Raw genomic sequence first — 52,798 nt, 5'->3', positions numbered from 1 at the left:
GTTGCTGGGCCGGCGCGTGCTGGTGACCGGCTGCGGACCTATCGGTGCGTTGATCGTGGCCGCGGCCCGGCGCGCGGGGGCAGCCACCATTGTGGTAACGGACGTGGGCGAACTGGCGCTTTCCAGCGCGCTGCAAATGGGTGCCGATGAAGTCGTCAATGTCGCTGATAACCCGGACGGATTGTCCCGGTTCACGGCGAACAAAGGAAGTTTCGACGTGCTGTTCGAGGCGAGCGGCAATGAGCGTGCGCTTAGAGGCGCGCTCGATGCCGTGCGGCCGAGAGGCGTGATCGTGCAGGTCGGGCTTGGCGGGGAAATGACCTTGCCGGTGAATGTGTTTGTTGCGAAGGAATTCGAATTACGTGGTGCGTTTCGCTTTCATGAGGAGTTCGCCGTGGCGGTCGAATTACTGAACAAAGGGTTAATCGACGTGAAGCCGTTGATCTCTGCGACGTTCCCCTATACGGAAGCGATACACGCGTTCGAGTTGGCTGCCGATCGCTCACGCGCGATGAAAGTTCTGGTGAGTTTCGAGTAACGCGAATAAGGCCAGTTGCCGAAAAACTGCAACCAGCGCGGCGGTTCAGTCCGTGCTGGCGGGCAACTGATCTGGAACCTCGCCGGCGTCCTCGGTGTCGTTGATCCGCGCGCATCGACGCAACCGCCCTGGAAATCTAACCGCATCCCGCACTCGCTCTTCTTAAACGAATCCTGACTCGATGCAAGTCGGGTATCTCCGCTGAGGAAACGCGAGCGCAATTTCTCGATCGACGGTCGTCGTTACCAAGAGCGCGACCGGTCGAAAACGCGTGTGTTATCTGCGCCGGTTGAATGCGAACTGCGTTTGCCGATTTATTTTGTATGACGTTCTAATATCCATATTATGGTCAGTATCGCATTGGATGTGCAGTCAGCCTGCTGATCAGGGGTGGATACACCCATAGCGTTATCGAAGCGCATAGCGTCAGACGACAGTTTCGCTGGCCGTCCGGGAATCGCTTTGACGCGTAGCGCCTGGATTCCTCCCCCACGATAGGCCGCAAACCATTCGTAAATGTGTGGCCTCGAAAATGCCAACGTTCGGATCACATCCTCTGGCGACTCGCCTGCTTCGACTCGCTTTACAGCAGGAATGCGAGTCTGCTCAAGTATTGCATGCGAAAGCTGCCTGATCAGAGCTCCGGATCAATCGTCGGGCGACCGATCGGACTGTAGAAAGGTGCGAGATGCTGACGGAGATCGCCGCTTTGCTGTTCGTCTGAAACGACTCTACCTGCACGCGGAGGTCGGCGCCGAGAGACTCTAGCTGGGCATCGATCTCGGCCAGCGTGACCATCCCTTACTGCACCGGGTCACGCTTGCCAAACATGTTGTGATTGATACCGTGCAGCATCAAGACGTTCGTCATTCGCATCTCCACGGAGAGGTCAATCGAGGGGGACCGTGAGCCGGTCGATCACGGACCGTGTCTGAGGGCGCATGCCACGCCACCAGGCGAAGGCTTCTGCCGCCTGCTCGACCAGCATGCCCACGCCGTCCGCGACACCCCGTACGCCCGCATTGCGGGCCAGCCGCAGGAAGGGCGTCAACCTCTTGCCGTAAGCAAGTTCGTACGCCGTGCCCTCCGGGCTGAAGACGCCCGGGGGCACGGGCGGCAGGTCGCCAGTGAGACTGGCGGACGTGGCGTTGACCACTAGGTCGAAGCGGCCCATCGCTTCGAGATCGCCGTAGCCGCAGGCGAGCAGCGGACCGCGCCCGCCGACTTGCGCCACCAGCGCTTGGCCCTTGGCGACGTCCCTGTTAGCGATAACCAGCTCAGCGGGCCGCGCCGCGAGGAAGGGCAGCAAGGCGCCGCGCACCGCTCCGCCCGCACCGAGCATCAGCACGCGCTTGCCGGCCATCGGCAGACCCAGGTTGACCTCGATATCGCGCACCAGTCCGAGCCCATCGAAGTTCTCGGCCACGATTTGGCCGTTTTCAAACCTCAGGGCGTTCGCGGCGCCGGCGAGTTCGGCGCGCTCACTGCATGCATCGGCCATCGCGAAGGCCTTCAGCTTGAAGGGCGCTGTCACGTTCATCCCCTTGCCGCCCGCAGCGCCGAAAGCCCGCACTGCCCCGGCAAAGGCATCCTGCGGCTCCACGGGGCCCTCGATGGCCGTATAGGACATGTCCTGCTGCGTCTCCTGCGCAAAGAGACCGTGGATCAACGGAGATTTCGTGTGTCCGATCGGGCTGCCGATCACCGCGTACTGGTCAGTCATCATGGCCTCACTTTGAAAAAAGAACGCCATCGGTCTGCATGGCGTCGATCTCGGCCGGGTCGAAGCCCAGCGACTGCGCCACTTCGGCGTTGTGCTGACCGAGGTCCGGCGCGACCTCGCGGATCGTCGTATCGCAGTCCGAGAAGCGAAACGGCAGGTTCGGCAGGCGCAGCGTCCCATAGCGCGGGTGATGCTGCTCAACCACCATGCCCCGCGCGACGATCTGCGGATCGGCGAGCACTTCATCGATGCGCTGCACCTTGGCGCAAGGCACATCGATGCCGTCCAGCAGTTCCAGCACCTGTGCCACCGGTCGGCCGGCAACCCAGGGCTGCACCACCGACAGGATCTCCAATCGATGGGCATTGCGCCCCGCGAGGGTGTGGAATTGCGTATCGGTGCCAAAGCCGGCTGGTCCCCCATGTGCCTCGACCAGGGCGGCGAAGCGCTTCCACGCGTCGTCCACCTGCGCCGCGATTACGAGATCACCATCGGCCGCACGGAACACGCCGTAAAGGGTCGACGTGGGCATGTCGTGACCTGTCTGCTCAGGGAGAACACCTTGCATCGTGTAGCACTGCACTGCATATTCATGCATCGACACCAGGGTGTCGTACAGCGCCATGTCGATATGCTGGCCCCGGCCACTCTTTACGCGACCGAGCAGCGCGGCGTTGATGGCCGCCACCGCGTGGATACCCGTGTACATGTCGCCCAGCGAAATGCGCATCAGCGGCGGCGGCTCGCCGGGCGTGCCGATCATCTGCATGATGCCGCTCTTGGCTTCAGCAATCAGCCCGAAGCCGGCGCGGTGTGCATCCGGCCCGGTATGGCCGTATGCCGAGATCGAGCAATAGACCAGTTTCGGATTTCGCGCTGACAACTCGGCATAGCCCAGTCCCAGCTTGTCCAGCGCGCCCGGCCGGTAGTTCTCAACGAACACGTCCGCCGAGTCGCACAGGCGTTGCATGAAGTCCTTGCCGCGCGGATCCTTCATGTTGACGCTGACGCCACGCTTGCCCATATTGAGCTGCAGGAAGTAGCCGCTTTGCTGGTCATCGAGCACGCAGGCGTGCTGGCGCCCAGCGTCGCCGCTGCCGGGGCGCTCGACCTTGATGACTTCGGCGCCGAGCGCCGCCAGGCAGCGCCCTACGTATGGACCGGCCAAAAAGTGGCTGTAGTCGACGACGCGAATACCTTCGAGAGGACGGGCCTGCATCAGAATGCTCCCGGTCGGCGCGGCACCATCAGGCGATGCTCGCCATGCTGGACGACCTGGCCGTCCTGATTGATCAGCTCGGACGGCACTACGACGATCCCCCAGTCGGGACGGCTCTTGCTTGCCCGCATGGCACCCACGCGGAATTTCACTTGCAGCACGTCATTGACTTTGATGGGCAAAAGGAAGTCCCAGGTCCAGCCCAGCGACATGCCCGGCAGGAAGCGGTAGTCGCTCTGTGTCTTGAGGCCATCGGCGATCGATAGCCCGAATAGGCCATGTGCCACGATAGAGCCGAAGTGACTGGCGTTTGCATACTCCTCGTCCACATGCACCGGCGTGTGGTCGCCCGTGAGGTCGGCGTAGGCCAGAATGCGCTCCTTGGTCACGGTGTAGCTTGGGCTCACGCACTCGTCGCCCTCGCGGGCGTCGTCCCAGTATTTTTCAATGATCGTCATGCTCATGTCTCCGCACGGGGGTTGATCGCCAGCGCCTGCGCGACGCATGCAGCGGGCTTGGCCTGAATCAGTTCGACGGCGAGGCCGTCCGGCAGACGCAGCCAGTTGCGTCCCTGCGGCATTTCGCTGACGCCGTACGGTTGCGCCGCGGCCAACGCCGCGTCCAGGTCCTCGCACATCACGCCCAGATGGGCGAGCCGGCCTTCGCTACCTTCATGGCGCGGGTTATGGATGAATTGCAGGCCGCCGAGCGTCCAGTACTGATGGGGTTCCTCGACGGTGCCGTCGATCTCGCGCATCGTCATGCCAAGGACGTCCTCGAAAAAGCGGATGTGCCAGTGAATGTCCTTTACCCAGATTGCGACATGCTCCAGATATGCCCTGGTGGCGTTCATGCGGTTGTCTCCTTTGTCGACCAGAGTTGGCGCTTTAGCGCTTACTCTGGTCCCATGCACGATGTTGCTGTGTTGTCGGTCGGTCATGGCACGCTCGATGCCCTTGATGCAGGCCACCAGTGTCGTGTTGACCGGAGTCGGCACGCCGTGCCGCTGTCCCCAGCGCACGACCGCGCCGTTGATAAAGTCAATTTCGGTGATGGAGCCTTTTTCGAGGCTTTGCAGCATCGAGGTCTTGAAGGCCGGAGAGAGCCCTTCGCCGGCGAGTGTCCAGGCCTGTTCGGGATGGGTCGTGGCTAGCTTCACGCCAGCGGCCCGGGCGACGGCCATCGCCTCGGCAACCGCCGCGAGCGCGGTCGTCTTCAACAGCGGCTCGTCGTAGAGCTGCCCGTAGGTCAGGCCAGTGGCGCCTGTCAGCGCACCTGTGGCGACATTGACCAGCAGCTTGTCCCACATCGTGCCGACGATGTTGTCGCTGACCGTGGTGGCCAGCCCGGCAGTGTTGAAGGTTTCGGCAATCGCCATCACACGGGGCGTAAGCCGGCCGTCGAGCTCGCCGATGTAGGTGGCTTTACCGGCAACCCCGGATTCGATGTGCCCAGGGTTGCGCATCACCCCACCGACGTAGGTCTTGCCTGCCAGCACGCGCTCGTGGCCTACGATTTCGGTGAGGACATCCTCGTGCCCGAGGCCGTTCTGCAACGACAGAACCAGCGTTTCGGGCCCGAGCAGTTCCAGTGCGCCGCGCATCGCCGCATCGGTGTGGAAAGACTTGACCAGCACCACGACCAGATCCACGGCGCCGGCCTCGGCGGCCTGTGTAGTGGCCCGGACCATGACGCGGCGGGATCCATTGGCATCGTCCACCCGCAGGCCGTCGCGACGCATGGCCTCGACGTGCGTCGCCGAGCGGTTCAGCAGCCAAACCTCTTGACCGGCTTCAGTGAGTGCGGCGCCGACGGCGCAGCCCAGTGCGCCGGCACCCAAAATCGCAATCTTCAATGGTTTCTCCTTGACATGGAGTTGAAGATACGAGTTGGTGTTCATTCCGGCAATGCAATGAATACAATGAGCTCATTGCACTGGACAATAAACCAATGAACTCAACAGACCTCCCTGATCTGAAGCTGCTGCAGCTCTTCGACCTTCTCTACGATGTCCGCAGCGTCACCCGCGTCGCGGAGCAGCTCGGGCAGAGTCAGCCTACGGTCAGCATCTGGCTAGGGCGTTTGCGGGAACACCTGCAGGATCCGTTGTTTGTCCGTACGCCTGGCGGCATGGCGCCAACGCCGCAGGCCGACGCGTTGATCGGGCCGTGCCGGGAGATTCTTGAATCGTTGCGGCGCTTCGCTGCATGGGAGATCGCGTTCGACCCCGCCACCGCGCAGAGGCGTTTCCGCATCTGTATGACCGATGCGAGCCACATTACGCTTCTTCCTCGCCTGCTGGCGCACGTGCGCGCGCAGGCGCCGGGAATCCGTCTCGAGGCGGCGAGGATCGACGGCAATACCGAACGGGCGCTGGAGTCCGGCGAGGCTGACCTTGCGATCGGCCATGTGCCCTGGCTGGGCGGCGGGATTTACCAGCAGCAGTTATATACGCAGGACTGGGTGTGTCTGACCAACCGGCATCACCCACGGGTGCGTGCCCGGCTAGCAATGAAGCAATACCGCGCGGAGGCGCATGTCGCCATTACTGCGGGGACGGGGGCGCAACTGCTCGAACAGGCGCTGGTGCGCGAGCACATCGAGCGGGACGTGGTGCTCGAGTTGCCGGGTTTCCTTGGGCTGGGGGCAATCATCAAAAGTACCGACCTGATTGCGACGCTGCCGCGACACATTGGCGAGACTTTGGCGAAGGTCAATGATCTGGCGGTCCATCCCTGCCCGGTTCCCGTGGATGGTTTCGTCGTTCGGCAGCACTGGCACGCCAGATATCACCACGAAGCCGGGAATCGTTGGCTGCGCGCTCTGGTGGCTCAGTTATTTAGCAGCGCACGCTGACCGATCGCATACCTCGCATACCAAGACGGAGCTTCGGGTTGAAAGATTTCCGATGAATACGGCACTTACAGTAAGTCCGAATGCCACGATCAGGTCGAACGGCGTGCCGGTCGACACGGTTGCGGCGCTCCCAGCAAAACCAGCTTCGAGGCCCGGGTGAGCACCTCGGCGAGACCTTGCACGATGCGCAGGCTCAGTAGAAGGATCGGCGCCCAGATGCCTGTCGACGAATGATTGCGCAGCAATCCGATCGCGACGGTCGCGCGGCCCATGGTGACGAGCGAGACGAGCAACATCGACTTGCGTCCGAGCCGGATTTAGCAAATCCCGGCCGGATGGGGGCAGAAGGAGTGCCAAGGAAAAATGGTGGGTAAGAAATAGCGTCGGAATCGGCAGACTGGTCCGAGCATCGTCGGTCGCCGTGTCGGCTCCCTGGCGGGGCTCCGACTCAACAAGTCAAGGAATTGATGACTCAGGGCACGGGTTCGATTTTGTATAAGCGTTGCTTTTAACGCTGCTTAACCACGCACCCCGTTCTTGTGCAAAGTCGCACCAGCCGCAATGAAGATGTGCACCGCAGTCAAGCCAGTGAGCCCTTCAGCCTGAATATCGACAAAGGTTGGCTGCGTGCGAAGCGTTTATTGCAAGGAATTTTTGATTCCCGATATGAACATGGCATAAACGTTGCATTGGCTTACCCGTTGATCGTGACCGGAAACAGTAAGAGATCAGTTAGCACTCGACTGCGGATACACAAAGATCGACAGGATTTGAATGGGCGTCCTGACCAGACGCTCAGGACCGTGGGGTATCTCACCGTGGAACGTGAAGCGTGTCGCCAGATTGCCGAGGCGGGTTGCGCGTGAATAGTTTCACTCGGGGAAACTTTATTGCTCGCCAATAAAATTCCCGTTTGATTGAAGACAAGCCTGAAGCGCGCTGCAACCGGGTTCAAAAGCGTGTTGCATAGCTTGCTCACATGCGTTGCGTGTCGCTTTTTTAAACCACGATGGATGTTGTGCAGGGAGTGGCGGGGAACCTGGGCGCATTCAACTTTGATTCACCAATCCATAAGGAGCCCAACATGAGCACGCAGCAAAGCACTCCGCAAAGCAGCACGCAAGCAGCGCCGGCAGCATCCGGTGGCCTGCGCACCGGCACGTTAGGTTTTGCCGAGGTGATCGGCCAATCCATCGCGAACCTTTCTCCGACCTTCACACCGTCGATCAACGTGACCGCGATCGCGGCGCTGGCCGGCGCGGGGACCTGGTTGATTTATGGTCTTTCGACGCTCGGGCTGCTGCTGGTGAGCATGAGCATCATCGCGCTCTCAAGCCGGATCGCCTCGGCTGGTTCGTTCTTTATCTATATCGCGCGCGCGCTTGGGCCGATGGCGGGCGGCATTGCCGGCTGGGGCCTGATTGCGGCTTATGTGGGCACTGCGATGGGGGTTGGCGCCGCAGGCGTGATGTTCGTGCAGAACGCTTTTTCGGCCTGGGGCATCAATATCCCGTCGTGGGCGGTCTACACGATCTTTGTCGGCTTGGCCTGGTTCTTCTCGGCACGTGACGTGAAGCTCTCCTCGCGCCTGTCGCTGGGGATCGAAGCCGCTTCGGTGGTGATCGTGGGCGGTGTGCTGATCTATGTGCTCGCACTGCATCCGGACCATATCATCGACCATACGCAACTGGGGCTGCAGGGCGTGAGCGGCAAGGGCATGGCGCAGGGCATGGTGCTCGGCATCTTCTCGTACGTGGGTTTCGAAAGCGCGGCCTCGCTCGGCCAGGAAACCAAGAACCCGCTGCGCGTGATTCCGCGTGCGGTGATCTGGAGCGTGATCCTGTCGGGCCTGTTCTTTATGTTCGTGGCCTATTCGATGACGATCGCCTACCACGACGACGCAGCCAAGCTCGGCGCCGATTCGGCCGTGCTCAGCACCTTGCTCACGAGCGTCGGCGCCTCGCCGCTCGGCCCGGTGTTTTATCTCATCGCCTCGATCAGCGCGTTCTCGTGCGTGCTTGCGTGCATCAACTCGTCCAGCCGCCTGCTGTATTCGATGGGCCGCTACCAGTTCGTGCACCGTTCAATGGGCATGGTGCACCGCACGCACCAGACGCCGTACCTGGCCGTTGCGTTTTCCTCGATCGTGACCTTCGTGGTGTGTATTGCCATGCTCGGCACGGGTCCGCTCAACACCTTCGGCTATACCAGTACGTTTGCAACCTTTGGCTTCCTCGTCGTGTATTTCCTGGTCGCAATCGCGGCACCGGTTTATCTGAAGAAGCAGGGTGAGCTCAAGACGATCAACGTGGTGTGGGGCGTGCTCGGCGCACTGGCCATGGTCGGCGCGGTGATCGGCAGCGTGTATCCGGTGCCCGATTATCCGTATAACATCCTGCCCTATCTGTTCGTTGCGTATATGCTGGTTGGTGCAGTCTGGTTGATGATGCTCAAGAAGCGCTCGCCGCAGGTGCTCGAGAAGATCGAGCACGATCTGGAAACAAGCGACGTGATGACCCATGGCAAAAAGTAAATGACCGAACCCTTCTCCCTGGATAACTTGCCCGCACCGGACACGGTCCGGATGCCAGACGATCCAGAGGGGAGGGCCGCTAGCCGCCGCGCAATGGGCGGCCAGGAAATCGACCTGCAGTTGCGGCCGGAGCGCGGCGAGTGCGCCGCCCTTGAGATCGGTTGTGTCTCTTGCCCTGCCCGCGGCCGCGGGCAGGATCACATCAACGAAGACTACGTCGGCGTGATGCTCGGCGATCTGGCCGCGCGCGCCGCGCGTGGCAGTGTGATCGCCCTGGCCGATGGCATGAGCGGCAGCAAGGGCGGGCGGGTCGCGGCCGAACTGTCGGTGAGGACGTTTATCGATGCCTATTACGGGCTCCCCGACACCTTGCAGCCCGGCGTGGCCGCTGCGCGCGCGCTCGAGGCAATACACGGCTGGCTGCATCAGATCGGCCGGGTCGATCCCGCACTGAACCAGATGGCCGCGTCCTTTGCAGCGCTGATCGTGCGCCGCGCTACTGGGTATCTGGTGGCGGCCGGCGATGTGCGGCTCTATCTGCTGCGCGATGGCCAACTGACCCAGCTCGGCGACGACGACGTGGTGCCGGTCGCCTTCGGTTCTTATGTGGCGCATGCGGTCGGCATGCATCCCACACTGGTGACTCGCATCGAAACCCTTGAGCTGCGCGAGGGCGACCGCCTGCTGATGTGCTCCGACGGGCTCTATCGCCGAGTGCCGATGCGGGAGCTGCAGACAGTGCTGGCGGCGCGCAGCGGTGCGCTTGAAACTGCACGCCGGCTCGACGCGCTGGCGGTGACGCGCGGCTCGCAGGACGACGTGACGAGTGCGGTGGTCGATGTGGGCGGCCTGCCTTTGCTCGATACCAGTTATCTGGAGCGAGTGGTCGGCGCCTTGCCAATTCCGGCGGTGCCCGACGCCGGCAATGTTGTCGATGGATATCTGCTCAAGAGCGTATTGAGCGATGGCTTCTATTCGCGGATTTTCTCCGGCTACGATCTGGCCGATCCGAACACGCCGCTGGCGCTCAAGTTTCCCAAGCCGCGTGTCGAGCAAGACGAGAACGTGCGCCAGTCGATCGTGCGCGAGCGCTGGCTGGCCGGCAAGATCGGCGACGAAGGCGTGCTCGCGCCGATTCCGGTCGATGCCGACCGGCAAACCCGGCTTTATGTGGTGATGCCGCTCGGCGCCGGCGTCACGCTCGAAAAACTGCTGGCGGCGCCGCAGCCTATCGCGTTGCCACGTGCGCTTGAGATCGCGCGGCATCTGGGCCGTTCGATCTACGCGCTGAATCGCCGCAATATCTTCCATCGCGATATCAAACCCGAGAACGTGCTGGTGATCCAGGGCAATAGCACACTCCTGCTCGATCTTGGTTTCGGTTACATGCCGGGCATGCAGGTGCCGGGTCCCGACGCCGCACCGGGCTCGCCTGCGTATATGGCGCCCGAATTGATGAAAGGCTCGCAAGGCGATGCGCGCTCCGAGGTGTTCGCGTATGGCGTGACCCTGTACCGGTTGTTCAGCGGCGGCAAGCTGCCCTACGGCTTTAATGGCCGCGTGCCGCTCTATCAGTATCGGCCCGACGCGCCGCAATGGCTCGACCTGGTGCTGGAGAAAGCGCTGCAGCCCGATCCGGCGCGCAGGTATCAGGACGTGCTTGAAGTCTGCGCCGATCTCGAACGTTTTTCGAGCGGCCGAGACGCGATGGCGCCGGTTCGGCGCAAGCCCTTGCTCGAGAGCGATCCGGTGCTGTTCTGGCAGTTGGTCACGGTGCTGTTGCTGGCGCTGCTATTGTGGTCCTTGATGCGGCATTGAGCGGGGTTGGTGGCGGGGCCCGCCGCGCTACTCGGCGCAAGCCGCACGTCATTGCCCACGCCGAGGCCCGAGCTGCCGCCGTTCAAGCGCGGACGCAGTCAGCTCAACGACGGACTGGAGACGACCTGTGGCTAAATATGCTGCGAAGGCATAGCGTGTTTCCCAGACAGTCTTTGTTGTCACGAAGTACTTGTTAAAGCGGTTAGATGCAAAGACACCCTCGAAGAGCTCGACGCGCCTTGCAGAAAATTTGATGTCAGGAAGGCACAAATTTCAAACTGTAAGTATAACTAGGAAAGTGAAATATATTGAAATTTATCCGTCAGATGCAGCCGTTGGTGCTCGGTAATGTCCGTGACATTACCCGGTGTGAGAAAAGCTGAAATCCGGTCTGGACCATGCACGGATGGCTTGCGCATTTTGCTTCCCACTTGCGCACTACCTCCCTGATTTTGTAGTTGACAGAGGAGGTAGAAAGCTCGAAAAACGTGTCATTGACGCAATCATCATATTTAATCAACGATGCTAACGGTCTATTTGCTCTTCGCCCGGTTTCCCTGAAGCCGGAAAGCAGATCGGTTGTTGTCACCCGCGCAATGGTGATCAGCTACAGGTGGTCAGCTACAGGTGGTCAGCTACAACGATCTGGTCCACGTCAGGCATCGGTCAAGAAAATCACGGGGGTGAACTGCTTTCGGAGAGGTGAAGATTTCTTTCATCTTTTGGGCCGTGGGTCACAGATCACGGAGCAATACGGCGTCATGCTGCGCCCAGTGGGAGATGCATCATGGATCCACTTGGAAACGAATGGCAATTGACCGGCAGTGGTGGATGTAGCAGACCGGCCGGTAGCCCTGATGCTCTGCTTTGGCGCGCGCAACGTGCCGAAGCAGAATTCGCCCGACTGGAAAGCCAGTTGAAATCGAAGGAGCGTCAGGTGACTGAATTGCAGATGGCGCTGGCGCATTCTACTGCCCGACACTACGCGGTTGAGGATCGTTTGGAACGGGAACTCGAATGCTTGCGCGCCATGGTTCCGCCCGGAGGATGGATCGACCGTTTCACAGGGACCGCGCAGCGTCCGTGGGGCGATGGACTGCGTGACCCTGAAGGCGGCGTGATCATCCATCTGCCTTATGTCACCGCAGTGCTTTCAGTGCTGTTCGATGCGATATACCTATTCTGGAAAGACTACGACGCAGACAATCCCCCGAAGTCATCGACTGTGGCCCGCGCGATTGATGAGCGCCTTGACTTCAGGGCGCAGTCTAATGGCGAGGCATCTCGTAGCGGACAGGCTTACGCGTCAGCGATCAGGCCTGATTGTATAAAGGAGGCAGATAATCGGCATCACGTCCGTCGTCGCGTTTGACAAAGCGAAAAGGTAGGCTTGAGCCGAGATCTCTTTCGCGCGCAGACAAAGGAGATGAGCGCAAGGGCCGCACCCGATGAATTAACTCTCCCGCCGCTTATCGACTTGCCGGCCTTGCGGTATGCGTCGATGCGCTCCTCGAGCGCCGCGTTGTACAACTCACAGTGCAAGCGGATCCACGACGTGAGGCGTTCGGCCTCGCGTGCGTTGGGGTAGAGCTTGAAGGTGACTTTGCGGCGTTCCATGACGACGAGGCCTAGCGCAAGAAAACCAACGGTATGGGCGTACGTCGACGCGCCGGGCACTGAGGCGCACGCTCAAAAATCGGCAACCAAGGCAAAAGCCAAACCTGCCCGCTCGACCCCCTCCTGAGCGGTCGGCTTCGCCTTGGGTTCGCCAAGCAAACCCGCCGCTCGAGCAGGGGGAATGCGCGGGCATTTGTTCAGCAAAACTCGAAGGGCGTGCTGCTATCCGCCGCTGCCGCAGGGCAGTCTTGATCTACCTGCATGGCGCGCCTTGCCAGGGGGCGTCCGGTCATCTGACAGTGGCAGCAGTGCGGTACCCAAGCTTCCTGCGTCATCGACGCCCCCGGTGGTATCAGGCAACCGCGACTTTCCAAACCAATGTACTGACTTTATCAGTTCGCACGGATCGCAACCGAGTCGGCTGAAGGTGGCTGGGGAAAGTTCGATGGAGCAGGCGACGATGCTGGCGTTCCGGGCTGCGAGATCAGGATCGATGCGCTGCAGGGTGAGCCCCGAACGACGATACAGGCGTTCCACGGAGCGCGATACGACCCCGATCACGTCGGTTGCGCCGAATGACGCTGCAAGCGCGAGCGCATAGGGAAACAGCTGCATGCCGGGCGCGTTGCGCTCACTCGTATTGTCATCGCGCGATTTTTGGGGTGACCCAGCGAAGCGGGAAAGCTCCCAGAGCGTAGTCGATTCCCGGGGCGGCTCCGAGCCAAGGAGCTCTGGAAACACCTCCTTGAGCAGATATCGACCGGTTGTAGACATCAGCCTCGCGCAACCACAGATGCGACGTACCGGTGACAGCGCGACGATATGAACGGTAGCGCCGTCGTCGAACTGGTCCCACTCCGATGTCTGGTTGTCGGTTGAAGTCGGTAGCGTCCAGCCGAGGCGCCGGACGAAGACTTCATACCGGTATGCACCGAGTCCTGCCTGGATTTCTGGCGGCAGGTCTTCCAGTCTGCCTGCAGCGATGTAGGGCATCGTGTATCTCCCGCCGAAGTTGTTAGCTTCAACGGTAGGCGAGTCCAGAATGTCCTTGAACTAGGGAGTCAGGGAGGTTGCGGAAGCGAGCGGACCGGCCGTATACCAACGATAATGCCGGCGTCATTTCGCCGTCGACAGGGTTGACGGGAAAAGCGCTGGATCCTTCGCAGGGCGCAGCACGTCTTCAGGGGCGGATAAGTCCAAGCACAGCTGCCTTGACGGCGGCGGAGGTCCGGCTGTTGACGTTCAGGGCTTCCATGGCGGTGTCGATGTGATAATCCACTGTGTGCTGGGAAATGCCAAGCAGTTGACCGATGGTCCAGGAGGACTTGCCGCGCGCGACCCACGTCAGACATTCGCATTGGCGCGGCGTCAACCGTTGCGAGTCCGCTGCCGATTGATGTTTTCTCAGTCGCTCGAACTCGTAGTGAAACTGCGTACTGATCAAATGCGCCAGTCGCCGGGTGGCTTCCGCATTTACCACTGAAGCCTGTCCCGACAGATTGACAAGCAGGACGCGTCCCGTGGGTTCATGGATTGGAATGCTGATTCCGTTGGCCAGTCCTGCTTCGAGTGCTTCGTCAAGTACACGCTGTTCGAGCCGGTTCAGGTTGGCGATGTCGCGCCACCGGTACGGGGCCGTTTGAGTGAAAGCGGTGCGGTGAACCGGATCCACGAGGGCATAGCCGTTTTTCTGGTAATGCTGCACCCATTGATCCGGATAGTGTGCGCAGATCATCTCCAGCGCCGCTTCGGAGCAGGAAGCGCACTGTGCTCGCGAAAGCCTGCTGATCACGTAATGAGAAAATCCCAGGCACCGCGCGACACGGCCGAACGATGTGATCAGCGAAGGCAGGTCATTGGCACCCGCCAGCGGCGCGGTGAGCGCGCGAAGCGGTGATCGCGCGCCCTCCAGAACTGCTATTGGCCCGTGGGGGCTTCTAGAAGGACGGTGTCGAAGGAAGTAGATCATCATTGTTCGTTCCTGGACGTGCCTTTACCAAGAGGATCCACGAGGTCAAGTCGGGTGCGATGATTTCCCAGGATTACCTGCCCGTGGTGACGGAACCCGGTGCGCTTGTGCGCACCTTCGTGAAGTCGTCGCGTACGAACGGGTGTCTGCCGCAGTGCGCGCCCTGATGCGGCAAGTTTCCGTCGGGAGGATTCGATCGCAGACTGCGCGGACACGGAGCGTTGCCAATACGCGCGAGTGTCAGCTGTCGCCTGCGCAATTCCTTACGATCCGTTACGGCTCGAAGCGCTCGAACAAGGAGGTAACCTGGTTGGCGACGGTGGCAATGGAAGTAGGTTACATTGATAAATTGGATTCGTGTAGGGGCATATCTGCGAGTTCAACGGGCATCGCAGTGGTGCGTTGAGTGCCCTGCCGAGCGTAGCCAGCTACTTCTATACGCGTGCGAGAGCGGAGGCCGCTGCTGACGAAGAATTCTTGAATCATGTGGAGTGCCAAGAAATCTATGGTTTCTCTGTGTCAGTCGAACTGGACGCAGTGCGAACGTGTGTGATTGCACGGGTATGTGAGTCAAGCAGGAGATTGTTCCGGCGCGAGAGCGTGAGGTAGGACGTGCGTCGTTGCAGACTCAATCACAGGGCCGGGTCCATCTGTTCTCAGGGGGCGCAGGTCGACTACGTTTGAGTGCTGTCAGGAACGCCGGTGCCAAATGGGATTCTGGATGAGCCGATGCGTGCTGTTTGCTCGCCAAGCGACCGGGGATGCTAGATCCTTGGTTTAGCGAAGAGATTGTGTCCGGGTGAAGCAGCGGTCGTGGAGCATCTTGTCATCGGGCTGATTGGCGACGTCGCGCGAAAAGGCTAGCGCAGCAATAGCACCGCTGCGGAAAAGCCGCCGACACCATGCGCAAAGAGCAGGAACGGTCTGCCGGGCAGCAGCGCGGTGCAGTCAGTCAGGTTGATGATCGGGTCGCTCACGCTCACATGCGCGATACGGGAAAAGTTCTCAGTGCACAGGCGCTCTCGCGAAATACCCAGGGACGAAATCACACGGTGCCATGCCGGCAAGTCCAGATGGTGCGGCAGGATGCGCTGGAGCGTGGAGGGCTCAAGACCTGCGTCGCGGGCGACTGTCGTGATCAACTGACGAGCGCTCAGAAAATACTGTGCGGCGAGGCGCGAGTCCTCGTGTCCCAGTGCACCCTGCCAGGCGAGTCCGCTCGCGTGGGTGCGCACGGCGAGAAGCCGGTTGACCGGCGCGTCGCGCTCGATGAGCGCGGCACAGGCGCCGTCGCTCATCAGTCCGGCACCGTCCATCAGCCGCTCGGATGCAACCGGCATGGCGTCGGCCCCGACAAGCAGTACGCGCCTGAGCGTAGGGCGTGCGACGAACATCGCACGGATAACGCGCAATGCGCCGAGCGCAGACGCGCAATGCTGCTGGGCGAAGGAGAAGGCCTCAGCGTGCACAAACCCGAACGTGTCGCACAGGATCCGTGGCAGCGACATCGGCGGCGGGGCGACGCTGCCCTGCAGCGTATGCGTGTAGACCATACAGTCGAGCGTGTCGGGCGCAAGCCGCGATGACCGGATCATGGCGTCGATGGCTTTCGTCGCCATTGACGCGACGGATTCTCCCGCCGCGTCGTGGTAGTAGTGAACGCCGGCGCGTTCAAGCTGTGCCACGCAGGCTGCGGACTGCCCGCCTCGGCGAGCCCAGCTACGCACGTCATCGACCTTCTCCGGGAGGTAATACGCGGTGTGCGTGAGACCGACGCGAGCGCTCATGATTCGCCCGTTTGCGCCGAATCGGCGAAGTACCGTGCCGGGATCCCATCTGCTTCGAAGAGCGCACAACTGACGTAGCCACCAAGACCGATGCCCCAGGCGAGCACAAGTTCGCCGCGTCCTAACGGAAAGATATCGAGTGTTTCAGCGAGCCGCACGATGGATTCTGCTGTGCCGAGATAGGCGCGCCTGTCCGTCAGGCGACGCTCGGATGGCAGACCAAGCTGGCGCGACACTGCCTCGACGAGCGGCAGGTTGACGTGGTGCGCGATGACAGCGGCTATCTCGCCAGCACGACGGCCATGCTCGCGCAGCAGCGTGTCGATCAGGGCGAGCAGCGCCGGCGCGAAGATGGCATTCGTGTCGGTGAGCGATGCAGGCAGTCCGAACGGCGCGTCCGCGCGACAAAGCGGTTGGACTGCCGTATCAAGCAGCCGCAGCCCCTGCGTCGAGGGTGAGTCGCGCTCCAGGACGATCGCTCCCGCCGCATCGCCTTGCAAAGTCCAGCGACCGATGCGGCGGGCAAACGGATGACACCATTTCTCCGCGGCAACGATGAGTATTGCGCGCAACTCAGGTTCCGCGACGAGCAGGTCCGCAGCCAGGCGAAGTGCCGTAAACACCGACGCTCCCTGCTGCTGCGCGACGGCAAACGGAAAGCAGGGCTTGCCGATGGCTGCACGCAGTCTGCCGGCAGTGGTCGTGGAGACGTGTTCGTTGAGGCTGCTGTGACAGAACACGACGACGTCGATGCACGGTGCCTCGGGGGCACGTGCGGTGCAGATCGCTTGTACGATGTCGGCCGCAAGCCCCGACAGGTCGCGATCCTTCTCGACAGGTACGACATCGATGCCGGGTTGCGCAGCGATGCCAACTGCCGCAGCCCCCGGTGACGCTGAGGGCATATCTTCCGGTGGCGCTGTGAGTTGCTGCAGGTCCAGTCCGTACGCCGCGAACCAGTGCGGGTACACGAGGTGAGCCCATCCGGTGAGGGCCGTGGCGTTGAGCTTTTCCTCGATCTGAGACCACCTCGCCAAGGGCACAGCGGGCGGGACATAGGCCGCAACGGCCGTCACAACCGGCGCACTCATGGTCTGGAACCCTTGTCTGCAAGGTCCTCAGGCGTGAGGTCATAGAGTATTCGTCCGAACAACTCGCCACCCATGAGGTGGCAGGCCCGTTGCAGCCCGATGCGGCGAAAGCCGATGCGCTCGAGCAGACGCTGGGAACGCACGTTGTCCTGTACGGCCCAGGCGGTAATGCAATGCAGCCCGTATCGCGTGAATGTATCGTGAAGGACCCTGCTGGAGGCGTCGCATGTCATACCTGGGTACGTCGGGCGCGACCGATCGCGCAGCACCCAGAACGGGCCCGTGCCGAAGGCATGGGTCACATCGCTGACGGCCACAAGGCCACTTGCCAGCGCATGTCCGGTGCGACCGAACATGCGGATGTGATGCCGCTGGCTGTGCAGCATGAGGTGGAGCGCGAGCGTGGAGAGTTGCTGGCGCCCCAGGCCAAAATCGAACCACTGGCTGATCGCCGGTTGCGCGAGCCACGCTTGAATGGTGTTCACGTCGTCGCCATCCGGCTCGCGCAGCCAGCAGGCACTGGGTGTCGCCGCGCCGACGGTGCTGGCGGCATCGGGCCGCGCGCCTTGACCGGTTGTATGTGCGTTCATGGATGGGCTTCTCGTGGAGAAGGCAGGGGCGATGACGATGTGTACTGGCCAAGGGCCGTTTCCGTTTGCGAGAGCAGCAGGGCCAAACAGGGGGTCGTCTGGAAGCGCCCGGCAGGTGGCAGCCCTTCGACGTAGCCGTGCCCGCCGCACAGTTGCACGAGCTCGCGGCTGACGTCCATCGCTTCTGCGGCTACATGGCGCAGTAACTGCCGGATCAGGGTGTCCGGTGCCGGGAGGCCGCTCTTCGCCACGGCCCACAGGAAGAGCCGTGCGCCACGAGCGGAGATCAGCATGTCTGCAAGGCGGGCGGCGACGAGCTGATGGGTCGCCAAAGGCTTGCGGAACGACTGACGCGAAGCGGCATAGTCGAACGCGAACGCAACGCTTTGTTGCATGGCGCCCACCAGCAGTGCGCACAGGTAGAGACCGGTTTCGGCGAGCAACGTCCGTATAGCCTCGCTGTTTGCGCGGTCCGGGCCGCACGCGATGCGCGGGCAGGATGCGAGTTCGTCGGGGTCGAGCGTGATCTGCTCAAGCGCAAGAGTCTGCAGCGTCGCGATGCGGCTGCGTTGCCGTATGACGCGGCCCAGGTCGGGCGGCGCAACGAGCACCAGCAAGCGTTCGTCGGCGCGCTCATGCGGCAACAGCAAGGGCGCATCCGTGTGCCGATAGAGGACCCAGACCTTCCCGGCGACGTTGCCGGGTATCGCCAGACTGATCGAGGTAGAACCGTTAAAGTAGTCCTGGACCTGCCGTGCAGGCAGGCAGTCCAGCGCGTCGTGCTCGCGCAGGGCGATGAGCGCGGGCGCGCTGAGCGTTAATTCCGCGGCGCGCTCGAGCGGGCCGGCAGCGAACTGTTGGATGACCAGGTACAGATCAGTGTGGTCGATGGCGAGGCCACCCTGGTGCGTGGGCAGGATCATCGTGCCCAGATCGAGCTCGCCTGCGAGTCGCACCGTCTCCTCCCAGTGCGAAGGCGTCGCGGGTTGGGTGAGCAGCGGCGAGAGCCGCTTGCGCACGAACCGGTGTACGGCTTCGCAGAGCTGCTGCTGCTCTTTGCTCAGTGTCCACGAAAGGCTGGCCAGGTTCGCGGGCCTGGTGTCGCAGTGGGAAAGCATGAAGCGTCCTCCCTGATCGGATAACAACGGTGTCAGACGAGCATTTCGGCAGGCGGCGGGTGAGCGAGAAAATCAGTGGGGCTCGCGGAGCGGCCGTAGGCGCCTGACTGGAGCACGACGACGAGGTCGCCAATCGAGGTGGCAGGCAGATGCGCGCCATCGGCAATGCGGTCAAGTGGCGTACAGAGGCACCCGACCACGTGGGAGCGTTCCTGCGCGGGTTCGTCAAGCCGGTTGCCGATCAGCACGGGATAGTTGCGGCGCAGCACCTGTCCGAAGTTGCCCGACGCAGCGAGATGGTGATGGAGGCCTCCGTCGGTGATGAGAAATGTCTCGCCGCACGACACCTTGCGATCGACCACGCGGCACACATAAATGCCGGCTTCACCGACCAGATAGCGTCCCAGTTCCAGCACCACGCGCGTGCCGGGAAGACGCCGATGCAGCCCAGGCAGCCAGTCATGCATCGCTTCGCCAACGGCATCGAAATCGAGCGGATCTTCGCCCGGGAAATACGGGATGCCGAAGCCGCCACCGAGATTGATGAACGCTGGTGGCACCTCCAGGTTGTCGGCCAGCCGCATGACCAGTTCTGCGCTTTGCCGGTGCGCCTGAATGATGGTTGGTGCGTGAAGGCACTGGGAACCCCAGAAGACGTGAAAGCCGGCGAACGCGACCTCCTGGCGGGCGAGCTCAAGCAGTAACGCTGGAACGAGGCTGGCATCGACGCCGAAGGGCGCCGCGCCGCCACCCATGCGCATGCCCCCTTTGCCGATCTGGAAATCGGGATTCACGCGGATCGCAACGCATGGCCGTACGCCGAATTCCCAGCCGAGTGCAGTGACCAGACGCAACTGCGTCGCCGATTCGATGTGAATGACGACACCGGCCGCCACGGCGCGGCGCAGCTCGTCATGCGACTTGCCAGGACCGGCAAATCCGATCCGCTCAGGGCGCGTTCCCGCGTCGAGCGCGAGCATCATTTCGCCGGCCGACGCGACATCGAAGCCGTCGAGACGGGCCGCGAGATGATGAACCATGGCCGGCATCGGATTGGCCTTGATCGAGTAGTGCAGTTCGATGCCATGTGGAAGCGTCTGGCGTAGCGCGCGTATGCGGGCGTCCACGAGCGAGCGGTCGTAGACGTAGAAGGGCGTGTGTCCGGCACGCGCGGCAAGACGGCGCAGGTCGACGCCGCCGATCTGGAGCACACCTGCCTGTACGCTGAAGGGATGCGTCATGGCAGTGCCTCCCGGGAAGGGGCTTCCCGGCGACCCGGTGCGGCGCCCAGCTCGGCTCGCAGGGCAGCACGATCGAACTTGCCGTTGGGATTGCGCGGTAGCACTTCGCGGACAATGACGCGATTAGGGACCATGTAGGGAGGCAGGTGTTGCGCGCACCAGCCGCGCAAGGCCTCGGGGTCCAGCGATGTTGAGGGTGCAAAGGAGGTGACCAGCAGCACGATCGTCTCACCGAGTCTGTCGTCGGGTACGCCAAGAGCAACGGCTTCGGCGACCAGTCCGCTCGCGTGGACGACCTCCTCGATTTCCTCGGGGCTGATGCGGTAACCGGAACTTTTGATCTGCGCATCGTTGCGCGCGACAAAATAGAGAAAGCCGTCAGCGTCGCGCCGCACAAGATCGCCGGACCAGACGGCCGTGTCGCGGGGCGCGCCACCGGGTTTTAGCTCTGGCGAGGGCCGGTAGCGCAAGGCGGTGCGTGCGGCGTCGTTCCAGTAGCCAAGCGTGACGCAGGCGCCCACATGAACCAGTTCGCCGACCTCCTCTGGCCCGCAGGGGGAGCCGTCCTCGCGGACGACCAGAATGCGGGCGTTAGGTACAGCCTTGCCGATCGAGTCGGGGCGGTGGTCGACCTCTGCGGGATCGAGGTACGTGGAGCGAAACGCTTCGGTCAGACCGTACATCAGGTACGGTTCAGCCTGCGGGAAAAGCGCCCGCAAAGTCTGCAGGACGGGCAGCGGCAGGCGCCCGCCCGTATTGGCGAAATAACGCAGATGACGGCGCGCGGCTTCGGGCCACGTCGCGTGCGCAAGCTGCATCCACAGGGGCGGCACCCCTGTCATGCCCGTGATGCGTTCGCGCTCACAGGCAGCCATGACGTCCTGCGGCGTCAGGTAGTTGAGCAGTATCGCTGTGGCGTTCACAGCCCAGGCTGAGGTGAGCTGGTTGAGACCGGCATCGAAGCTGAGCGGCAATGCTGAGAGAATGCGGTCCGACGCGACGTGATGAAGGTAGTGCGCGACGCTCCAGCCACCTTCCAGCAGATTGCGATGACTGAGCATGACGCCCTTGGCCAAGCCAGTGGAGCCGGACGTGTAGAGGATGGCCGCCAGATCGGTGTCGATGCACGGAGCGGACTGTGAGGCGAGGCCCGTGCTGCGCTCCCCCGGCATGTGGTTCGAGCTGTTTCTCCCGGACCAGCGGTGACGAGCCGTTGTGCCGGACGGCAGTGGTGGGGTGCCGGCTGGGTCATCGACGATGAATATGTGTGGCACGCTCGCGAGTGCTTCCGCGCCGAGCAGCTCGGCGCGAACCGCAGAGGTGACGAGGCACCGTGCGTCGCAGTCCTGGAGGACGTGCATGACCTGGCGCGGTTTGAGAAGCGGGTTGACTGGCACAAAGACGCAGCCTGCGGCAACTGCCCCGAGCATCGAGGCGACGGTTTCGACCCGTTTGTCGAGGAAGATCGCGACACGATCGCCGCAGGATGTTCCGAGTGCACGCAACTGTGCGTCAAACCCGCGGCTGAGCGCGATGAGTGCGCGGTAGGTCAGACGCGTACGATCCACAACGAGCGCTTCGGCGTCGGGTGCGCGGCTCGCTGCTGCTTCTACCAGTTCCATGATGTTGTGCATCGTTGTACCTTGATAAGGAATACAAATGAATGAAGTCAGGGTCTGATACCTTTTTGTTCGAACCGATTCAGTGGCGCACCACCATGGCGCCGAAGCAGCCTGCAAGGCCGCTCGAGAACAGCAACGAGCGCTCGCCTACTACTTTTTCTTCGCTATCCTGGAAATTGATGAACGGGTCGGCGCCGAATACATGGCCGATGCGCGCAAAGTTGTGCGTGAAGAGCCGGCTCTGCGCAATGCCGAGCATGGCCATGAGCCGACGCCAGCCGGGCAGATTGACGTGATGAGGCAGCACGCACGTGATCTGGTCCGCGTGTATGCCGGCCTGTCTGAGTGCTGCGCGCATCGTCGTGAACGCGGACCAGTAGTACCTGTCATCGAGGACGGGCTGGATGTCATCGTCCATCGCGCGAAAGAAGCGTCCGTCCGTGTACAGGTACAGGCTCTCGATACGGTTGCAGGTGCCGCCGCGCTCGAGAAGCAGGGCGCAGGCGCCGTCGCTGTGAAGCGCAAGGTTCTGGATGGCGCGCAGATGGTCGCACCCTGGGCCAATCAGGTCGGCGCACACGACGATGGCCCGCACGATCGCGCTGTTTTGCGCCATCAATGCACGCAGGGTGCGAATAGCGGCAAACGGTGAGACGCAGTTCTGCTGCGCAACCGAAAACGCCAGTGCACCGTCGAGCCCCGTCGCGGACTGGATCAGGTGGGCTGTGCCGGCGGGTGGTGCGATGATGCTGCTCTGGATCGTATGGGTGTAGATGAGCGCATCGATGGAGTCTGGCGTGACGCGCGTGGCTGCGAGCAGTGTGCGCACCGCGTGGGTCGCAAGGTCAGCGGGCGACTTGCCGGCTGCGTCGTGGAAACACCGCGTACCGCTATCCAAGAGCGCTGCGGCACGCCGGGCGGACTGCCCGCAGCGGGCTGCCCACGCATGCGCATCGACGATCTTGTCGGGCAGGCAGTATGCGACGCCGGAAAGCGCGAGCGCGGGCAGGTGTTCAGGTGCGCACATGCTCGCCTCCACGGAATTGCAGCAATACGCAGGCGGCTTGTCCCTGGAAGCCTGCTGACCAGGCGAGGATGTATTGCCCGGGATGCGGCCTGATGCCGCGCAGCAAGCGGTCGAGATTGGCCGGTGTATCGGCGGCACAGAGGTAGCCGGTGCTGCTCGCATCGCCCAGCACGGTACGTGCGGATGATATGCCGCACTGGGCGCTGATGTCGCGTGCCAGCGTCCGGTTCAGGTGTGCGGGCAACACCCAGTCGATTGCAGCAGGACTGACGCCTGCCTGCAGACAGGTTTCATCGATTACACCGGTCAGTGTGGCCGTGTCGATCCAGGCGAGGCGACGCTCGACACCGGGTGATACCGCTGGTGTGCGGACGGTGAGGCCCCGCACGCTCCAGCCCGTTTCGGCACCGGTTTGCACAAGCACCGCTGCTGCGCCGTCGCCCAGCGCCGTCAGCGCGCCGATCGTGCGCTGAAACGGGGGGCGCCAGCGCTCGGCTGCCACGATCAGCACGGTTCGGGTTTGCGCGTCCGTGGCCATCAACGCCGCTGCGACCTTGAGCGCCATCACGAAAGATACGCCTTGAAGCTGTCCGAGCGCGAAGGGCGCCTTGCCCTGTCCCAGTTCGCAGTGAAGTCGGCAGGCACACGAGAGCGTGAGGTCGTGTTCGAAACTGCCCTGACAGACGATTATCTGGTCGATCGTGTCAGCGCCCGCGTGATGACCCGCCGTGGCGAGAAGCCGGCGGGCGACGTGTAGCGCCATGTCCGAGAGCATGAGCTCCCGTTCGACGGCGACCGTCAGGATGCCGCTCGCGTCGGGCGGTGTTGCTAGGTCGTCGGCGTCCGCCGGCCCAGCGGGATACTCGGTCTGTCGCCAATGTATCGTGTCTGCATAGACCGATTGCATGAGTGCTTCGCGCGCGTCTGCCATCTGCTCGAGCAACTCGGGCGCATGTCCGGAGAGCGCGATCAACGGGACCCGTGAAACCGGGATGTAACTTGCTGTCGCCACGATGCAGGCATCCGGCGCGTCGGTATCAGGTGCGGCAGACATGGGATTGCACGAACGCTGTGAGGTTCGCGAAGCTCAGGAACAGGTCGGACGACAGGTCCTCGGGAGCGAGGGTGAAATTGAAGTGTTTTTCGATTCCGAGCAGCAGTTCGGTCATGTTCATCGAGTCGATACCGATGTCGAAGAGATTGGTGTCGTCCTGCACCAGGTCGGCCTGGACGGTGCTGCCAAGTATGGACAGCAGACACGCCTTCAGGGTGGCGGCAATGTCGTTGCGTTCGGGGGATGTGGCGTCAGACGTCATGACGGTCTCCAGATGTTGCGTCAACAGGAAATGAACGAGGGAAGACGGCGGGCGTAGCGGTTCGTTCAGGGCACGGACAGGGCGCTTCCCCAGATGAAATCGCGTGGCATGCGCTGGGCTGCGCGGGCGATCATGAGTCGCTGCAGGTCGCCTGTGCCTTCCATGATGTCGTACGCCTTCGCGTCACGATAGCTCTGCTCGAGTGCCGGATGGGCCGCAATGCCTTCCAGCCCGGCAAGCTCGAGGGCCTCACGCGTGATGTGCGCAGCGATGCGAGACGCGTACGCCTTGGTGATGGTCGCGTCCATCGAGGTGGCCAACTGACGGTCGGCTTGCCACGCGGTGTGATGACAGAGAAGGCGCGCCGCGGTGATCCTGCGGTCGATGCCGAGGAGACGGTCGTTCACGTCGGCGACGCGCAGATGCGGGCTCGCCGGCAAACCGCCGGCGTCGAAGAACGTGGCAAGCTCGTCGCGTACGCGCCGGCAGGTGCCGATCATGATCGAGGACAGCAGCGGACGGAAATAGTCCCATGCCTGCTGTGCGCCGGAGAACGCGTCGTGGAGGGGATGCTCATCGTCCCGCCTGAGCAGCGCTTTCGCAGGCAGTTCGCAGTCTGTGAAGGTGAGGACTGCGAGCTGGCTTGCGCGCAGTCCTATCATTCGCTCGATGCGACTGACAACGAGTCCCGGTGTGTCGCCAGGCACGAGGAATGCGCGGATGCCGTAGCGTCCTTGTCGACGGTTCACTGTGGCGAAGGCGACGATGCAATTGGCGCGTGCACCATTGGTGATGAAGCATTTGGTGCCGTTCAGACGCCATCCCTGCGCGGTTTCGGTCGCCGTCATCCGCATGGCGGTCGCGTCAGATCCGCAGTCGGGCTCCGTGATGGCGAACGCGCCCCAGCGCGGTGTGTCGTTGTCGAAGCGCCGGAAGAATGCCGCCTGCTGCCGGGGACTTGCGAGCGCGAGTATGGGCGGCGCGGCAAGGCCCGGGCCGGGCAGCGCGAGGGCCAGACCCGCATCGGCATGGCCAAGATATTCCATGAGCACCGTGCGCGACACGAGCGATTGCACAGCAGCGCATCCGCCGTGTTCGACCGGTACGAGGTTCAGGTTGAGTGCGCGCGCCTCGCATGCCTTCCACAGGGCCTCTGGAATCTGCCCGCTCGCGTCCGCCAGTTGGCCCTCGCTGCGCATGCTCCGGGCCAGCCGGTCCAGATGCAGGCGATGAGCGGCGAGCCCTGCGCGGATTTCCTCGAACGTCGGATCACACGGCAACGAGCGGGACGGATTGACCATGAGTGGTTCCCCGGGGACGGATCGGTTGTGGATTGAAGCATCACCCACAAGCGGCGATGACATGGGTGTCGTTACGGCGTAAAGCGTAGGTGGCGCCAGGGTACTCGCGCTACCTACTGACATTGGGAGGGGTGTCTTGCCGCATAACCCGGCGCTTGAACCGCCCGATGACGGATAATGCGCGTTTGCAACCGACCCTCAAATCGCCAACGACAGGTGCGACGCGCATGGCAGCACGACGACAGACGAAAGAAAAGAAACCCTTGCCTCAGCCCGACAGAAGAGGACCCCGCACGACGAAGCGGGGCGATCAGGTGGCGGAGCTGATCAAGGGCTGGATCACGGATGGCAGGGTGCGTCCGGGGATGCGGCTGAGCAAGGAAGCCGAGCTGCAGCAGGCGTTCAACGTGAGCCGCGGCTCGATGCGCGACGCGCTCAAAGCGCTCGAGGTACAGGGACTGGTGACGCTGAGCACGGGGCCGGAGGGTGGCGCGACGATCACCGAGGTGCCGCTGGAACGGGCGTTCCTGAGCCTACAGAACTACCTGTTCTTTCAACGTGTCAGTCTTGAGGACATCTATGCGGCGCGCCGGGCGCTTGAACCACTGCTCGCGGCGGGCGCCGTGGCGCATCTGACGGCAGGTGACTTCGAAGCACTGGAGCGTAGTATCGAAGTATGCGAGCCGTTTGCGGCAAGCCACGAGCACGCACTCGACCAGCGTCACGAGGACATCCATTTCCATGACGTGCTCGCAGCGGCCAACCCGAATGCGTTTCTGCGCTGCCTGTGCCAGATCATCAACCAGATGCTGCATAGTCTGGTTGTCGTCGCGGGCAACGTGACGCAGCGGGACTATCAGGCATTCGGCCGGGCGACTGTGGCCGCGCACCGGGAGATTCTTGAGGCAGCGAGACGCCGTGACGCCGAGTCCGTTAGCAGGCTCATGCAGGAACACATGGAGCAGGCCGAAGCGCAATTGCGCAAGGTGCACGCGGCACTACGCCAGAAGCTCGTGGTCGATTCCGATCTTGGATTGCACGCGAGAAGACGAAGGCCGCAGTAGCGCGCCATGCGGGGGAGCCGTGCCGATCCGTTTACCTTATGAGGGAGTTCTGCCATGTCCGGCCGCGCGAAACCCGCGGGCCAGTTCTGGCAGCGGCGCGCGTCCGAAAGCCTGTTCGAACACGTGACAGGCCCACAGGACGAGCGCATCGGCATGGCGGGCGCCGACAATCTGCACGCCGACAGGAAGACCCGAGTCGGTCATGCCACCGTAGACACTTGCCGCGGGCAAGCCCGACTGATTGCACCAGGCCGTGAAATGCGGAAAGAGTGCGTTGCCCGCAGGCAGTCCGTCAAGCGGCATCGCCACGCATGGATACACGGGGCAGATGAGGATGTCGTGCTGCTCAAAGAATGCGTTCACCGAGGCGCCGAGTTCGCCGCGCTCGACCAGCGCGCCCAGAAGGGCCTCACGCGAAATATCATTTCCCGCATGTGCGTATGCCTGCAGCGACGGGTCGAGTTGGGTACCCCCGTCCGGCATGCTGCGAGCAAGCTGATTGCAGCACGCCGGCCACAGGGTGGCATGGATTGCATTGCTGCGTGCAACGCCGGGCGGGTCCGCACGTTGCACGTTCGCTCCCAGTTCGCGAAACACTTCGCCAGCGCGCGTGACGGTGTCATAGACGTTCGATTCGATATCTACCGGTAGTCCCAGCGTGGGGCTAAGAGCAATACGAATGCCGCCAGGCGCGAGCCGGCATCGCAGTCCCTGCTCATAATCGCTGCCTTCAAACGGCAGCGCGTACCAGTCGCGGCTATCCGGTCGGCTGATCACCGTCATGATGCGCGCAGCGTCCTCGACGCAACGAGTCATCGGTCCGATGTGGCTCAGTAAAGCAAAGGGGCCGCGCGGCGCGTGCGGCACGCGTCCGAAGCTTGGCTTGAATCCGAAGGTTCCGGTAAATGCAGCCGGAATCCGGATGGAGCCACCGCCGTCAGTCCCGATTGCGGCGGGCGCCATGCCCAGGGCGACGGCAACAGCAGCTCCGCCGCTGCTGCCGCCTGGTGTGCAGTCCAGGTGCCACGGGTTGCGCGTGAGGCCGGTCAACGGGCTGTCAGTCACGATTTTGTGCGCGAAATCGGGCAGCGTGGTTTTGCCAAAGCAGATGGCCCCGGCCTCGCGCAGTCGCGCAACGCAGGGGCTATCGCTTTGCGAGGCGTGCGTCGGGGTCGTCAGTGAGCCGTAGCGGGTCGCCATGCCGGCGACGGCCACGTTGTCCTTGATGCTGACCGGTATGCCGTCGAGTGGGCCAAACGGCGAGCGACGTTGCCACCGGTGCTCGGAGGCACGTGCCATGTCGAGCGCATCGTCGGCGATCTGGCAGAACGCGTTGACTGCCGGATCGAAGGTGCGGATGCGCGTGAGAACCTGCTTCATCACGTCAACGGGCGAGGCGGTGCCAGTCTGGTAGAGCGTGGTCAGTTCCAGAACGGTGAGGTCGCACAACTCGCTACTCATGGTGCCTCCTGTTAATTATAAGGAATAACCTTATGTGCGACTCGGAAGCTTGTCAAGCTTGCCCAATCAAACGAGATTCGTCAGGATATTTAAGGGTAAACTCCAATTTTTTTGTCATTGACCACACCATTCGAACTGGCGTAGATTAATAACAATAAATTGATGTGAACGCCATTCGTCCGAGCGAGGCTGTGCATTACACGTGACGAGAGTCTGTGTCCTTGACATGACAGGTGTTTGTCGAGCAATCGACAGTGACGGGAGGTTGGAACAGCAGAAGCGCTTCGCTCGCGCGGCGGACGGGTGCTGAAGCCGGTCGGTTATCGCGGGACACGCCGTGCGATTGCCCGTCGCATTGGAATGCTGTCGCGGCAAACGCAGGTTATTGCTGACATCCTGCGCTCGCGTGGTATTTGGCCTCGGCGAGCGTGAACGCAACGATGGCTGATATTGTTGCCAACGTCTTCAACTCGTTCTGGCGTTACTCGGATTTGTGGTTGGGGAGCGCTGAACTTCGTGTGCGGAGGTGGACTAGCGGGTGTTCTACTAAGAAACTCTTAACTTTTCGCCTCTGCCAGCGTTTCCGCGGTAGCAAGAAGTGCCTTTTTCTTCTCTTTGCTGAGTCGTCCTGCGGTGATGATCAGATTCGCCAGGAGGTCATCTTCTTCGTAGAGAAAGCTGGTCGGGACGTGGAGTGCCTTGGCGAGGTGCTGGCTGGTCTGTATGCCGGGGGCATGTTTGCCCTTTTCATACTGGTTGACGCGCGCGCTGGCTGAAAACTCGTCTATTCCAGCGCGAATGCCTAACTGTTCCTGCGTTAAACCCGAGCGCTCGCGAGCCTGTTTCAGGCGCTTTGGAAAGATAGATGAACTCGCTGTGTCTCGGGCCATCCTCAGAGTTTCTTAGATTCTTCTTGATGTTTTACTAAGTAATTCTTAGTCTTGAGGCTAAGAATTACTTAGTCTGTGGCGATTTTTGGACTTGCGCGGACGGCCAGCACAACCCGAGCAGAACGGGTTGCCTGCGAAGCGGCGCGATGTGGCTCGAACAGGGCAGAAATCTTGATTGGCAAACCATGACGATTATCTTCAATATCCTCAGTTACGTGAGCATTCTGGCCCTTGTGGCTTTGGGTCTCGCCATCGTGTTCGGCATGATGGACATCGTGAACCTCGCTCATGCCGAGTGGGTCACGATCGGTGCGTACACACTTGCAGTTGCCCAGTCGCTAGGTGGTCGGGATGCGTTCTGGGTTGCGCTCGTCGTTGCGCCTGCGGTCGGGGCGGCACTTGGGTGGGTGCTGGAATGCTCGGTGATCCGCCTGCTGTACAAACGCCCGCTCGACACGCTGCTCGCGACCTACGCGGTGAGCCTTATCCTGCAGAAGGCACTGGAACTCGTCTTCGGTACACAACCGATGCTGGTGTACGCGCCGTTTAACGGTGCCGTGACGGCATTCGGCGCGACTTACCCTGCCTACCGGATCTTCATGATTGGCGTCGCCGTTGCGGTGACAGCCGGTTGCTGGCTGGTGTTTTCGCATACGGGCTTCGGCACGCAACTGCGCGCGGTCATCCAGCACCCGGCGATGGCCGAGGCTGTCGGCATCGATACGCGGCATCTGAACCGCATTGCGTTCGCAACTGGCGCAGCGCTCGCGTCGCTCGCCGGTGTGCTCGTGGCCCCGATGGTCTCGGTGGAGTCTCACCTCGGCGTGTACTACCTTGGCAAGGCATTCTTCGTGATCGTCCTGGGTGGCATCGGCTCGATTGCCGGAAGCCTTGTTGGTAGCGCCGTGATCGGTACGGCCGAGACGCTATTCAGCTACAGGGTCGATCCGTCGCTCGCGTCCGCACTCGTGCTGATTCTGTCGATCGTCGTGATCCGTTTCAGGCCGCAGGGTCTGATACCCGGATTCAGCGCCGCCCATCAGCTTCTCAGCAAGAGGTGAATCCATGTTTCAGCGACTCAAGTTGCATGCGGGCCTCTGGCTGTCGCAGCCGAGGCCGGGATCTAGCGATGTACCGTTTGTCGTCGGGTGGGCCCTGGGGCTACTTCTCATGCTGATTCTCCCGCATTGCGTCGCGCCCTATGAGCTCTCAACAGTGCGCGACGCGTTGGTGATGGGGTTGCTCGCACTCAGCTACGACCTGCTGTGGGGCAAGGCGGGGGTATTGACGCTTGGCCACACCACCTTTCTCGGGCTGGGCGCCTACGGGTTCGCAGTTGCCACCGTGCATTTCGGACTCGCACCTGTTAGCGCAATCCTGATCGGGCTGCTGTGCGCGGGGACGGTAGCCGCTGCGGTTGGGTACTTCCTGCTTTACGCTGGTGTACGGCTGCATTTCTTTGCCATCGTCAGCATGGCCGTGCTGATCATCGCACAGCAACTCGCCACGAGCTGGCAGTCGGTCACCGGGGGCGACACCGGTATTCTCGGCATTCCGGGCATGTCCGCCACGTTTGCAGGACACTCGCTCGACCTCAGTAGCCCGCTTCGCTCCTGGTACGCCGTTGCAGCGGTCGTGCTGGCAACCGCCTGCCTCACATGGCTCGCATGCCGCAGCCGCTACGGCAAGGTGCTTGCCGCGATCGCCACGAACGAGTGGCGGGCAAGGGCCTGTGGCTATCACACGTCATTTCATCTGCTGCGGCTATTCGTCATTTCCGCGCTGCTCGCGGCGCTTGCCGGCTGCCTCATGGCCGCGTGTTCAGGCGTCGTGGCGCCGGACGTCTTTTCGCCGCTGCTTGCGACCGAAGTCATCCTGTGGGTCGCGGTCGGCGGCCGGGGCACGATTGGCGGTCCCGTGATCGCGGCAGTCGCATTCACGCTTCTGAAACAGAGAATCAGCAGCTACAGCACGGAGTTATGGCCGCTGTTGCTTGGCGCATTGTTTTTGGGCTGCGTGCTGTTTCTGCCAAACGGTCTCAGGTTCCGCAGGGGTGTGATCAATCTGCGCTGGGTCTGGCGCGCGATGACAGCAAGGCGAGCGTTACCCGGGGCACGCCGTGCGGGAGGAGGGCAGTAATGGATGAGCCACTCATGAAGGCTACACATCTGCGCAGGACTTTCGGCGGGATAGACGCAGTGGCAGATGTCGACATGATCATCATGCCGCACGATCTGCTATGCATCATCGGTCCGAACGGCGCAGGCAAGAGCACGCTGGTGGGCGTGCTGTCCGGGGCGGTCGCGCCAAGTTCTGGCGCGCTGTATTTCGCAGGAGAGTCTATGGCCCGCAAGGACATACATCAGTTCTGTAGGCGTGGTGTCGTTCGCAAGTTTCAGGGCACCAATACCTTTCTCTCCATGAGCGTGAGGGACAACCTCATCGTCGCGGGGCTCGGTGTTGCGTCGCATCGTGCATCGCCGATGCCCGATCCGGAAGCGATCCTGGACGAGGTGGGCCTGGGTGAGCAGGCGGAAGAACTGGCGGCCCGGTTGCCGCACGGGCAGCGCCAATGGCTCGAGATCGGCATGGCCATGATGTGCCAGCCGGCGCTGCTGTTGCTCGACGAGCCGGCTGCGGGCCTGTCGGCGAACGATGCACAGCGACTGGTACGCCTCATCCACCGGTTGCGCGAGGACTGCGCCGTGCTGGCCATCGAGCATGACCTTGGCTTTGTGCGTGCGCTTGAATGCGAAACATGGGTCATGCATCGGGGGCAGATTGTCCGGCGCGGCACCTATGACGACATCGCGCGGGATGAGGAAATCCGGCGCATCTACCTCGGACGGGGAGCGGGCCATGCTGCACATTGAAGACCTGTCCGCCGCCTACGGTGGCGCGCCGGTGCTGCACCAGATCGCGCTGGATATTGCGCCCAACGAGATTGTGGGTGTGCTCGGGTGCAACGGTGCCGGCAAGTCCACGCTTGTCAAGGCGATCATGGGGCTACTTCCACAGGTGACAGGCGATATCCGATTTTACGATGAACCGATCACGGGTCTGCGGACCCATGAGATCGCCCGCCGTGGCATTGGCCTCGTGCCGCAGGGGCGCTGGATTTTCCCGAAGCTCACCGTGCGCGAAAACCTGATGATGGGCACACGGGCCGCGGGCGGCGATATCCCCGAGATGGTGTTCGACTATTTTCCGGTGCTCAAGGCGCGCCTCAGACAGGAAGGTGGAACTCTCTCGGGAGGCGAGCAGCAGGTACTCGCGATCGCGCGGGCGTTATGCGGTCGCCCGAAGCTGCTGCTGCTTGATGAACCGTCTGATGGCGTGCAGCCGAATCTTGTCGACCTGATCAGCGAAGTCATCCCGGCGCTGTGTCGCGCGTCGCAACTCGCCGTGCTTCTCGTTGAACAGAACCTCGATCTCGTGCTGCGAAGCGCTCGGCGATGCGTTGTGCTCGAAAACGGACGCGTCGTCCATGCCGGCCCGGTCGATCCGGCCAACGGAGCGCTCGATGCACATCCATTTGCCCGATACCTGTCACCGACAGGTAGCCGTGAACCTCACTCACCTGTGGAAAACATTCTATGAACCCCGGGTTGAACCGCCGTACCTTCGTACACAGACTTGCGCTGGGCGCAGCCGGCGCCATTGGCATGCCAGGCCTCACATACCCTGCGCGGGCCGCGACGCCGCTCAGGATCGGACTGCTCGCTCCGCTCAGTGGACCGCTCACGCGGGTGGGCGAAGCCAACCGCAGTTGCGCCGCGCTCGCGCTTGATGAAATCAACGCAGCCGGCGGCCTGCTTGGCCGGTCGCTCGAACTGCGGGTCGAGGACACGCAGATGTCGACGGCCGTGGCGCTCGACAAGGCACGGCAGCTTTTCATGCGCGACGAGGTGGCCATGATCACCGGCATGGTGCTGCCTTCGGAGCGCGAGGCGGCCCTGCAGGCGGCGAGTGCTGCACAGCGGCTGGTTGTCTACCCGAACTTTGACGAGGGGCGCTGCCATGCGCAACTGTTGAGCACCGGTCTCGCGGTGAACCAGCGCATTGAGCCCACGATCGAGTGGCTCATGCGCGAAGTCGGCCAGACGGTATGCGTGGTGGTGTCGGATATTGGCAGCAACCGCCAGGTTCTGGTGCCTGAAATTCAAGCATCGGTCGGGCGTCACGGTGGCAAGGTCCTTGATGTGAGCTGGTTTCCGTTCGGCACGCGCGACTACGGCGCTGTGCTGCAGCGCATTGCCAGCCTGGGCCCGCAGATTGTATGGCACAGCATCGGTGATGATCCGGTGACCTTCGTCAAGCAGTACCGGTCGTTTGCGATGAAGCCGCAACTCGTGAGCGACATCGCGCACGAGTCGCTGTGCATCGCGACCGAAGGCGCCTCGACTGGCACGATCGGTGTGTCCTCATATTTCATGAGCATCGACAACGCTGCCAACCGCGATTTTCTCCAGCGCTACACCGCTCACTACGCGAATGCCCATGTGCCCCGTCTGGGGCCATACGCGGTGGTCCTGCCGCATGGCGAAAACACCTATGCCGGCATCCGGCTCTTTGCGCAGGCAGTGCGCCTGTCAGGCAGCGTTGAGTCGGAGCGCGTAAAGGCAGCGCTTCCCGGCGTCTCGATCGCACTGCCGCGCGGGACGACAGGTGTGAGCCGCGATGGCGCTCATGTGCTGTGCGAGACCCGTGTCGCACGGGCCAGGGCAGACAACCGATTTGAGCTTCTCGATTCGGCCGGGCAGATCGTACCAGTCTGCCAAAGCTAGCCGAGGCGGCTCAAACAGATCATTCCTCGAGGGTCGATTTTTCTGAAAACTAAGGACTGCGATATGAACGATATCGGAATGCTAAGCGTCAGCGAGCTGGTTGCGGGTTTCCGTCGTCTTGCCTTGTCTCCGGTTGAGGTCATGTGTGCGGTCCTCGATCAGGTAACGCGTATAGACCCCCGCGTGAATTGCCTGTGCGGGATCGATGAGGAAGGTGCATTGACAGCAGCCCGTGAAGCAGAAGATCGCTGGGCGAGACGCTCACCGTGCGGTGTGCTCGATGGCGTGCCCGTCTCGGTCAAGGATCTCGTTGCCGTGCGCGGCATGCCGACCCGGTACGGGTCGTTCACCGCGAGCGCTGATGCCGAGGACTTCGACGCGCCGGCAGTCGCGCACCTGCGACAGGCCGGCGCAATCCTGTTTGGCAAGACCACGACTTCCGAATTCGGCAACAAGATCGTGACGGACAGTCCGCTTAGCGGCGTGACGCGAAACCCCTGGGATACGCGCCGCTCCCCGGGCGGAAGTAGCGGCGGCTCTGCGGTGGCAGTCGCTCTCGGGATGGGGCCGCTGTCGCTGGCGACCGATGGGGGCGGCTCGATCCGCATTCCCGCATGCTGGAGCGGCGTGGTGGGATTCAAACCGTCCTTCGGTCTGGTTCCTGAGGGACCAGCCAGCTCGTTTGCAGCATTGTCTACGCTTGGGCCCATCGCGCGGTGCGTCGAGGATGCAGCACTGATGGTGGGTGTGATGGCTGGTCCGACGGATGCCGACCGGTTTGCGGGAGTTGACGGCGGGCGGGATTACCGGATAGGTCTTGCCGAGAGCATCGCGGGACTGCGCATCGCATTTAGTCCCCAACCGGCGGGTGTGCGTGTCGATCCTTCCATTGCTGCCTGCGTGGGAAAGGCGACGTGGCTGCTCGAAGTGCTGGGCGCGCATGTCGAAGAAGTCAAGGTACGCCCGCTTGCCGGTTATGTGGAGAGCAGGATGCATTCGATCCAGTGGGCCGTGCTCTTCGCGCAGCGTGTGCGGGCCATGAATATCGTGCAGCGGACCCAGTTGGACCCGGACCTGCGCGAGCTTGCAGCAGCAGGCGAGCGCGTGAGCACCGCGGCGTTCGTCGACGCGCTGGCCGCACGGCATACGCTCGCGCAGGAGATGGCCGGTTTTTTCGAAGAATACGACCTGTTGGCGACGCCGGTTTTCCACGTGGGACCGCCCGAGGTGCCCGGCTTGCCCGAGGCACTGCTCATGGCGCCGCCGCTCACTTCCTGGTGTAACCAGACCGGCCAGCCAGCCGCAAGCGTGCCATGCGGACTGACGCACGAGGGGCTGCCAGTGGGCCTGCAGATCATCGGCGCGAGAGGAGCGGATGCGCTGGTACTGCGCGCGGCGCGCGCCTACGAAGCTGCACGTGGTCCGTTTCCCGCACCGCCGCTCGTGCGAGACCTCGCGGAGAGCGCGAAGCCGCAGGGGGACGCGTCATGACGCAGATATCCAGGTTGGTGATCTACGTGGTCGAGCGCTGCGCGGAGCTCGGCGTAGCCGTTACGCCACCCCACCGGCAGGTGGTCGCAGCGGCGGTCCTTAACGTCGAAGACGTGCAGGCAGAAGCGGTCCTCGAACCACTGTATGAACTGGGCGCAGAACTGGGCTCGCTGCTCACTCGGCGCGCGATAGCGGCACTGGGCACTGCGCCGGCTGACATCCAGAGCTATGGCAAGGCGGCGCTGCTTGGAACGAACGTGGCGCTCGAGTGTGGCGCGGCGCTGCTTCATCCGCGCCTGGGCAAAGCCGTGCGGGCGTGTCTGCCAACAGCCAGCACGATCATGCCATCGGTCACCAAGCGCGGCGCGCCTGGCGCTTGCGTTGACATTCCGCTGCACGGGGTCGCCGACATGTGGAGCTTCGACCATTTCGACACGGTCTCGCTCTCGGTGGCAGACGCACCCGCTTCGCACGAGATCGTGATCGCAGTCGCACTGGCCGATCGAGGGCGGCCGATGGCACGCGTGGAGCCTGGTTGAGAGCCGCTTCTGGCAAGGCTCAGGGAGTAAAGGGAAACAATATTCACGAAGAAAAAGGGGAAAAATATGCACGACAGGCAGTGGGGAATTCGCAGCAAGCTCGCGGTGGTGGTGACGCTGTGCGTATTGAGTGGCATGGCCCGTGCGCAGTCGTCCGTGACGCTATATGGGCTGGCCGACGCGTTTGCGGGCGAGGTGCGTGCAGCTGGCGCCAAGGGCAACGCGTGGGAGGTGGGTTCGGGCGGAATGACCACATCGTACTGGGGGCTCTCGGGCACCGAGGATTTGGGCAACGGCCTCAAGGCCATTTTTACGCTCGAGGATTTTTTTCGCGTCGCCAGCGGCAAGTCGGGTTCGTTCGACAGCCAGTCGTTCTTTGGACGCAACGCGTTCGTTGGCCTGAGCGGCGATTTCGGGGAAGTGACGCTCGGGCGCAACACGGCGCCGCTGTTCGTATCGACATTGCTGTTCAATCCCTTCGGCAATTCGTTCGTGTTTTCGCCAATCGTGCTCCATAGCTATCTGGATTCGGCCATGGGCGTCGCCTCGGTGCAGAGCGACACCGCACTGGACGATTCGCTGCTTTACCAGACCCCGCAGCTCGGTGGTCTGTCAGGCAGTCTCCTCTACAGCAACGCCGGTGTCGCGGGGCACGCAGGACAGGCGAACTACAGTGCGAACGTGCTGTATTTCGCTGGGCCGTTCTCGGCGACGGCGGCCGTACAGAGTCTTCACACAGCGGCGCTGCTACTGAACGGAGCGACCACTCAGACGACCTGGCTGGTCGGCAGCGCGTATCGCCTGGCAGCAGTAAAAATCTACGCTCAATATGAGCGGGTCGATAACAATAGCCATGTGACCGACGACACGATCCAGCTGGGTGCGAGCGTGCAGTTGGGGGTGGGGAGCATGCTGGTGTCGTGGGCCGGCACGCGACGGCGTCCTGCGGATGGGGCCAATATCCGGTGGTCGACTGCGGCGCTCGGTTACGACTATCCGCTATCAAAACGCACCGACGTCTACGCCGCATATCGGTACGACAGAATCACCGATATGTCCTCGGGCAGTAGCCTGGGAGCAGGACTGCGCCTGAGGTTCTGAGTGATGCCCCGTTTGCCAGGCTCAAAGCACAGGAGCCTGACATGTCGCGCGGGGGCGACATCATCAATGGCGCGCGAAGTGCGGGCGGCGCCGCCTTGATCGCCGGACGATCGTGCCTCACGCCGTTGTTCACTCGGCCCGGTTGACAATCAGCAGATCCAGATAAACGCGGCAGCGAGCGCCACGCATGATGCGAAGCGCTCAGGGAGACGTCGAAGTTGTCGACATTCATTCGATGGTGTACGGCGTGCAACTCATCTTCAGCGACGGCCACTCGCAGGCGATTTTTCCGTGGCCGTTTCTCGAGGCGCTCGGGACCGCTGCTGCGTGGGAACCGAATTGTTGAGACCAGACATCCATATTAATCAACGGCTTGCTCACGAATTCGGTCACGCCGCAGACGACGCCTGAACCGAATTCGTGAGATTCGCCGGATTCGAGACGCGAAATAGTTGGACTGGCCGGACGTTGCGATCGGCCCGTGTTGCTCCAGTCGCGTGGGGCTGCGTGTGTTAAGGATTGTAGGACGCCTGCCCGCCGGCTTCCCGGCGCGCTTGCAGGCCGGCTGTTTAGGGCAGGCGTCCTACAATCCTTAACATTCAACGTCGGCCCGGGTTCGGCCATGAGAAGCCGCTCATGACTCGCCTGCCTACGACCGCTCAGTCGCTCTTATCAGACCTTTAAGGGATGGCCATTCAGGAGCGATATGGGTCGACCGAGCGGAACTCGCAGGCACACCAGAAGAGTCAATGGGCGCATGGCCCGTTTGATAGCTTGACGGCCGACGTGGTTGTCGAGTGGACGCGATCGCTCTAATTGCAACGTCGACATTCCAAGGCTACTCAAATGCCGGGAAGTTAGACATTTTTCGATGTAGAGCGGTTTGCTCCTGAATTGAGATTCGATAAAGACGATATTGAGCTGCTGGCTACGTGACGAGCAACACAGCGGTTTTTTCGGCCGTGATATCTCTCTTACGCTTGCAGCACACGTTTTCGAGTACGAAACTCTACTCCCACGAATCCCGCCCACTCCGACGCCGGTGTTTCGCTTTAAGCGTTGGCGCCGCCATCAACGGTAAGCGTGGCGCCGCTGACGTAACTGGCATTGGCGCTTGCAAGGAAGACCACTGCTTGCGCGATGTCTTCGCCTTTGCCGTAATCCCCTGTGGCCGTCAGCGATTTCAACGTCGATGCGAACGGACCTTCCACCGGGTTCATGTCTGTGTTGATGGAACCAGGTTGGACGAGATTTACCGTAATCCCTTGTGTGCCGAGTTCTCTCGCCAGGCCTTGGGTGAATGCGACGAGAGCGGACTTTGAGCCAGCGTATACGCCGAGCACCGAGGCCGGGACGCGATTGGCAAAGTAACTGCCTATTGAAATAATCCGTCCCCCTGTCTTGAGATGGGGAATCGCGGCTTTTGAGGCCACGATCGGCGCACGCACGTTGACGTGAAGCATCGCGTCGATGTCTTCGATGGAAATATCCTTTACATCGCCCATCCGAAGAATGCCGGCGTTGTTCACCAGGATATCGAGCCCACCCAGTGCTTCCACAGCCTTCTGCACCGAGGCTTGAACCTCCGATGCACTTGCGCTATCGGCTTGGATTGCAAAACTGCGCCGGCCTTGCGCTTCGATCGCCTTCACAACGCCGGCCGCCTGTTCGGCCGACTTCTCATAGGTGATCGCCACATCTGCGCCAGCAGCCGCTAAAGCCTTCGCGATTGCAGCGCCGATACCCCTGCTTGCCCCTGTGACCAGAGCGCGTTTGCCATTAAGCATCATTACAACCTCCATGGTGTGTCAATCGATACCGACTGTTCTGAGCGAACGTCGGCATGTTTAAATAAATTCGTGTATCGATCACCGCATAAATTGGCATTCCAGCAGCAATCGAAGGTTCGAAACAGCCCCGCCTCTCACGGGTTCCTCAGTCCTGCGAAAAGACCCTGAATCTCGGAATATGGCAACGGCCGGTCATTGATCGATTCAGAACGACCGCTCTCCAGAAAGTCTCGTGCGATGGTCTTTGCTTTGCCGAGCACGACCTGCGAGATGCCGCTGCCAGCACTGAGTCGACGAACGCCTTGCTTCCCGAGGGCCACCGCATCGGCGAGTCCCGGAACCGCCATGACGTTAAGAGGCAGACGGGTTGCGCCGACAATGGTCTCAATATCGGATGGGTGAACAAGAGCCGGCAGGAAAAGACCATCCGCACCGGCCGATGCATACAGCTTGCCACGAGCAATCGACTCTTTCGGCTGCATCGATTGTTCAACCAGGCTTGCAAGAAACACGTCGCTGCGTGCGTTGACGAAGACGTCCGAACCGGATCTCACCACGGCATCCTTGATCGCCTCGATCTTCAAGGCGAGAAGCGATGCTGCGTCTGAGCCGTCTTCAATATTGATGCCGGCGATACCAAGATCCACCAGTCGCATGACATGGTCCGCAACGGTCTTGGGGTCATCAGAATAGCCATTCTCGATGTCGACCGACAAGGGCACGTTCAGAACGCGGACGATACGCCGAACAGAGCCGACGACCTCGTCGAAAGGGAGAATGCGCCCGTCTGGATAACCCAGCGCCCATGCAAAGCCCGCGCTTGTCGTGGCGATCGCCTGGGCCCCCAACGCCTCGACGAGACGGGCACTGCCGGCATCCCAGACATTCGGCAAGCGCAGCGGTGATGTGTTGTCATGTAACTGATGGAATGTGCTTACGTTAGACATTGCTTTTTCCTCGTATCTGGAATGGGCGGGACGTGCAAGCGCACTGGAAAACTCAAGCCACTACGACGTTTTTTGCCGTATTTTCGAACGATTCGATCCGCCGCGTCGCGAGCTCGGAGACGAGGATCGCGATGACCACGGGAATGCTTGCGAGGTAGCCCAGGCTGTGGCTGCCGATGACCGGGATCACGGCAGCACCTAGCGCGCCAGCGATGGCCACGCCAACATAGGTCGCCGAAGTATTCAGGCCGACCAGCACCGCGGTCATCGGCGGATTAAGGCTCGCGAGGCGGAACTGTTGCGGTACCAGCACACCCCATGCGCACGCCCCCCAGATCGTGACCGCGATCGCCGCGCTCCAAAGGTGTGCGCCAGTGATCGGCAAGGTGAGCATGATGACTGCGACAATACCAAGCTTGAAACGGACGACCTTGTGTGAATCGATCCTGTCGAGAATGCGTCCCGTCAACAGATTCCAGCAGGTTCCCGCCAGACCCCATAACACAAGCAGTCCACCCAGCACCAGGGCGTTGTGGCCAGTAGCACGGTCAAACACGACGGCGAAGTAGCTGAAGATGATGAAGGTGCCAATCTGAGCAAGCACGGTCGTGGCGAGCGTGAGTCCGACGCGGGAATCGGTGAGTGGAGACAGGCGCTTGCTGAGCGAGACGGCTGGCGGCAGCGGCACCTCAGGCAAGAACGCCAGGATACCGGCGAATGCGGCTGTGCCGAGCATGGCGACAAGCACCAACGTCCAGTGCCAGCTTGCGAGCCCGCCAATCACGGCACCAATAGGCGAGCCCAGCGCGGTAGCGGTCGTCAAACCCGCTACGATGATCGACAAAGCATACCCACGACGCTCTGGTGGTACCAGCGACGCGCCAGTTCCGCTGGCCGTCGGTGAGAACATGGCGGCACCCAGACCCGCGAAAGCCCGGGTAGCCAATGCAATGCCGAGGCTCGGAGCCACGATAGTGCCGAGATTGGCAATCACAAACAGTCCAATGCCGCTGAGCAGCAGACGCTTTCGTGCAATGTTCGCAGCGAGCGCTGCGATGGTCGGGCCAAGCAACGCATAGCTCAGGGCATACACGCTAATCAGCTGGCCAGCAGCCCCAATGCTCACGCCAAACGAATGAGCGATTTCAGGCAGGATGCCCGCGAAGACAAAGCTATCAGTGCCGAGCGCGAACATACCCAGTGCGAGTGTTAGAAGGCGGCGATCCATGTCGATCTCTCCTTGAGGACTGCGAGTGCAGTTGCTTGACGAAACTATAGAGAAGCCGGGCAGGTCCCACTACTGACCGGAAGTGGGAAGCTGTTCCCCAGAAACCGGATAGGTCGTATCACCTCGCCCGATCGAGTCAGTTGGTCTGGGCGACCTGCTGCCGAGGGGCATCCCATCCCCCTCCCAGCGAACGGAAGGTTCTCACTGCGGCGCGAGCCGCGTCTGCCTTCGTTGCATCGAGATCGTCGCGCGACTCAAGAAGTTGTCGATCGGCGTCAAGCACATCGGTCAGCGTGATCGAACCCGCGCGATACGCTTTCTCCGAAAGATCTCGCGCCTTCGTCAAGGAGTCGACCTCCTGTTGAATTTCCTGCGCACGAACCTCCGTTTGCGAAAGCGTCATGAAGGCGTCTTCCACGTCTTCGGTCGCTTTGAGCGCGGCCTCTCGATACTGCGCCAGTGCTTCCGCATACGACCCGCGCGCATTTTTGACCTCGGCGTCCACCTTGCCGAAATCAAACAGACGCCACTGCAGGGCTCCTGTCCCGACTGGTTGGAACGACTTAGCACTCAAGAAGTGACTGCCGGTGATGCTGTCGAATCCCAGTGCGCCGGTGAGTGAAATCTTCGGATAGTAGTCGGCAAGCGCCACGCCGATTGCTTCGTTAGAGGCCGCCAGATGGCGCTCGGCAGCAATGATGTCAGGGCGACGCCGCAGGACATCGACTGGTTGATCCCCGCTGCCGATGGCAGGCACGTCCGGTATCACGCCGGCGTTAGCGCCGAGTTCTGCCGCATAGGTTCCTGGTTGCGCGCCCATCAAAACATCGAGCCGATTCAATTGTGCTTCGAGCGCCACGCGCAAGGTCGGAAGGGTTGCTCGTGCCTGACGCAACAACGCTTCCGCCTGAGCCACCTCGCGTTCGTCAGCCGCTCCGGCTTGTTTGCGCGCTTTCACGAGTTCAAGCAGATGGGCGTCGGTATCCACCTGGTCCTGGGTGACTGCCATCTCCGCCTGCAATCCCCTGATTTGCAGGTAGGCGTCGGCAGCGTCGCCCGCGACCGTCACGCGCGTTCCAAGTTGGGCGGCCTCGGCCGCCTCCTCTTCGTCTGTGGCAGCCGCGTGTGCGCGTCTCAGGCCGCCGGCCAGATCGATTTCCCAGCTTGCGGTTGCACCCGCGACGTACTCCTTCTGATCGCGACTGTAATTGGGAAACGCGCTCGCAAGGGCGCCAAGGGGGCTATGCACGCTCTGATGTTCTGCCGAATACGATGCATTGGCATCGACCGTTGGAAGCAACTGAGCACCGGCCGCCTGAGCCGCGGCGCGCGACTGGGCGACGCGTGCGATCGCAGCCTCAAGACTCAGGTTTTGACCCAGCGCCCGTTGCACCACCTTGACCAGCTCCGGATCATTGAACCCGGTCCACCAGCTATCGAGGGTCGGGGCCGGCAGAGTGGTTTGCCGGTCAGCGACTATCTTCGCGTTGTGGAACGATGTCATCTCAATGTCGGGCGCAACATAATCCGGCCCGACGGCACAGCCCGCTAGGAATGCGCCGACGATTAGGCTACCCATGATCGCTTTCGATGTTCTGGATATGAGGGTGTTCATTTCGCTTCTCCACTGCCGAGTTGCCGGGGCAAGGCAGGTGTGTCCTTGATGCCGAGCTTGCGAACGAAGGCGTAAAACGCCGGGGTGAAAGCGAGCCCGAAGATGGTCACCCCGAGCATGCCGAAAAACACGGTGGTGCCGAGTGACTGCCGCATTTCCGAGCCGGCGCCGCTGGCAATGGCGAGTGGCGCCACGCCCGCGATAAAGGCGAACGACGTCATCAGAATAGGCCGCAACCGCACGTGTGCCGCGTGTGTGGCGGCGTCCTCCGCATTGACTCCGTCTTCCTCCTGCCGCTGCTTTGCGAACTCGACAATGAGAATCGCGTTCTTCGCGGCGAGTCCAACGAGCACCACAAAGCCAATCTGCGCAAGAATGTCGATCGGCATGCCTCGCACGTTCAGACCGATCGCCGCTGCGAGCAGGCACATGGGAACGATCAGCACGATCGCGAGCGGTGTCTTCCAGCTTTCATACTGCGCAGCAAGCACGAGGAACACGAACAGCGCCGAAGCGGCGAAGATCACGAGGGGCGACATGGTCTGCTCTTTTTGCTGGTGAGCGAGATCTGTCCACTCGTACGTGATGCCGTTCGGAAGGACCTGATCGGCGAGCTGTTCCATGCGTTCAATGGCGTCACCCGATGAGAAGCCAGGGCCGGCCGCGCCCATTATTTCCGCTGCCGGATACATGTTGTAGCGCGGCACACGATACGGCTGCGTGGTGTTCTTGAACGTTGCCACACTGCTGATCGGCACCATGTCGCCCGTTGCATTGCGTACCTTGAGTCTTCCAATGTCATCCGGTGTCCGCCGGAATGCCTCGTCGCCCTGGACACGCACTTGATACGCACGTCCCATGAAGTTGAAGTCATTCACGTATTGCGAGCCAAGATAGAGCTCTATGGTGGAAAACACGTCTGTTGGAGTGAGACCGATCTTTTCTGCTTTGAGTCGGTCGATATCCGCATATACCGACGGCGCGCCAGCGTTATAGAGCGTGAACACACCGCCGAACGTCTTGTCCTTGTTGGCTGCAGCCACGAGTGCTTGCGCGGCGTTGGCGAGCGCCTGTGGCCCTAATCCACCACGGTCTTCAAGCATCAGCTTGAAGCCACCCGCGGATCCCAGCCCCTGCACGGGCGGCGGATTGATCACGACGACCACCGCATCCTTGACATCGGCAACACGCTTACGGAGTTTGACCAGCGTCGACGCTGCATTGACGCCAGGGACATGTTTGCCATACAGCGAAGGCAGCCCGTAGAAAAGCGTCCCCACGTTGGGTGCGATCGTGCCGGTCGTCACGTCAAAGCCCGACACGGGTGACGTGTGGGTAACGCCTTTGAGTCCGGGGGTATCGAGCACGATGTCGTTGATCTCGCGAATCACCTTGTCGGTGCGTTCAAGACTGGACCCCGGGGGAAGGAACGCGATAACGGCCTGATAACCGATGTCCTGATCCGGAATGAAACCCGTGGGCATTCTCGACATCTGCAACGCAGTCGCAGCAATCAAGCCGGTATAGACGATCAGCATGACGGTCGTCGCACGAACGAATCGGCTGGTCATTTTCCCGTACCTGGACGACAGCCATTCGAACGACGCGTTGAACCGGCCAAAAACTGCATGATGCAAGCGGCCCAGCGTAGTCGAACCGCCGTGAGATTTCTCCATCTCGTGAGGCTTGAGAAGCGCCGCACACAGAGCCGGGCTCAGCGTCAGGGAGACGAAGCACGAGATGACTGTGGAGGCGGCGATCGTGATCGCGAACTGCTTGAAGAACAGACCGGAGATGCCGGACATCAATGCGGTGGGCCCGAACACCGCGCACAACGTGAGCGCGATCGCAATAATGGCAGTCGACACTTCGTTCATCGTTTGATGAGCGGCCTCTCGTGGCGACATACCGAGCGCCATGTTTCGTTCGACATTCTCGACAACCACGATTGCATCGTCCACGACAATCCCCACGGCCAGGACCAGTCCGAACAATGAGAGGTTATTGATCGACGCGCCAAACAAGGATAGGACAGTGAACGTTCCGACCAGCGACACCGGGATGGCTACAACCGGAATGATAGTGGCGCGCCAGTTCTGCAGGAACAGATAGACCACACCCACCACCAGCAGAATGGCGATGACGATAGTCTTGGCTACTTCGTGGATCGACTGGGATACGAATGTAGTCGGGTCATAGATCTTGATGTAGTCGATGCCGGGCGGGAAGCTTTTCTTCAACTCGGCCATTTTGGCCCAGACGTCATGCTCGACTTGCACCACGTTCGCATCAGGCGTGGCAATGACGAACCACGGCGTTGCCGCATACCTGTCGGCATAAGCCTTCGAACCGTAGTCTACGGAGCCGAGCTCAACACGACCAATATCGCGAATACGCGTGACGCGTCCCAGCGAATCCGACTTCACGACGATGTCGCCAAATTGTTCGGGCGTGGTGAGGCGGCCAAGCGCGTCGACGTTGATCTGGTAGGCACCCGTGCCATTGTTGGAGACAGGGGGCTGGTTGAGCACGCCTGCGGACACGGCGGCATTCTGCGCACGAAGCGCAGCCAGTATTTCGCCCGCGCTGATGTTGTGCGAAGCAGCTTTGTCGGGATCGATCCAGATTCGCATCGCGTACTGCCGCTCGCCGAACAACTGGAAGTCCGACACGCCCGGCAAGCGCGCGATCTGATCGCGAACCTTGAGCATGTAGTTCGACAGGTACTCGGGACTGCGGGAACCGTCGGGCGAATAGACATGAACGCCGAGCAGGAGAGCCTGAATGGTTTTCTTGACCTGGACCCCCTGCAATTGCACTTCGTTTGGCAGGCGCGAGAGCGTGTCTTCCACACGGCTGCGTGTCAGCAGGAGCGCCGTGTCTGGATTCGTCCCAACCTTGAAGATCACAGTGATCGTCAACTGACCGTTACCGGTCGACTGGCTCGAGATGTAATCCATGTTCTCAACGCCATTGATAGACTGCTCAAGAGGCGTTGCAACCGTGCGCGCAATGGTATCGGCCGACGCACCGGGATACGAGGCCGTGATCTGGATGGTCGTGGGAACAATGTTCGGATACTGAGCCACTGGCAACGACACCATGGTTGCCAGGCCGATGAGAACGACAAATATGTTGAGCACCGCAGCAAAGCGCGGGTGCTCGATAAAGAAGTGAGTCAGTTTCATGATTTTGCTCCTTCGTCACCTTGCTCTGCTGAGAACTGGATCATTCCTGTGCGGGGGGAAATCTTCGAACCAGGACGCACAGATGGAATGCCGTCAATAACGATCCGGTCGGTCGAGGCAAGTCCTGATCGGATCACTCGCAGGCCGCCGCGAAGATCGCCGATCTCCACCTTCCTGGGCATGGCCACGTTGTCTTCGCCGACGACGTACACCATGTGGTCTGTTTGATCGTCGAGCACAGCGGCATCGGGGACGAGCAACGCCGGTTGCGGTGCCGTCGTTGCCAACCGGACGCGGGCAAAGCCGCCAGGCGTCAACGACAGATCGCTATTGGGAATCGTTGCGCGCGCATGGATGGTCCCGCTCGAACGATCGAGCGTGTTGTCGATGAAATTGAGCGTACCGGTGCGCGCAAATCCACCGTCGCCTGTTGGCGAAATATTCACCGTGTCTTCCAACGGCCCTTTCTGGTTTTCACGGGAACGCTGGAAAGCGGCGTAGTCGTTTTCGCTGATGTCGAAGTCCAGATAGATCGGATCGAGCGAGACGATGGTCGCGAGCAGCGTCGTCGGGCCGCTGCCGGCGCGGCTGCCGGACACCAGGTTGCCGGTCGAGACGAGGTGTGTGCCAATGCGGCCTGTAAACGGCGCCGTGATTTTGCAGCGATCCAGGTCAAACCTGGCATCGCGAACCAGCGCATTGGCGTTGTCCACGGCCGCTTGCGCTACGCGTTGTTCGGCCATTTTCTGGTCGACGTTCTCGGCGGTTCCTGCTTCCGAGCGTTGTAGTTCCTGCCCGCGGGCAAGCTCCCGTGTTGCGAGCGCCAGTCGCGCATTCGCGGATTCAAGTTCCGCCGTCGCTTCGCTCAACTTGATCTGATACGGTTCCGGATCGATCTCGAAGAGCAGATCACCTTTATGGACGATGTCGCCGTCCTTGAAGTGGATTTTCGTGAGCGTGCCGCCGACTTGTGCACGCAAATCGACACGGTTGACGGCCGAGAACTGGCCGAGGAACCCGAGCCGACCTTCAATATCGCGCTGCAATGGCGCGCTAACCGTGACAGACGGAGGCGGCGGTGCGGCAACGGGGGCGGCACTTGACCAGTGCATGTGGAACGCCGTCGCAGCCACGGCGACGATCACAACGGCAGCAAGACCTTTACCGACCCATCGAACGGGACCGTGTTTCGCCGGGCTTTCCGGAGCGGCGGCTCCCACCTCGGCTTGCTCAATTTCATTATTCATGGCATTCCTAAGTATGTTGATAGATTGTACGAAGATGAGGTTTTCTCAGCTCGCCCGTTAAGTAACCGATCTATGCTGTCTCATATGAAGACGGCATGGGTAATCCGCGATGCGGCAGGGATCCGAGGCAACTTCCCCGCGAAGATCTGCCGACCAAGTTTCGTGACGCAACTATAGGTAACGCCGTTGCGTCACGCTACTGGCCGAAACCGGGAAGCTGTTCCCCACAGAATGGTTAAGTTGCGTGATAAAACTTGAGCTAGGATGCGTTTCATCATGTACAGAAAACGCTTCAACGGGATGAACTGTTCGATCGCTCGGGCCCTCGACGAGGTTGGCGAATGGTGGACGCTGCTGATTGTTCGCGAGTGCACGCAAGGCAGCAGTCGCTTCGACGAATTTCAGAGCGGGCTTGGTATTGCCCGCAATATCCTTGCGACACGGCTTGAGCGCTTGATCGAACTGGACATTCTCGAACGCTTCCCAATCGCGGAACGTGCGAATACTTTCGGTTATCGTTTGACCTCAAAAGGGGCGGACTTATACCCGGTGCTGGTCTCGCTCATGCAATGGGGGGACAAGTGGCTTGCGACAAATGGCAAGCCGCCGATCGAATTGGTGGAGCATGCGAGTGGGCGCCCCGTAGAGGTCGTTGAGGTTCGCACAACGAGCGGCCAGCCGCTGATGTACCAGGACGTTCGATTTGCTGCCGGTCCGGGCGCGACGAAAACGACGCGGGCCGTCATAGAGAACCGGAACGACCGGGTACTGGGTGATCAGACCGAGGAGGCGTGAGCTCCGACGACTTATCGGCCATGGGTCGACAGCAGCAAGCGCGTGGTCCGAACATGACGGCATGCTTAGGGACGCGAAAAAATGCTAGGCCTGCGTTTGCTTGCCGAATCGGGATAGTGATTCCCTGAGTTTAGGAGCCGCAAAGTCGATGAAATGCCGCAGTTTTATGGGCATGAGATTTCTGGACACGTGAACCAGATGGACTGGTACTGGTTCAATCTCAAACTGTGGCAGGAGTATCTCGAGTTGTCCGTTCCGAATCGCTTCATCGGCATCGTGTTCGAAGACGAAGGTGATGCCTGCGTTGTCCACTGCGGCACTGACTGCGGCGTCGGGCGACGTGACCTCGAGCCGTGGCTTCACTTCGAGCATATAAATCTTATTGCTCGTGGGAAGACGGAATCGCCACGGCGACAGATAGGGGCTATTGAAGACCACGCATGAATACTTCACGAGGTCGTCGGGTTCGCGCGGGGGCGGGTGTTTGGCGACGAAGGCCGGGCTCGCGCAGACGATCGGCCGCAATGAACCGATGCGCGTGGCGATCATATTGCTGTCGGGGAGCTCTCCGATTCGCACCGCGAGATCGGCATGCGAATCAATGAGGTCGATGTTTCGGTCGGAGAGAAGGAGTCGAACCGTAATGTCCGGGTACTGTGCCAGGAACTGATTGATGACAGGTAAAACATGCAGGCGACCAAGCTGCACAGGTGCAGTAACAACCAGTTCTCCTCTTGCAGTCGCAAACTCACCCGTGGCTTCGCGCTCCTGTTCACGCACGAGGTCAAGGATGCGACGCGCAGCCGCGACGTATGACATGCCTGCATCGGTCAATGTCAGCTTTCGCGTGGTTCGTATCAGCAGCCGGGTTCCAAGCACCTCCTCGAGATCGGCGACCTTGCGAGTAAGCGTGCTGACCGGAATTTTCAGTTCGCGAGCTGCCGCCGACAGGCTTCCTCTGTCCACTGCGGTTAGCAACATTTCCATGGCTTCTAGTCGGTCCAACGCATTTGCTCGCGTAAGGTCAGGTCGAAGTATTGTATGGGAAGCGGCCACGCAAGATCTGGAATCTCAGGCGCACACACAGCATGGGAAGCGCACCGCTACGAAATCGATTTGGCCGGCCTCGTTGCAAAACAAAACTGAAAGATAATCGAAAGCTTTCTGATCGCACTCGGATTCGCGCTGATTGGATCGGGAAGGACGCGTGTCAAAGGAAAATCCATGATTGAGAACAAGCGTCTTTCGCCGCGCGTTGACCCAGAGCCGATCTTTCACGGTGTCATGTCGTAGCGTTAGTTAACCGAAACACATTTCCCTGGAGACGCCGATGTATGCACAGGCTATTGCGCAATGCGCGCAAGCAGTAAGAGCAATCGAGACTTATCTCGACAAGGCGGAGCGCTGCGCGAATGCGAAGAAGTTCGATGTTGCCATTCTGTTGTCGACGCGCCTCGCTCCCGACATGGGAGGGTTGCTCTATCAGATACAAAGCGCTTGCGATTATTTGAAGGGCGGGGCCGCTTGGCTTTCAGGACAGCAGCCACCACGACATGAAGACAATGAGCAAACGCTTGACGAAGCGCGTGTGCGCATTCGCAAGACGATCGACTTCGTTCAAAGCGTGGCGGTAGACCGGTACGCCGAAGCAGCTAATCAAATCGTAAAAGTGTCCTGGGTGCCAGGCAAGCTGACTGGAGAAAACTATTTGCTGCAGATCGTGATTCCGAATGTCTACTTCCATATAGCAATGGTTTACGCGATTTTGCGCACGAATGGAGTCGACGTTGGAAAAATGGACTTCATTGGCCCGGTCAATGCCTTCGACGCTTGAGTAGCGGGCGGCCCGAGTCGTTGTTGAAGAAGGGGACCGAGGGAAGCTGACGCTTTTCTCGAAGATGACCTGTTATTAATCTCGTTACGATGAGCGGCCGCCTGTCAAGCAAATACGGACTTTGACTTGCAGAAGACGGCTGTCCTCTCGGGGTCGACTTCGGTCGATCGTGTATTCCATCAAAGTCGAACCTCAGAGCTTTTTCGAAAGCACCTCGTCCAAATGAGAAGGCCGGTCGCGTCGAAGGCGGACCGCCTTTCTCTCGCCCACGAATCCGGCGTACTGCTGTTCGTGCAACCACCATAACCGCATCACGGCCCAACTCAGCATGGAAAGGGGGCGACTTCTCGGCGCGACCTGGCCGCCGGTCCGGAACATGCATGCGACGGTGGCGCAAACACAGTCTTGGCCTGATGTGCCTTCGCAATGCCGGTCCCGGCCTACGGATGGACAATTTCATGAGAATTTGGACAGCTTTTTCGAGAAACAACAGCCATTGACGGCAGCAAGTTCAAGGCAGTCAATACGCGCGATCGCAACTTCACAGAGGGTAAGGTCGACAAGCGCCAGAAGCGGATCGAGCAGAGCATCGAGCGTTATCTGAACGCGCTGGAGACTGCCGATCGCACACAACCCCCTGAGCTTGAAGCAAAGACGACTCGACTGCAGGACAAGATCGCGCGCTTGCGCGAACAGATGCAAAAGCTCGAGCAGATCAAGGAGCAACTCAAGACTGAGCCTGACGGGCAACTCTCGACGACCGATCCCGATGCACGCTCCATGGCGACGAGCGGCAAGGGCTCAGGAATGGTGGGCTACAACGTACAGGTGGCAGTTGATGCCAAACACCACCTCATCGTGGCTCACGAGGTCACAAACTCTGGCAGTGACCGGGCGCAGCTTAGCCCCATGGCAAAAGCTGCGCGCGACGCGATGGGTAAGACCAGACTGCGGGCAGTCGCCGATCGTGGCTACTACAGTGGGCCTCAGATCAAGGAGTGTGCCGATGCGGGGATTGCTGTCATGCTGCCGAAGCCGACAACATCAGGTGCGAAATACCATGGCCGATTCGACAAGGCAGACTTCATCTACATTGCGCGGGACGACGAATACCAATGTCCAGCTGGAGAACGGGCAATTTACCGTTACACCAGCGAGGAACACGGGATGCAGCTACACCGATACTGGAGCAGCGCCTGTTCGCAATGCAAAATAAAGTCACAGTGCACGCCAAGCGGCGAACGACGGATAAGTCGATGGGAGCATGAGTCGGTGCTGGAAGCAGTCCAACGTCGGCTGGACAAGACGCCCGATGCGATGACAGTGCGCAGGCGAACCGTCGAACATGTCTTCGGAACGTTCAAGCACTGGATGGGCTACACGCACTTCCTGACACGAAGGTTGCCCAACGTAGGTACCGAGATGAGCCTGAACGTACTTGCCTACAATCTCATGCGAGTGCTGAGAATCCTGGGCTTTAAGAAGACGATGAAGGCGATGCGGCTGGTGGGTGCGTGAGCATCCCAAGGTGCTAAAGCACACCCAGAACAGCCTGTTAGAAGGCGTCAGAGCCGTCTAACGGTGCGTTTTGTCGCCGCATTGGCCGCAGAAACGATTAAACGCGCGCGGCGGCGTGAATGCTGCGCGCCCTGTTGCGGGTCTGAGGAGGTTTCCACACACCCTCGGTCGACTTCGGCCCGATGCTTCGCTCGAAAGCGGCCATTCGTTTCGCCGTGAGCACGATGAACTGCGACTGGCCGCAATGGCCGAAAAGCCGTTGGTTGCTGCGGTGTCTAACCGGCGCGTCGGAACGATGAGATGGTCGGCATACTCCCATGCACGCAGCGACGGGGCCTATGGCCCCGCTCAACGAGCAACCTGACGCGTAGGGCAGTGAAGCGCAGGCAGAGCGAAAGGCGTACCTGTTACCCTCGATTGATCGCCCACGCTCACTGGCCAAGCGTCATCAGTGACGGTTTCGCATCACGTCCCAACAGTGCCGATGATCCATTCGCCTAAGCTGCCGCTGCCGCGCCCATTCACGACGATAGTGGCCAGCGACGAGCACCGCAGCGACGACCAGCCCAAACGAACCCACGATAATCCCCGTCCACGAGTCAGTCACGGAAGACTCCTTTCGATTGCGGAAATCTGATCGGGCTTTCAGGACGGTATCGATCGGACTCCGATCGAACTGCGCTTCATTCGCTGGGAACTTGATTTGTGCCGTGAGCCAATTCAGCTGACGGATTGCAGGTGCGGACGTCTGTGTCGACTGCGGTGTTGACTGCGTGCCGCACGCGCGGGCGACCATCTTAATGCGCTCTCTGCTCAATGATCAATATGTGGGAAGAAACTTTTTTCAGATGACTTTCGTGTGACGATTTTCCTTTCGTCGCCGTGCCCGGATTCCGAAACCGCTTGAAGGTCGGCAAGGGTGCATTAGCTCGGGACGAGGCCGTCGAGCAAGGCAAGCATGCGCTGCCGATGCCAGCCTTCCCAGAAGATCCGTCCGCAGACATCGCAGTTGGCGAACCGCTCGTAGCAGTCGAATACTGGCGCTGGCACGCGTTGCTGCACCAGTGATTTGTCGATGCCATGCAGCAGCGCGTTGCAGTGTACGCATAAAGTGAAAGGCCGCGCACTGCGCGCGAGGTCGAGCCGCGCGAAGATCTCGCGGAGCTGCAGCGCGGACTTGCGCGCATGCACAAAACAGCCGTGCGTGATCTCGCGGCGCTTGAGCAATTCGCAATCGCGCGTGAGTACGATGCGGTGATCGCGGGCGGCGATGGCTGCGATCGCGCTGTCCTCGAAGCCGGTGTCGAATAGCGTATCGAAGCCGGTCATGCGCAGCAGGTGTGCGAGCCCGCCAAGATGCACATCCGCGACAAAGCGCGTCACGCGCAGCGGATGGTCGCGCAGGTGCAGCAGGGGCGTGACGTCGAATGCCTCGAAGGTCGGATAGACGGCGACGCGATCGCCTTCGCGCAGGAGGCGGTCGAAGCCGGCCGATTCCCCATTGATGAGGATCAGTTCGACCTCGGTATGCGGGACGCCGAGCGCTTCCATCATGTGCTTGACCGTCGCGGCGCGCGCACAGGCCCGTTCGAACTCCCGTTGGCGCAATGCAGGCGGAAGGAAGTCGTTCAGCTCTTCGTAGAACCGGAAAGTTGCGGTGACCATTGGACAAGTATCGCACCGCGGGCGGGTGTGCCTGCGCCCCGGCCTGGCTCGCCACCACGGTCGCATTCGCATCTCTGCTCTGGTCGAAATGACGCGCTCGCCGAAAGTCGCACCCCGGTCGATTCTGTTGAAAAACAGCTGTTTTTTAGCATGACGAAAAAATCCAGCGCGGCGACTTTGCCTTTTATATCGTCAGCAAACATGGGAATTTGATCAAAGCTGCGACTTCGTCGTTCGTCACGCAGTCGCAATCTCCGACTTGTCATCTCTAG

46 protein-coding genes and 3 pseudogenes are annotated in these 52,798 nt (G+C 61.2%); 18 read left to right on the top strand and 31 right to left on the bottom strand.

The window, feature by feature from the left end; translation table 11 throughout:
* A partial coding sequence (locus EOS_RS40820) for a zinc-binding dehydrogenase (RefSeq protein ID WP_047897916.1) occupies nt 1-538 on the top strand: 538 nt, incomplete at its 5' end.
* A gap of 314 nt (nt 539-852) precedes the next feature.
* Here EOS_RS40820 and EOS_RS49480 read toward each other — a convergent pair.
* From EOS_RS49480 to EOS_RS40795, 7 genes and pseudogenes are all read right to left on the bottom strand, one after another.
* Nucleotides 853-1,134, bottom strand: coding sequence for a hypothetical protein (locus EOS_RS49480; RefSeq protein ID WP_407639226.1), 282 nt, complete (start codon nt 1,132-1,134; stop codon nt 853-855).
* Between the two features lie 103 nt (nt 1,135-1,237).
* Nucleotides 1,238-1,408: pseudogene (locus EOS_RS48595) on the bottom strand (type II 3-dehydroquinate dehydratase); the annotation flags it as partial.
* Nucleotides 1,409-1,427: 19 nt separating this feature from the next.
* The gene (gene aroE, locus EOS_RS40810) at nt 1,428-2,261 is read right to left on the bottom strand and encodes a shikimate dehydrogenase (protein ID WP_047897928.1); all 834 of its coding nucleotides are present in this window, start codon (nt 2,259-2,261) and stop codon (nt 1,428-1,430) included.
* A 7-nt stretch (nt 2,262-2,268) separates the two neighbouring features.
* Nucleotides 2,269-3,480 carry a CaiB/BaiF CoA transferase family protein gene (locus tag EOS_RS40805; protein ID WP_047897915.1) on the bottom strand — a complete coding sequence of 404 codons (1,212 nt, stop codon included), beginning with the start codon at nt 3,478-3,480 and terminating at the stop codon, nt 2,269-2,271.
* A complete protein-coding gene (locus tag EOS_RS40800; protein ID WP_047897914.1) occupies nt 3,480-3,938 on the bottom strand; it encodes a MaoC family dehydratase in 459 nt (152 codons plus the stop codon). Before EOS_RS40800 ends, EOS_RS40805 begins: the two co-directional genes overlap by 1 nt.
* A gap of 2 nt (nt 3,939-3,940) precedes the next feature.
* The gene (locus tag EOS_RS47675) at nt 3,941-4,333 is read right to left on the bottom strand and encodes a VOC family protein (protein ID WP_167348993.1); all 393 of its coding nucleotides are present in this window, start codon (nt 4,331-4,333) and stop codon (nt 3,941-3,943) included.
* A 72-nt stretch (nt 4,334-4,405) separates the two neighbouring features.
* A pseudogene (locus EOS_RS40795) lies at nt 4,406-5,335 on the bottom strand (ketopantoate reductase family protein); the annotation flags it as partial.
* Nucleotides 5,336-5,430: 95 nt separating this feature from the next.
* Between EOS_RS40795 and EOS_RS40790 the strand changes: the two are divergent.
* Nucleotides 5,431-6,336: a LysR family transcriptional regulator gene (locus EOS_RS40790; protein ID WP_047897913.1), complete on the top strand. Its 906-nt coding sequence runs from the start codon at nt 5,431-5,433 to the stop codon at nt 6,334-6,336.
* An 89-nt stretch (nt 6,337-6,425) separates the two neighbouring features.
* On the opposite strand, the gene EOS_RS47835 is transcribed toward EOS_RS40790, so the two are convergent.
* Entirely contained in the window at nt 6,426-6,632 is a 207-nt protein-coding gene (locus tag EOS_RS47835; protein WP_047897912.1) for a hypothetical protein, read from the bottom strand.
* Between the two features lie 788 nt (nt 6,633-7,420).
* On the opposite strand from EOS_RS47835, the gene EOS_RS40780 reads away from it, so the two are divergent.
* From EOS_RS40780 to EOS_RS40770, 3 genes are all read left to right on the top strand, one after another.
* On the top strand, nt 7,421-8,869 hold the full coding sequence (locus EOS_RS40780) for an APC family permease (RefSeq protein ID WP_053064236.1): 1,449 nt from the start codon (nt 7,421-7,423) through the stop codon (nt 8,867-8,869).
* Complete coding sequence (locus tag EOS_RS40775; protein WP_082163720.1) at nt 8,870-10,687, top strand: bifunctional protein-serine/threonine kinase/phosphatase; 1,818 nt, start codon at nt 8,870-8,872, stop codon at nt 10,685-10,687.
* A 787-nt stretch (nt 10,688-11,474) separates the two neighbouring features.
* The gene (locus tag EOS_RS40770; RefSeq protein WP_053064234.1) at nt 11,475-12,059 is read left to right on the top strand and encodes a hypothetical protein; all 585 of its coding nucleotides are present in this window, start codon (nt 11,475-11,477) and stop codon (nt 12,057-12,059) included.
* 467 nt (nt 12,060-12,526) lie between these two features.
* On the opposite strand, the gene EOS_RS40760 is transcribed toward EOS_RS40770, so the two are convergent.
* From EOS_RS40760 to EOS_RS40705, 12 genes are all read right to left on the bottom strand, one after another.
* Complete coding sequence (locus EOS_RS40760) at nt 12,527-13,297, bottom strand: acyl-homoserine-lactone synthase (RefSeq protein WP_063779140.1); 771 nt, start codon at nt 13,295-13,297, stop codon at nt 12,527-12,529.
* 187 nt (nt 13,298-13,484) lie between these two features.
* On the bottom strand, nt 13,485-14,276 hold the full coding sequence (locus EOS_RS40755) for a LuxR family transcriptional regulator (protein ID WP_087882070.1): 792 nt from the start codon (nt 14,274-14,276) through the stop codon (nt 13,485-13,487).
* Nucleotides 14,277-15,133: 857 nt separating this feature from the next.
* Nucleotides 15,134-16,060 (bottom strand): 3-oxoacyl-[acyl-carrier-protein] synthase III C-terminal domain-containing protein, encoded by a 927-nt coding sequence (locus tag EOS_RS40750; RefSeq protein ID WP_047897910.1) that lies wholly within the window; start codon nt 16,058-16,060, stop codon nt 15,134-15,136.
* A complete protein-coding gene (locus EOS_RS40745; protein WP_047897909.1) occupies nt 16,057-17,151 on the bottom strand; it encodes a 3-oxoacyl-[acyl-carrier-protein] synthase III C-terminal domain-containing protein in 1,095 nt (364 codons plus the stop codon). Before EOS_RS40745 ends, EOS_RS40750 begins: the two co-directional genes overlap by 4 nt.
* The gene (locus EOS_RS40740; protein WP_047897908.1) at nt 17,148-17,741 is read right to left on the bottom strand and encodes a GNAT family N-acetyltransferase; all 594 of its coding nucleotides are present in this window, start codon (nt 17,739-17,741) and stop codon (nt 17,148-17,150) included. Before EOS_RS40740 ends, EOS_RS40745 begins: the two co-directional genes overlap by 4 nt.
* Entirely contained in the window at nt 17,738-18,859 is a 1,122-nt protein-coding gene (locus tag EOS_RS40735) for an acyl-CoA dehydrogenase family protein (protein ID WP_047897907.1), read from the bottom strand. The genes EOS_RS40740 and EOS_RS40735 overlap by 4 nt, the downstream gene beginning before the upstream one ends.
* A 32-nt stretch (nt 18,860-18,891) precedes the next feature.
* The gene (locus EOS_RS40730; RefSeq protein WP_047897906.1) at nt 18,892-20,100 is read right to left on the bottom strand and encodes a pyridoxal-dependent decarboxylase, exosortase A system-associated; all 1,209 of its coding nucleotides are present in this window, start codon (nt 20,098-20,100) and stop codon (nt 18,892-18,894) included.
* Nucleotides 20,097-21,734 (bottom strand): acyl-CoA ligase (AMP-forming), exosortase A system-associated, encoded by a 1,638-nt coding sequence (locus EOS_RS40725; protein ID WP_047897905.1) that lies wholly within the window; start codon nt 21,732-21,734, stop codon nt 20,097-20,099. Before EOS_RS40725 ends, EOS_RS40730 begins: the two co-directional genes overlap by 4 nt.
* A 67-nt stretch (nt 21,735-21,801) precedes the next feature.
* Entirely contained in the window at nt 21,802-22,749 is a 948-nt protein-coding gene (locus EOS_RS40720; RefSeq protein WP_047897904.1) for a ketoacyl-ACP synthase III family protein, read from the bottom strand.
* Complete coding sequence (locus EOS_RS40715) at nt 22,736-23,803, bottom strand: 3-oxoacyl-[acyl-carrier-protein] synthase III C-terminal domain-containing protein (RefSeq protein ID WP_047897903.1); 1,068 nt, start codon at nt 23,801-23,803, stop codon at nt 22,736-22,738. The genes EOS_RS40720 and EOS_RS40715 overlap by 14 nt, the downstream gene beginning before the upstream one ends.
* Nucleotides 23,787-24,065 (bottom strand): acyl carrier protein, encoded by a 279-nt coding sequence (locus EOS_RS40710; protein ID WP_047897902.1) that lies wholly within the window; start codon nt 24,063-24,065, stop codon nt 23,787-23,789. Before EOS_RS40710 ends, EOS_RS40715 begins: the two co-directional genes overlap by 17 nt.
* A gap of 65 nt (nt 24,066-24,130) precedes the next feature.
* Nucleotides 24,131-25,366, bottom strand: a complete 1,236-nt coding sequence (locus EOS_RS40705) for an acyl-CoA dehydrogenase family protein (RefSeq protein WP_047897901.1) — start codon at nt 25,364-25,366, stop codon at nt 24,131-24,133.
* A gap of 227 nt (nt 25,367-25,593) precedes the next feature.
* Here EOS_RS40705 and EOS_RS40700 point away from each other — a divergent pair, with 227 nt between their 5' ends.
* Nucleotides 25,594-26,430 (top strand): FadR/GntR family transcriptional regulator, encoded by an 837-nt coding sequence (locus tag EOS_RS40700; protein WP_053064237.1) that lies wholly within the window; start codon nt 25,594-25,596, stop codon nt 26,428-26,430.
* 36 nt (nt 26,431-26,466) lie between these two features.
* On the opposite strand, the gene EOS_RS40695 is transcribed toward EOS_RS40700, so the two are convergent.
* The gene (locus EOS_RS40695) at nt 26,467-27,891 is read right to left on the bottom strand and encodes an amidase family protein (protein ID WP_047897900.1); all 1,425 of its coding nucleotides are present in this window, start codon (nt 27,889-27,891) and stop codon (nt 26,467-26,469) included.
* Between the two features lie 557 nt (nt 27,892-28,448).
* Nucleotides 28,449-28,781: a helix-turn-helix domain-containing protein gene (locus tag EOS_RS40690; protein ID WP_047897899.1), complete on the bottom strand. Its 333-nt coding sequence runs from the start codon at nt 28,779-28,781 to the stop codon at nt 28,449-28,451.
* Between the two features lie 185 nt (nt 28,782-28,966).
* On the opposite strand from EOS_RS40690, the gene urtB reads away from it, so the two are divergent.
* The 9 genes from urtB to EOS_RS45340 all read left to right on the top strand — a co-directional run bounded on the left by urtB (nt 28,967) and on the right by EOS_RS45340 (nt 37,045).
* On the top strand, nt 28,967-29,842 hold the full coding sequence (gene urtB / locus EOS_RS40685) for an urea ABC transporter permease subunit UrtB (protein ID WP_047897920.1): 876 nt from the start codon (nt 28,967-28,969) through the stop codon (nt 29,840-29,842).
* Between the two features lie 109 nt (nt 29,843-29,951).
* Nucleotides 29,952-30,920: a branched-chain amino acid ABC transporter permease gene (locus tag EOS_RS40680; protein ID WP_235443124.1), complete on the top strand. Its 969-nt coding sequence runs from the start codon at nt 29,952-29,954 to the stop codon at nt 30,918-30,920.
* Nucleotides 30,920-31,654, top strand: coding sequence for an ABC transporter ATP-binding protein (locus EOS_RS40675; RefSeq protein WP_047897897.1), 735 nt, complete (start codon nt 30,920-30,922; stop codon nt 31,652-31,654). The genes EOS_RS40680 and EOS_RS40675 overlap by 1 nt, the downstream gene beginning before the upstream one ends.
* Complete coding sequence (locus tag EOS_RS40670; protein ID WP_047897896.1) at nt 31,641-32,381, top strand: ABC transporter ATP-binding protein; 741 nt, start codon at nt 31,641-31,643, stop codon at nt 32,379-32,381. The genes EOS_RS40675 and EOS_RS40670 overlap by 14 nt, the downstream gene beginning before the upstream one ends.
* An 8-nt stretch (nt 32,382-32,389) precedes the next feature.
* Nucleotides 32,390-33,568, top strand: coding sequence for an ABC transporter substrate-binding protein (locus EOS_RS40665; protein ID WP_047897919.1), 1,179 nt, complete (start codon nt 32,390-32,392; stop codon nt 33,566-33,568).
* Nucleotides 33,569-33,631: 63 nt separating this feature from the next.
* The gene (locus tag EOS_RS40660; RefSeq protein WP_047897895.1) at nt 33,632-35,059 is read left to right on the top strand and encodes an amidase family protein; all 1,428 of its coding nucleotides are present in this window, start codon (nt 33,632-33,634) and stop codon (nt 35,057-35,059) included.
* Nucleotides 35,056-35,598, top strand: a complete 543-nt coding sequence (locus EOS_RS40655; protein ID WP_047897894.1) for an amino acid synthesis family protein — start codon at nt 35,056-35,058, stop codon at nt 35,596-35,598. Before EOS_RS40660 ends, EOS_RS40655 begins: the two co-directional genes overlap by 4 nt.
* A 66-nt stretch (nt 35,599-35,664) precedes the next feature.
* Nucleotides 35,665-36,699 (top strand): porin, encoded by a 1,035-nt coding sequence (locus EOS_RS40650; protein WP_047897893.1) that lies wholly within the window; start codon nt 35,665-35,667, stop codon nt 36,697-36,699.
* Nucleotides 36,700-36,886: 187 nt separating this feature from the next.
* Nucleotides 36,887-37,045, top strand: coding sequence for a gamma-butyrobetaine hydroxylase-like domain-containing protein (locus EOS_RS45340; RefSeq protein WP_082163719.1), 159 nt, complete (start codon nt 36,887-36,889; stop codon nt 37,043-37,045).
* Nucleotides 37,046-37,751: 706 nt separating this feature from the next.
* Here EOS_RS45340 and EOS_RS40645 read toward each other — a convergent pair.
* The 6 genes from EOS_RS40645 to EOS_RS40620 all read right to left on the bottom strand — a co-directional run bounded on the left by EOS_RS40645 (nt 37,752) and on the right by EOS_RS40620 (nt 46,714).
* Nucleotides 37,752-38,489 (bottom strand): SDR family oxidoreductase, encoded by a 738-nt coding sequence (locus EOS_RS40645; RefSeq protein WP_047897892.1) that lies wholly within the window; start codon nt 38,487-38,489, stop codon nt 37,752-37,754.
* Nucleotides 38,490-38,623: 134 nt separating this feature from the next.
* Nucleotides 38,624-39,436: an isocitrate lyase/PEP mutase family protein gene (locus EOS_RS40640; protein WP_047897891.1), complete on the bottom strand. Its 813-nt coding sequence runs from the start codon at nt 39,434-39,436 to the stop codon at nt 38,624-38,626.
* 52 nt (nt 39,437-39,488) lie between these two features.
* Nucleotides 39,489-40,664 (bottom strand): MFS transporter, encoded by a 1,176-nt coding sequence (locus EOS_RS40635; protein WP_047897890.1) that lies wholly within the window; start codon nt 40,662-40,664, stop codon nt 39,489-39,491.
* Nucleotides 40,665-40,800: 136 nt separating this feature from the next.
* Nucleotides 40,801-42,279 carry an efflux transporter outer membrane subunit gene (locus EOS_RS40630; protein WP_047897889.1) on the bottom strand — a complete coding sequence of 493 codons (1,479 nt, stop codon included), beginning with the start codon at nt 42,277-42,279 and terminating at the stop codon, nt 40,801-40,803.
* Nucleotides 42,276-45,467, bottom strand: a complete 3,192-nt coding sequence (locus tag EOS_RS40625; protein ID WP_047897888.1) for an efflux RND transporter permease subunit — start codon at nt 45,465-45,467, stop codon at nt 42,276-42,278. The genes EOS_RS40630 and EOS_RS40625 overlap by 4 nt, the downstream gene beginning before the upstream one ends.
* Nucleotides 45,464-46,714, bottom strand: coding sequence for an efflux RND transporter periplasmic adaptor subunit (locus EOS_RS40620; RefSeq protein WP_047897887.1), 1,251 nt, complete (start codon nt 46,712-46,714; stop codon nt 45,464-45,466). Before EOS_RS40620 ends, EOS_RS40625 begins: the two co-directional genes overlap by 4 nt.
* A 264-nt stretch (nt 46,715-46,978) precedes the next feature.
* Between EOS_RS40620 and EOS_RS40615 the strand changes: the two genes are divergently transcribed.
* A complete protein-coding gene (locus tag EOS_RS40615) occupies nt 46,979-47,509 on the top strand; it encodes a winged helix-turn-helix transcriptional regulator (protein ID WP_326972980.1) in 531 nt (176 codons plus the stop codon).
* 84 nt (nt 47,510-47,593) lie between these two features.
* On the opposite strand, the gene EOS_RS40610 is transcribed toward EOS_RS40615, so the two are convergent.
* Nucleotides 47,594-48,496 carry a LysR family transcriptional regulator gene (locus tag EOS_RS40610; protein WP_268760401.1) on the bottom strand — a complete coding sequence of 301 codons (903 nt, stop codon included), beginning with the start codon at nt 48,494-48,496 and terminating at the stop codon, nt 47,594-47,596.
* A 343-nt stretch (nt 48,497-48,839) separates the two neighbouring features.
* Between EOS_RS40610 and EOS_RS40605 the strand changes: the two genes are divergently transcribed.
* Nucleotides 48,840-49,343 (top strand): DUF1993 domain-containing protein, encoded by a 504-nt coding sequence (locus tag EOS_RS40605; RefSeq protein ID WP_047897885.1) that lies wholly within the window; start codon nt 48,840-48,842, stop codon nt 49,341-49,343.
* Between the two features lie 474 nt (nt 49,344-49,817).
* Nucleotides 49,818-50,861: pseudogene (locus EOS_RS40600) on the top strand (IS1182 family transposase); the annotation flags it as partial.
* A 924-nt stretch (nt 50,862-51,785) separates the two neighbouring features.
* Here the strand turns inward: EOS_RS40600 and EOS_RS40590 are convergent.
* Nucleotides 51,786-52,526, bottom strand: coding sequence for a Mut7-C RNAse domain-containing protein (locus tag EOS_RS40590; protein WP_047897883.1), 741 nt, complete (start codon nt 52,524-52,526; stop codon nt 51,786-51,788).
* Nucleotides 52,490-52,798, bottom strand: a 309-nt coding sequence (locus EOS_RS48590; RefSeq protein ID WP_235443123.1) for a hypothetical protein, incomplete at its 5' end; no start/stop codon positions are given. The genes EOS_RS48590 and EOS_RS40590, both read right to left, overlap by 37 nt.

The sequence above is a fragment of the Caballeronia mineralivorans PML1(12) genome (genome assembly GCF_001028175.1).
Classification (GTDB): Bacteria; Pseudomonadota; Gammaproteobacteria; order Burkholderiales; family Burkholderiaceae; genus Caballeronia; species Caballeronia mineralivorans.
This window is presented reverse-complemented; position numbering and strand designations above follow the sequence as displayed.

What these genes read in the sequence shown, in the direction of transcription:
- aroE (WP_047897928.1), bottom strand. Translation starts at nt 2,261, where the DNA reads ATGACTGACCAGTACGCGGTGATCGGCAGCCCGATCGGACACACGAAA.
- EOS_RS40805 (WP_047897915.1), bottom strand. Translation starts at nt 3,480, where the DNA reads ATGCAGGCCCGTCCTCTCGAAGGTATTCGCGTCGTCGACTACAGCCAC.
- EOS_RS40800 (WP_047897914.1), bottom strand. Translation starts at nt 3,938, where the DNA reads ATGACGATCATTGAAAAATACTGGGACGACGCCCGCGAGGGCGACGAG.
- EOS_RS47675 (WP_167348993.1), bottom strand. Translation starts at nt 4,333, where the DNA reads ATGAACGCCACCAGGGCATATCTGGAGCATGTCGCAATCTGGGTAAAG.
- EOS_RS40790 (WP_047897913.1), top strand. Translation starts at nt 5,431, where the DNA reads ATGAACTCAACAGACCTCCCTGATCTGAAGCTGCTGCAGCTCTTCGAC.
- EOS_RS47835 (WP_047897912.1), bottom strand. Translation starts at nt 6,632, where the DNA reads ATGTTGCTCGTCTCGCTCGTCACCATGGGCCGCGCGACCGTCGCGATC.
- EOS_RS40780 (WP_053064236.1), top strand. Translation starts at nt 7,421, where the DNA reads ATGAGCACGCAGCAAAGCACTCCGCAAAGCAGCACGCAAGCAGCGCCG.
- EOS_RS40775 (WP_082163720.1), top strand. Translation starts at nt 8,870, where the DNA reads ATGACCGAACCCTTCTCCCTGGATAACTTGCCCGCACCGGACACGGTC.
- EOS_RS40770 (WP_053064234.1), top strand. Translation starts at nt 11,475, where the DNA reads ATGGATCCACTTGGAAACGAATGGCAATTGACCGGCAGTGGTGGATGT.
- EOS_RS40760 (WP_063779140.1), bottom strand. Translation starts at nt 13,297, where the DNA reads ATGCCCTACATCGCTGCAGGCAGACTGGAAGACCTGCCGCCAGAAATC.
- EOS_RS40755 (WP_087882070.1), bottom strand. Translation starts at nt 14,276, where the DNA reads ATGATGATCTACTTCCTTCGACACCGTCCTTCTAGAAGCCCCCACGGG.
- EOS_RS40750 (WP_047897910.1), bottom strand. Translation starts at nt 16,060, where the DNA reads ATGAGCGCTCGCGTCGGTCTCACGCACACCGCGTATTACCTCCCGGAG.
- EOS_RS40745 (WP_047897909.1), bottom strand. Translation starts at nt 17,151, where the DNA reads ATGAGTGCGCCGGTTGTGACGGCCGTTGCGGCCTATGTCCCGCCCGCT.
- EOS_RS40740 (WP_047897908.1), bottom strand. Translation starts at nt 17,741, where the DNA reads ATGAACGCACATACAACCGGTCAAGGCGCGCGGCCCGATGCCGCCAGC.
- EOS_RS40735 (WP_047897907.1), bottom strand. Translation starts at nt 18,859, where the DNA reads ATGCTTTCCCACTGCGACACCAGGCCCGCGAACCTGGCCAGCCTTTCG.
- EOS_RS40730 (WP_047897906.1), bottom strand. Translation starts at nt 20,100, where the DNA reads ATGACGCATCCCTTCAGCGTACAGGCAGGTGTGCTCCAGATCGGCGGC.
- EOS_RS40725 (WP_047897905.1), bottom strand. Translation starts at nt 21,734, where the DNA reads ATGCACAACATCATGGAACTGGTAGAAGCAGCAGCGAGCCGCGCACCC.
- EOS_RS40720 (WP_047897904.1), bottom strand. Translation starts at nt 22,749, where the DNA reads ATGTGCGCACCTGAACACCTGCCCGCGCTCGCGCTTTCCGGCGTCGCA.
- EOS_RS40715 (WP_047897903.1), bottom strand. Translation starts at nt 23,803, where the DNA reads ATGTCTGCCGCACCTGATACCGACGCGCCGGATGCCTGCATCGTGGCG.
- EOS_RS40710 (WP_047897902.1), bottom strand. Translation starts at nt 24,065, where the DNA reads ATGACGTCTGACGCCACATCCCCCGAACGCAACGACATTGCCGCCACC.
- EOS_RS40705 (WP_047897901.1), bottom strand. Translation starts at nt 25,366, where the DNA reads ATGGTCAATCCGTCCCGCTCGTTGCCGTGTGATCCGACGTTCGAGGAA.
- EOS_RS40700 (WP_053064237.1), top strand. Translation starts at nt 25,594, where the DNA reads ATGGCAGCACGACGACAGACGAAAGAAAAGAAACCCTTGCCTCAGCCC.
- EOS_RS40695 (WP_047897900.1), bottom strand. Translation starts at nt 27,891, where the DNA reads ATGAGTAGCGAGTTGTGCGACCTCACCGTTCTGGAACTGACCACGCTC.
- EOS_RS40690 (WP_047897899.1), bottom strand. Translation starts at nt 28,781, where the DNA reads ATGGCCCGAGACACAGCGAGTTCATCTATCTTTCCAAAGCGCCTGAAA.
- urtB (WP_047897920.1), top strand. Translation starts at nt 28,967, where the DNA reads ATGACGATTATCTTCAATATCCTCAGTTACGTGAGCATTCTGGCCCTT.
- EOS_RS40680 (WP_235443124.1), top strand. Translation starts at nt 29,952, where the DNA reads ATGCTGATTCTCCCGCATTGCGTCGCGCCCTATGAGCTCTCAACAGTG.
- EOS_RS40675 (WP_047897897.1), top strand. Translation starts at nt 30,920, where the DNA reads ATGGATGAGCCACTCATGAAGGCTACACATCTGCGCAGGACTTTCGGC.
- EOS_RS40670 (WP_047897896.1), top strand. Translation starts at nt 31,641, where the DNA reads ATGCTGCACATTGAAGACCTGTCCGCCGCCTACGGTGGCGCGCCGGTG.
- EOS_RS40660 (WP_047897895.1), top strand. Translation starts at nt 33,632, where the DNA reads ATGAACGATATCGGAATGCTAAGCGTCAGCGAGCTGGTTGCGGGTTTC.
- EOS_RS40655 (WP_047897894.1), top strand. Translation starts at nt 35,056, where the DNA reads ATGACGCAGATATCCAGGTTGGTGATCTACGTGGTCGAGCGCTGCGCG.
- EOS_RS40650 (WP_047897893.1), top strand. Translation starts at nt 35,665, where the DNA reads ATGCACGACAGGCAGTGGGGAATTCGCAGCAAGCTCGCGGTGGTGGTG.
- EOS_RS45340 (WP_082163719.1), top strand. Translation starts at nt 36,887, where the DNA reads ATGATGCGAAGCGCTCAGGGAGACGTCGAAGTTGTCGACATTCATTCG.
- EOS_RS40645 (WP_047897892.1), bottom strand. Translation starts at nt 38,489, where the DNA reads ATGATGCTTAATGGCAAACGCGCTCTGGTCACAGGGGCAAGCAGGGGT.
- EOS_RS40640 (WP_047897891.1), bottom strand. Translation starts at nt 39,436, where the DNA reads ATGTCTAACGTAAGCACATTCCATCAGTTACATGACAACACATCACCG.
- EOS_RS40635 (WP_047897890.1), bottom strand. Translation starts at nt 40,664, where the DNA reads ATGGATCGCCGCCTTCTAACACTCGCACTGGGTATGTTCGCGCTCGGC.
- EOS_RS40630 (WP_047897889.1), bottom strand. Translation starts at nt 42,279, where the DNA reads ATGAACACCCTCATATCCAGAACATCGAAAGCGATCATGGGTAGCCTA.
- EOS_RS40625 (WP_047897888.1), bottom strand. Translation starts at nt 45,467, where the DNA reads ATGAAACTGACTCACTTCTTTATCGAGCACCCGCGCTTTGCTGCGGTG.
- EOS_RS40620 (WP_047897887.1), bottom strand. Translation starts at nt 46,714, where the DNA reads ATGAATAATGAAATTGAGCAAGCCGAGGTGGGAGCCGCCGCTCCGGAA.
- EOS_RS40615 (WP_326972980.1), top strand. Translation starts at nt 46,979, where the DNA reads ATGCGTTTCATCATGTACAGAAAACGCTTCAACGGGATGAACTGTTCG.
- EOS_RS40610 (WP_268760401.1), bottom strand. Translation starts at nt 48,496, where the DNA reads ATGGAAATGTTGCTAACCGCAGTGGACAGAGGAAGCCTGTCGGCGGCA.
- EOS_RS40605 (WP_047897885.1), top strand. Translation starts at nt 48,840, where the DNA reads ATGTATGCACAGGCTATTGCGCAATGCGCGCAAGCAGTAAGAGCAATC.
- EOS_RS40590 (WP_047897883.1), bottom strand. Translation starts at nt 52,526, where the DNA reads ATGGTCACCGCAACTTTCCGGTTCTACGAAGAGCTGAACGACTTCCTT.